We start from the raw sequence: 43155 nt of genomic DNA on the forward strand, positions 1-43155 counted from the left end.
GAATTTTATGGTATCGTGCAGGAAGATGTTATGATAGATGTACGAATGCTTATTGAGAAAGCGAATGATCACGGAGTTCGAGGTGATAACAATGATCAACATCGGCTTAGCAGGTTGGGGTGACCATGACTTGGGCGGGAGTAGAGGGAAATTGACGACATATGGGTCCCATTTTCCGATCGTGGAGGTAGATACCTCCTTCTATGCCGTACAGCCCCAGCGGAATTATGCGAAGTGGGTCCAAGAGACACCTGAGAATTTCGGTTTTATTATCAAAGCCTACCAAGGAATGACGGGCCATCTGCGGGGAGAGAATCCTTTTGCTGGCGGGGCAGACGAGATGTTCGAGGCATTCCGGCAGTCGATTCGTCCTGTGCAGGAAGCGGGGAAGCTGAAGGCTGTACTGTTCCAATATCCACCGTGGTTTGCGTGCAACAAGGCAAGTGTGGATGTGATTCGGGAGGCGAAGGCAAGAATGGGCGATGTGCCGCTAGCGCTGGAGTTCCGCCACCAGAGCTGGTTCAAGGAGGACATGCGGGACAAGACGCTGGCCTTCATGAAGCGCGAGGGCTGGATGCACAGCATCTGCGACGAGCCGCAGGCAGGGATTGGATCTGTTCCGATCGTGTTGGAGGCGACGCATCCCGACATGACGATGGTTCGTTTCCACGGACGCAACGTGGGAGGCTGGGTGCAGACGAACGAGGCCAACTGGCGCGATGTGAGATATCTATACGACTACAATCCGCAGGAATTGCTCGAGTGGAAGGTGAGGTTGCTCCGCTTGCAGGAGCAGACGCGGGAAATTTGTATCATTTTCAACAACAACTCCGGTGGACATGCAGCAGGCAATGCGAAAACGTTGATGAGCATGCTGGGTCTCGACTACGAGGGGCTGGCACCGAGGCAGTTGGATCTATTCTAGAGGTTGTGAGGTTGCGTTCTGTCGCGGAATTGTCGAAGTCGATGCTGTCGGGCTAGATGACTTTTGATACAATGGGACGTAGGAGCAGACAAAAGGGGCGTGTAACAGGTGGTTGGTGCGATTATTGGCAGTGTGATCGCGATTATTATCGTGATTGGGCTAACGATTTGGATAACGAAGAAGGCTTATTCCCGTAAATGGGAAGATGATGAATAGCAACTTCATAGATACACAAATGCCCCTGCAGGAAGCGCTTCACGAGAAGTACTCCCTTGCAGGGGTATTTGAATGGGGTGGATACCGAGTCAACAACATTGCGCTGTGCCTACTCGCTCTGCACCCGTCTGTAATCCGAAGGCGTCAAGCCAGTTTCTCTTTTGAAAATTCGGTTAAACGAACGGTAGTTCTCGAAGCCGATGGATTCGGCAATCTCAAACGTTTTCTGATCTGTCGTTAGGAGTAAAAGCTTGGCTTTTTCAACACGCAGTCGGGTTAAATACTGAACGAAGCTTTCGCCAGTCGTCTTCTTAAACATACTGCTGAAATAAGGCACGCTGTAATTGATCGATTCAGCCAGCTCTTCCAGCTTGTACGGATAGCTGAGATCCTCGTACATCTTCTGAATCATACGGGAGATCGAGGCATCGATTGCTTTGCCATCCCCCTGTAGTTTCTGTAAGTTACGGAAAAAAAGGAATGTCGTTTCATGTACCGCGTGGAACGTTTGACATTGCTCAAGCTTCTTGCGGAACGCAGCTTCTAGCTCCACGAATTCATCGGATTCAGCCGTGAATTGGCTAATATCTAGAAATACGCGTAGATATAAGGATTTGATCTGTTCCGGGTCCCACCGTTGTTCCATCGCTTGCCGGAAGAACGAGTTGCGCTCCTGCTCGAGGGCGGCTGCGCTGCGAAGCGGTTCCAGCAACGCCTGCTTCAAGATCTTCACCCATAGCCGACTATAGTTCTCGGGGATATGTTGGAATGTGACCTTCTCAGCCCAAGCGGAGCGCGAAGCGGTTGGATTGCTGGGATAAAAGAACGGATAAGCGGCCGTCACGAGCTTCTTCAGCTCTGCTAGCCGATCGCCTATCCCCCGCTCGATTCGGAATTCCAGCATGAGCGGGTTCATTTTCAGATAAGCCGTAAAGGATTGAATGATCTGCTCAAGGAGCGCCTCTCCATGGGACGGGTTCCCCTCAGGCGCATAGATCGCAAAGAAACGCCCCTTGTCCAAGGCGATGACTTTATTCGCCCCGCGAGCTGTGAGCAGCTCCTTCAAGACGTTGACCCCGGCGAATTGCCACAGCTTCAGCTCTTCCTGCTGATCAATCGAGAAGCGCAGCGAGCTTCGATCGAGTTCCAGCAGCAGCACATGGAAGTTCCCTCTAGCTACAGGGATGCGGGCTGCTTCCAAGCTCTGAAGCCACTCGGCCTCGGCGTCCGAGGAACGAAGCATATCGAGAAAGGTACTTTGCTCAATCTCCATCTCGTTCGAGCGTACCTTTTGCTCTAGGAGCAGCTGCTTTTCCCGAGTTTCATCTAGTGAAACCGCCTGCCGGGCAAGGCTCTCCATAGTGCGGGCAAGCAATTCAGGATCAGAAAGGCAGTCATCTTTGATTAAATAGGCGGCGGCTTTTAACTGAATGGCTTGTTGCGCATAGTGGAAGTCTTTGTGACACGTCAGGATGATCATTTGCGGCATCCCTTCACCGCTTTGTTCGATTTCGTGGAGCATTTCTAAGCCGTTCATCCCAGGCATTGTAATATCTGTCACGATCATTTGGGGCTTATGCTGTAAAAAGAGTTCAAGGCCCTCGATTCCATCCTCTGCTTCACCAACGAGTGCGAACATGTCGCTATGTCCCTCGATCATATGCCGAAAAACAGTTCTTGCCGGTATCTCATCCTCGACCAATAACACTTTATAGCTGCTCATGCTGCACCTCCTTCAAACGTACGGAATCCCGGGGAAGCAGGAAACGAATCAACAGGCCTTGATCGCTGGGAGAGAATAGTTCCATCTGCGCTTCCTTGCTGAACATTAGTCTCATTCGTAACCAAACATTTTTGAGACCGATATTTTCGCCCAATTGTTCTTGCTGCATGTGCACGCGCAGCTTCTCCAGCTGCGTCTCATCCAGACCGATTCCATCGTCTTCAATCTCAATAACAGTAGAAGCATCATCAGAGTGCGTATACACGCGAATGTGGATGTGGCCTTCAGCCTTCTTTTTAGGTAAAATCCCATGAAACACGGCATTTTCAATAAGTGGCTGCAAGCTTAACTTAGGGATGTACATGGCCTCCAGAGGCGGTTCAATGTCGACATGGAGTTTGGTCTGGTATTTGTACCGCATGTTCAACAGACCAATATAATCTTGTAGATAGTCCACCTCCTGCTGCAGCGGCACATTCTGATCGTAATTTTCCATACTGTAACGCAGCAAGGAGACGAATTTCCCCATCAAGGTATTAATGTTGTCGTAATCTTTCAGCATAGCAAACATGCGAATCGTATTGAGCGTATTGTACATAAAATGCGGATTAATCTGCGACTGCAGCGCCCGAATCTCCAGCTTGCGCTTCATATCTTCGGATTCCTGCTGCTCGGAGAGCAAGTCCTGAATACGGACAGCCATCGCATTGAGCATGCGTCCTAAATCGCCGATTTCATTATTGGCAAAATAAGTGACCCGAGCATCGAAATTCCCTTTTTTGATCGCATCGACCTGTCGCTTCACTGCTTGCAATGGGCGATACAATTGATATCCGAAGCCGATGACGGACAGGCCGCCGACCGTGACAAGCGCAAGGAGAAAATAGGTGACGGTCTTGCGAATGATGTCAGCGCTTTGGGTCAACTCTTGTGAAGGAATTTCCGAGATGACGATCCATTTATCAAAGGTTTTCGTTTGTTTCACGGAAATGATAGACGTATCCATCTCGAATTGCGTTGGTTTCCCTAATGAGACCCAATGCGCTAGAATGCTGCGGGTACGGACATCATCCTGGCTGCGCTCTAGCTTGCTGGTTGTGGCTATGGTAACGCCGCTTTGCGTTAGGAGCGATACTGATCCGAGCGAGCCCAGCTGAATATTCTCAATTTGCTGCTGAAACTGCGCGTTATTCATCGAAATCAACAGCACCCCGCGCATATCCTCATAGACTTCGAAAGGGATTCGGCCGATATAGTAGGTGGAGTTTTGCAGTATTTTCAACTCAGGATGTGAGCTCTTATCTAGGAACATGCTGGATTGGCCCTTTGCCAGGAACTCTTGAATCAAGGGCTTGAAAGGTGAGCGTTCCAAGGTTGAGGGAGCCTCATCCGACGATAAAACTTCACCCGTAATGTTGGAATATACCTGCAACCCTTCGACATTGCCGATCACGGCAGAAGCGGTGCTGAGAACCGAGATTAGATCCTTTTTGCGGACAACCTCTTCGAAATATTGGGAGGATGGCGACACCAGTGCGCTTTGGATCGACGAAATACGGGAATACTGCTCACTAAGCTCTCGGAACCTGGACATCGTCAGTTCAATGCGGTCCACAACTTGATTGACGAGCTGGGCATTCAGCCGATTGACCTGTTTTTCCACAGTGGAACTGGAGACGGATATGGAGATATAGGATAATACAATCAGCGGGATGATGGAGACAGCCAGCATGACTAGGATCATTTTGATATAAAAGCTGCGTGTTAGAAAACCGAAGAAGGGCAACATCATGGTGCTCATCACATCCGTTTGGCATAGTTGATCTCCCTCCGCTCAGGTCGGGGGTCTTTGTATTTGCATTATAGTACATGGGGAGAAAGGGGGATACCGCTTCAGAGCGATATCTTAAAAACGGTGACACTTTCACTTGTTTTCGACATGTTCTTGCTTCCTTATCATCTTCTATAATTCAAACTGTACCACATACGACGCGTCAGTAAAAACGAAAAGGGGAATGTACATGACTAGTAAAAAAACGTTTGTACCCGTTCTCGCGGCTACATTGCTCTTAGCTTCTGTGGCAGCAGGCTGCTCAAGCAATTCCAAGACACCAGCCGGCACAGCGCAAGGTTCACAGTCGCCAACGGCTTCAGCAGCACCTACAACCATTAAAGCGATGACCATTTTGTTCGGCAATCCGCCTGCAACAGACAATAATAAGGCGAAAGAGGATCTGGAGAAAAGAGGGAATGTAAAGCTTGACGTTACATTTGTTCCGTCCGAGGCCTACAAAGATAAGCTTTCGGTCGCAGTCTCCGCGGGCGATTCCTATGACTTGCTCTTGCTGGATGGCGGTAAAGACGATAAGTATACCAATTTGGTCAAAATGGGTGCCTTCCATGACCTTACGCCTTATTTGGAAAATACCAAGAATCTAAAGCTGATTGATCAGAAGGTGTGGAACAACTCAGAAGTCAAAGGAAAGGCTTACGGGATTCCAAGACCACGCGGTATTTACGGCGGCGGAGACGGCAACCTGATTATTCGGAAAGACTGGCTGGATAAATACAACTTGCCGATGCCCAAAACAGTGGACGAGCTGACAAACGCGCTTCAAGTGTTTAAGGAAAAAGATCCAGCTGGCGGCGGTAAAACGATTCCGCTTTCGGTCAACGGTGTCGATGCGATCGGGAATCCTGGTCCATTTGCCGGTACGAACCCGATGCAGTTTGCTTTCGGCATTCCTAATGTATGGAAGCTGGATAACGGTAATGCAGTTCGGGATTTCCAAACACCGGAGTACAAAGCATACCTCGACTGGCTGCAGAGTGCTTGGAGCAAAGGTTTGATTGATAAGGACGCGCCAGTATTGAAAAATCAGCAGCAAGTGCGAAGCAAATTCATGGCAGGTGTAGCTGGCGTATTTGCTGGCAATGCGAGTGACTTAACCGAAACGAATGTAACGAAACTAAAACAAGTTGACCCGAATGCGGAGATTGCCATCATTGACCTGTTAGAGGGCCCAGGTGGTAAAAAAGGCGTTAACGTAGGTGGCGGCTACTACGGGCTTTGGGCGATTCCAAGCTCGGTGCCTAAAGATAAGGTTCAAAAAATCATCGACTTCTTGGATTTCAGTGCTTCTGAAGAGAACGCAGCATTCGCGAAAACGGGCGTTATTGGGCTGCATGCTAGTGAGCTGAAGGACGGCGTAGCCGTTCAAACGGACGAGCAGAAGAAACAATTTGACCTGGATAAACCATCCCAATTTGTTCTTGAGAACAAAGCAGATCCATACACGTACGCAACAGCGAAAGATCAAGCGATTTTGAAGATTCAAAAGGCATCACTGGATGTCATCAGCAAAGCGGGTATTGAGAATCCTTTCCTCAGCTATAATTCACAGATTGCCAGTAAAAATCCAGATAGCTACAAAAAAATGAGCGCTGTCATGACGAAATACGTCTTGGGCGAGTCCAAATGGGACGACGTTCAGAAAGAAGTGGATGCTTGGACGAACGGCTTGGGCGGACAAATCACGAAAGAGCTGCTAGATCAATACAACGAAGATCATAAGTAAGCAAGAGCAGGGGGCAGGCTAGCCCCCTCTATTTTTGGTAAGGAGGGGAACGGCTTGGAGAGAACGATACGACTTCATAAACCTAATAAATTCAAACAACTGTGGCCTTTTTATGTGCTGGCAGCACCGGGCCTCTTGTATTTCATCGTGTTCCACTATGCTCCTATGTGGGGGTTGGTGCTAGCTTTTAAGGATTATAGTCCTTTTGTCGGCGTATGGGATAGCCCGTGGGTCGGCCTTACGAATTTCAAAGACTTTTTCAGTACGTCGGACTTTTATATTCTTCTCAAAAATACATTACTGCTCTCATTTCTCAATTTGTTCGTCTATTTCCCATTTACGATTATGCTTTCCATTATGCTGCATGAATTACGGCTTCAACTGTTTAAACGAATTTCCCAAACTATCGTCTATCTCCCACACTTCTTGTCCTGGGTTGTCATATACGGCATTACGATTTCGTTCTTCGGCCCGTCAGGGGTCATTAATCATTACATGGAGCAGTGGTTCAGCTCGAACACCTTATTCCTTGTCAGCAATGAATGGTTCCGTCCGCTCATTATTCTACAATCCATCTGGAAGGATGCGGGTTGGGGGACGATTATTTTCCTTGCTGCACTTGCTGGCATTAATCCAGAACTGTACGAGGCTGCCAAAGTAGATGGGGCGAATCGTTTCCATAATATTATGAACATTACACTGCCTGGGATTAAAAGCACGATTGTCATTCTGATGCTGCTGAAGCTGGGTTCCTCACTCGATTCGAACTTTATGCAGATTTTCCTGATGACCAACAGCTTGAATCTTGATGTGTCCAATGTGTTTGACCTCTTCGTGTATCACATCGGGTTAGAGCAATTCAATTACAGCTTCGCCATCACCGTTGGCCTGTTTAAGTCGGTAGCGAGTCTCGTGTTGGTGCTCACCGCAAATTATGCAGCCAAATGGCTCGGTGAAGAGGGTATTTTCTAGAGAGGAGTAACATTATGAAAGCACGCGTAACCTGGTTCGACAGTCTGCTTACCGTCATCATTGTGCTCATCTCCTTGACGGTCATTCTGCCTTTTCTTTATATCATTGCAGTTTCATTCAGCCCCCCAGGGGATTCGATGGCCGGGAACTTCTTTATTTGGCCGAAGCATTGGACGCTTGACGCTTACAGCTACTTGTTTAATGCTCAAACCTTTCTGAATTCAATCAAAAATTCGATTTTCATTACCGTGTTGGGTACTTGTGTCAATCTGTTCGTATCCATCACGCTGTCTTATACGCTCTCTAAACGGATTGTACCTGGACGCCGTATCATGATGCTGTTTATTTTCTTTACGATGATTTTCCATGGCGGCATGATTCCGAGCTATCTAGTTGTGAAAAGTTTAGGGCTACTCGACTCCTATTGGGCGATCGTACTGCCTGCGGCAACAAGTGCGTTTAACGTGCTTGTCATCCGTTCCTTTTTCCAAAGCTTGCCGGAGAGTTTGGACGAAGCAGCGCGCATTGACGGAGCGGGAGAGTTCCGTATCTTATTATCCGTTGTAATTCCGCTGTCGAAGCCGATTATTGCGACCTTCACGCTATTTTTCATGGTGCAGTACTGGAATGAGTTTTTCTCCGCCGTTATTTATATCAATGATACGAACCGCTGGCCGATTCAACCGTTGCTGCGGCAAATGGTGGCGATTAGCGCCTCCAACATTTCGGCTGATGCTGCGATTGATGCACAGTTGGCTGTTAATCTGGGACCTAACGTTCAGAATGCGGCGATTTTGCTCGCGATGCTGCCTATCGTGGCCGTGTACCCTTTTCTACAAAAGTACTTTGCCAAAGGCGCGATGTTAGGCTCAATTAAGGAATAAGAAGGTGAACGTATGATAGAGATGGGATATAAGGATTTACGTCATCATCCGGATTTTACGCAACCGCAAATGTCCGATGAGGCGTTTATTCGGTTAGAGCTGGATGTAGAGCGACCAGGGATGGAGCAGGTACGTGAGAGGATGGCTCTCGGTGATGTAGTCGGTGCGCGGGATGCGTATTTGGCGGTCATCGATGCCAGTGTCACCAAGCGCTACTATTTCAATGTTGGCGATGTGCCGAGCTTGATGGCCTATGCTAGAGAACGGTACAGGGATGACGAGGAAGCCAAGTTGTCCGTCGTGGAAGCTGACCGGATTGTGGCGGGGGATATTCCGATTTTCAAAGGAAAACGCGTCCAGTTTCAGGCGGGTAAGTACGATTGGAACAGCTGGCTATATGATAGCTCGCAGTATCAGTTACATTTGACGAGATTCGTATACGTGAAGCATTTGGCACGAGCGTATTGTGTGACGGGTGACGAGAAGTACGCCGTGTGCTGGAATGAGATGATGCGTGATTTCATCGATGATAATCCCGTCCCTGTGGGTGATACGTTCCGAGCGCAGCACTGTACATGGGATCCGTTGTCCGTCGGGGTGCGATTGTTCATGCTGCCGGAAGCATTCATGACGTTCTGGGGTTCGTCCTCTTTCACGCCGGAAGTGAAAATGAAAATGATCAAATCGTTCCACGAGCACGGCCACTATGTCCGCCGCTATCATGCACACCACGGAAACCATGCGACGATGCAGCTTCGCGGCCTCATTCAGGTCGCGCTGTTGCTGCCGGAGCTCAAGGTCTCGTCCGCGTGGCTGAACTACGGATTGAAGGAATTGCCGGGCTACATCCAGCAAAATGTGTACGAGGATGGTGTCCAGTTCGAGGCGAGTCCCAACTATCATTTGGTCGTCATGCGGGACTTGTTTGAATTGGTTCCGTTGTTTCAGACACTCGGTTTGGCGGTCGAACCCTCGTATGAGCAAGTACTCGAACAAATGTATGTTGTCCTTTTGCATATGCTGACGCCAGAAGGCCTGTTACCGCGCTTCGGTGATACGGATGCGCATGTGCCTAGTGAGCTGCGCACGACAATGAGCTTAGGGGCGTATTTATATAATCGGGCTGATTTCAAATATTGCGGACACGCCGAACTGCCGTTCTCTTTACTGTGGAGGTTGGGACCTCAGGCCGTGGAAAGATATGATCGATTGACTGCTGAAATACCGAAGGAAACACTAGCCAGTTTCCCAATTGGCGGGTATATCCTCTCACGGCAGGATTGGAAGCAGGATGCGCTGTATATGGGGATGCGCGCTGGCGTTGGGATCAACGGACATGCGCATTCTGATGCGTTGAGCGTAATCATGTATGCTGGCGGCAAAGAGCTGCTGCCAGACTCGGGTATGGGCCTCTTCGAGTGGAACAAAGAGCGGAAATATACCGTGTCCACACGAGCGCATAACACGGTTGTTGTGGACGGGCAGGATCAGCACGTCCGAGGCCTGCATTGGCAGTCGCCGCCGACAGCGGCTTGCAAAATTTGGAATGTGCGCGGTAATGCTCAGTATGACTATTGGTTTGCCAGTCATTATGGCTACACACGGTACGATGATCCCGTTATTCACTCGCGCAAAGTACTGTTTGTTAAGAACCGATACTGGCTCATCGTGGATCTGTTCGAGGCCAATGACCTGCATCGATATGAGCAGTATTATCACCTGCCATGTGGCCAAGCCATTTGTGATTGGGAGGGGAGAAGGGTTAGTACGCAGTTAGATGGAGCTAATGTGCAACTGCACTATCCGCCACAAACGGGACAGGATGACGTGCTGGCCTTAGAATCCGGCCTGTTGTTTCATCTAGGGGAGTACTATACGAATCCAGTCGTTAAGCGATCGCTATCTGTTCAGGGGAAAGCATCAATGGAGACTGTGTTTGTCCCGACGAAAGAGGGCGACGCAAGTCCTCGTATCGCCATTCATCGTACATCGGCACAGCTGCAGGGAAGAGAGTTAGCCCCTTGGGAGGCGACAGCCCTGCGGATTGAAGGTGAGAGCTGGTCGGATGAGATATGCCTCTACCATGGCAATGTGGATGTTAGTGCTTATCTCGATCACACGGGAAATATCGTGAGCGCTTCGTTATTGCCAAAGCCACGAGAAATCGAAGGATTGTTCTTTGCTGGGGAAATGCACAGCGAGGATGTCATCATCAAATCGCGTTAATGCGGTGGGGCTGTCAGCGGATGCTGGCAGCCTTTTGTGCACCTAATGCACCAGCGCTAACATACCCGCACAGCAACACAGACCGCACTAACATACCAGAACACACCAGAACTAGCACACCTATACATCGCACTAGCTGATGTGTTGCGAAAATTACTGTTTTCGTAACACATACGTGCTCAGCTACATGGAATCCTAAGTATAATGGGGGTATAAAGATCTATATATCTAGTTATTTATACCTAGGTTAATAATCCTATGCTTGCGAGCTGCTCAGGAGGCGAAGAACACATGCACAAAGTTGGCAGTACTTCCTTGAAATGGGGCTTTACAATCCGAAAGAAGCTTTTAGCCTTTTGCCTATTGTTGTTGTTGATTCCTACGGTGTTTTTATCTATTGACAGTTATTTTAACGCCAAAGAAGAGACGGATAAGCTCATTGAGAAAAACCTGGAGAACAGCGTCAAACTGATGGTTCAAAATATTAATCAGCTAAATGAGCTGGTTAAGAACGGCCAATTATCGATGCAGCTGGCGGAAGAAGACGCGAAGCTCATCATGTTGGGCAGCAAGGAGGCAGATGGAACAAGACCAGTTAATCGTAATATTAACATGGGCGTCAACGGCTATTATTTTGTCCTAAACGATAAAGGTGATTTGCAAGCGCATCCGAGTCTGGAAGGTCAGAATATCTGGGATAAAAAGTCGTCGGATGGGGTTTATTATATTCAGGACATGATTCGCCAAGCTCAAAATGGCGGCGGGTTTACCTTCTATGACTGGCCGCTGCCAAACAGTGACCAAGAGGCGATGAAGATTGCCTATGCCCTCAAAGTGCCGGAATGGAATTGGATTGTCGTAGCTGGTTCCTATTACCAGGACTACAATGAAGGTCAGAAGCGCTTGCTGCATGCCATGATCACGACGCTGATTATTTGTCTGGTCTTGGGGACGCTGGGTGTTATCCTTTTCTCCAATCATATTTCCAAACCGATTAAGAAAATCGCCGCTGAAGCCCGAAAGCTTGCGACTGGCGACCTGACTTCGGATACGCTTTACATTAAGAACAGGGATGAAATTGGCGAGCTGGCCAGTGATTTTACGACGATGAGCAAGAATTTAAAAACGCTGGTGAAGCAAGTGATGCATAGCTCAGATCAAGTTTCCGCAGCTTCGGAGACGTTGCAATCTTCCATTGAGGAAACGACACAAGCTTCAAGGAACATTGCAGAGTCCACGCAGCATATCGCGGCAGGCATCGAAACACAAGCGATGAGCACGGAGCAAAGCTCCAGAGCGATGGAAGAAATGACGCAGGGAATTCTGCGCATTGCCGATACGTCTTCGCAAGCCTATGAAACATCCATTCAATCAAAGACGGAAGCGGAATACGGCTTCGGGCTTATTGAGAAGTCTATTACCAAAATGCAGTCCGTGGAGGAAGCAGTCAACAACATCTCCAAGGTGATGGAGACGCTGAATGTGCGTTCCCAAGAAATTAGCAGCATTGTGACCATGATGTCGGATATCGCCTCGCAAACGAGTCTATTGTCACTTAATGCATCTATTGAGGCGGCACGGGCTGGGGAGCAAGGCCGAGGTTTTGCGGTGGTTGCGTCCGAAGTGAAAAAGCTCGCAGAAATGTCGAAGAACTCTTCCGAGCAGATCAACGAGCTTGTCAGTCAGGTGCAGACGGACATTGCGTCCGCTTCCAGTTCGACTATCCAAGGCATCGACGAATTCCAGCAAGGCATGTTGGCGATCGAGCAAACGGGAACAGCTTTTGCTAAAATTGTGGAAACAGCGCAAGGGGTCGTGAGCCAAATTCAAGAGGCTTCGGCGGCAGCCGAGCAAATGTCGGCAAGTTCCGAAGAAATTACTGCCTCTTTGCAGGAACTAGACCGCATTGCAGGACAGTCAGCCAAAAGTTCGGAGTCGATTACGGCAGCAACGGAAGAACAAATGGCCACGATTGACGAGATTGCGCAATCCTCCAGTTCGCTTAACCACATGGCGACAGCGCTTAAGGAGATGGCACATCAGTTTCAGATTAAGGAATAAGATGTTAGCGGTTCATGAGGCTGAACTGGCTGAATAGAGTGTGGAGCGACAAGACGGATGTCTTGATCGCTCTTTTTTGGTAATCCGCATGGATAGGCCTTTATGATGTTGTCAGGTAAGGGCTTTCTTGCTATGATGGGGACAGATTATGTAAAAGGTGGCTGACCAATGAATCGTATGGAGGCCGAATTTAGCAACCTGGTAAAAGCTTATCGCAAGAAGCATATGGGCAAAGGGCCGGAACGCGTGACGACGACCTTCTGCAAAAGCTGGGCGATCTGTGAAATGGCAGGTAACCTTTCTCCAGTAGAGAAATTTATGGCGAAGACCGGCGATGGCAGGCAAATGCTCCGCACGGCACGCACAGAAATGGTCAAAGAAATCTACAAGGATCATCCCCCTGTAGAAATGGAAGAATTACTCGGCGCGAAGTTCATTCAGCTGTTTGTCGATATCGATATTGCGCAGGATGTTGGGATGTCGGTATTCGTCTTTGATGAGGATTTGGAAAAGAAGTTCAGTTCCAAACACGGATAACTAACCGCTCGTACATCAACATATACATAAGTAAGGTGCTTGGCACTTGGTAGCGAACCTGCCGGAGACTAACCACTGTGAGACAACCCGAGGCTCTTCTCGAAAGAGGGGCATGGGGTTGTTTTGCGGTGGTTTTTTGCTTCTAAGGACTGAGCAGCGGCGATTAACAAGCGTTGAAACTTTAACCTACTGGTGTGCGGGCAATTACTTGGCTCCGATCGGAGTGTAGGTGGTCAGTTGGTGAGAGTAGATAGAGGGGGATTTGGGGGCTGGTAGGTAAGAGTAGGTGGATGAGAGTTTGTGGGCAAGAGTGAGTAGATAGGTGCTGGTGGATAATGGCGAGTAGTCGAGAATTGTAGGTAGAGGCGAGTAGATAAAGGTGAGTAGATGAGAGTCAGGAAAGTGCTTAGCCGGCCGGGGCCTAGGCGGTGAAAGATGCAAAAAGGCAACTTTTTCACGCTGGATTCCCCGCTGAGTAGGAATTGTTGCAAAAAGGCAACCTTTTGGCGAGAAACACGCCATAAACGTTAGAAATGACAGAAATAGATGCCTATCTGCACTTATTTCTCTGAAAAGGCTGAATTTGTTGGTGAAAGGTTGCACTTTTGCAGTTATTTGGGGTAACGGTAGCGGTGGAAGTGATAGTGACGTCGAGTAATGGTCCGAGGAAGAGGACATGCAAACTACATGCAAATATATAGTGAGGCCATATATACACGCAATGGGAGGCGTTCAATTTGGGGAAAACGAAGCACACAGGGCCAATTAAGCTGCCTGCGAAGCCCGACCCGAAGCTGTGGGTCAGCAAAATACCATTCGGATTAGGCAAGGTCAAACCGAAGCATATTCGAGAGACTGCCAAGATCGCTTGGCAAAATCGAGATAATCTGCCCTATGCGATGAGAATCCTCACACAGGGAGTATGCGATGGCTGTGCACTAGGCGTGTCCGGTCTTTATGATCAGACGCTGGCGGGACCGCATATCTGCACGACGCGGTTGAATGTGCTGCGGCTGAATACGATGCCAGCCATTCGCCAGGAGCTGCTCCATGCGGATATTGACGAGCTTAGCCGCATGAGCTCTACCGAGCTCCGTCAGCTCGGGCGCATTCCGTATCCGCTCATCCGTAGGAAAGGGGAGCGACGTTTCCGCCGCGCGACTTGGGATGAAGCGCTGGATACGATTGCCTCGAAGATGCGGGGGTTGAACCCGAAGCAGATGGCGTTCTACTTAACGGCGAGAGGGATTACGAACGAGTCGTACTACGTGGCAGCGAAGGTTGCGAGATTGCTCGGTACGAACAATATCGATAATGCTTCGCGCATCTGCCACTCGCCGTCGAAGACGGCTCTGAAGCGCTCCGTAGGCGTGGGCGCTTCGACTTGCAATTATAAGGACTGGATCGGTACAGACGTCCTTGTATTCTGGGGCAGCGTGGCCGCGAACAATCAGCCGGTCTCGACGAAGTATATGTATGCGGCCAAACGCAAAGGGACGAAGATCATTGTCATTAACCCGTACTACGAGCCATCGATGGAGCAGTACTGGATCCCATCGATTGCCGAATCGGCCCTATTCGGCACAAAACTGGCTGACGATGTGTACCAAGTGAACATCGGCGGAGATATTGCCTTCATGAACGGCATCATGAAGGTGTGGTTCGAGATGGAGGCGCGCGAGCCCGGCTCCGCGATTGACCATGCGTTCGTGGCTGCGCACACGAACGGCTATGAAGAGCTGCGCGCCCATGTGGCGCAGCAGGACTGGACGACGCTCACGCAGTCGTCCGGTCTTACCCGCGAGCGCATCACCGAGCTCGCGCAAATCCTAGCCCGTGCCGCTAGCGCGGTATTCGTGTGGAGCATGGGGCTCACACAGCACCGCTTCGGCACGGACAACATCTCGCAGGTGGCGAATCTCGCCCTCCTGCGGGGCTTTCTTGGCCGCGAGCACTGCGGGCTGATGCCCATCCGCGGCCACAGCGGCGTGCAGGGCTCCGGCGAGATGGGCGCCGATCCCTTCTCACTGCCTGGCGGCGAAATGAACAGCGCCGCCGACCGCGACCGCATCGAGCAGCTCTGGGGCTTCGAGCTGCCCAAATGGCAGGGTGACATCGTCGGTGTCACCCTAGAGAACGCGCTCCTGCCCGAGGAGCAGGAGCGGAAGCTCCGGCTGTTCTACACATCCGGAGGCAACTTCCTCGAGACGATGCCGGACCCGGAATTCGTCCGCGAGGCTCTAGAGTCAGTGGACGTCCGTGTTCACCAGGACATCATCCTCAACACCTCCACGCTGCTGGACGCGCGGGAGGCCGTAGTAGTGCTGCCCGCGATGACGCGCTACGAGCAGCCGGGGGGAGGCACATCCACCTCGACGGAGCGGATGGTGTATTTCTCGCCCGAGATCGCTGGTCCCCGCATCGGTGAAGCCCGTGCGGAGTGGGACATTTACGTCGATCTCGCCCGCCGGGTGAAACCCGAAGCCGCAGCTCAGCTGGGCTGCGAGACCGCGGAGGCGATCCGCGCAGAGATCGCGCTGGCCGCGCCGAGCTACGACGGCATCCAGCACCTGCGGGAGCGCGGGCAAGTGTTCCAGTCCGGCGGCGCGTGGCTGTGCGAAGACGGTGTCTGTCCGACGCCGGATGGCCGCGGTCGGCTGCTGCCGATTGAGCTTCCGGAGCTGCGGAAGCCGGAGGGGCATTTCGCGGTGACGACGCGCCGCGGCAAGCAGTTTAATTCAATGATCTATAGTGACGTCGATCCGTTCAATGAAGCAGATCGTTATGACGTACTCATCCATAAAGAAGATGCGAAAGTACTCGCCTTAAACGAAGGGGAAGCCATCGTGGTGTACAATGGTTTCGGCAGTATGCATGGCAGGGTGAAGCAGGCCGATGTGAAGCAGGGAAATATCGAGGTACACTGGCCTGAGGGGAATAGTTTAATACCCAAGGGGGTATACGAACCATTTGCGGGTATCCCGGAATATAATACGGCTGTCATCGTTGAGAAGGCGGAAACGTATCATGCACACAAAGACACACGTTATGTAGAGAAGCGTATTTTGGAGTTGGAAACCGAAATGGAGGGATGAGCGTGGACGAGATGGGGCTAGAACATAAGGAATCTGAGAGCAATTCGCAGGATGAAATCGGTGAAGTCACACTTCCCTCTAGCTCCTTGCCTGTGGATGCTTCCTCCTCAACGCCGCTCGCCACGACTTCGTGGTCCATTCACCGTTATAACGGTTCGGAGGTGCTGCCTGCGGAGGATACCATCGCCGTTGAGTCGCCTTTGACCATTGTGCTCGATGGCGAAGAATTCGCCACGATTGTCTGTACACCGAGTGACATTGTCGATATGGTGACGGGTTTTCTCGCTTCCGAAGGAATGATTCGCTTCGTTGATCAGATCGAATCTCTTTCACTGGAGGAGGATCGTGGCTTCGCCCATGTGAAGCTGCGCCATCTCCATCAACTGAGCCGTCAGATGGTATCCAAGCGATTCATCGGCTCCTGCTGCGGCAAAAGCCGTCAGTTTTATTTTCACAATGATATGCGAACAGCCAAAACGGTGACGACGAAGCTCAGTCTGACCATCCCGCAATGCTTTCATTTAATGAGCGAGCTTCAGGCGCAATCGGCTGATTTTCGGCTGACGGGAGGCCTCCATAATGCGGCGTTGTGCACAGCAGATGAGCTTATTGTGACCCGAGCGGACATCGGTAGACATAACGCGCTGGATAAAATATATGGACACATCCTGCGAGCGCGGATCTCAGTACGGAATAAGGTCCTCGCTTTCAGCGGAAGAGTCTCTTCCGAGGTCGTCTTAAAGGCGTCGAAAATCGGCGTCGGCATCCTTTTATCCAAATCAGCGCCAACCGATCTAGCACTTCGACTTGCTCACGATCTTGGCATTACGGTGGTTGGCTTCATTCGGAGAGACCATCTCAGTGTGTATACACATCCAGAACGCATTGCAGAATGTCGATAAAGTTACCTTTTTGTGGAAATATATATGTTGTCTCTCTATCAGAATTGTGCTAGATTCTAGCTATTGCTAACTTTTGTTAAGAGAGGAACGACATAATGGGAAATTGGAAAGTTTGGATGAAAAAAGGGAGCATTTCGCTGGTCGCTGCCTTCGTTATTGTGACGTGCGCACAGCCGATGTCTTCGCCTGTTTATGCAGCTGAAATTAATGCAGGGATTCCGCAGGTTATTGAGAAAGCTTCGCCTTCCGTGGTCGCCATTATAGGAAAACCATCCTCAGAGATGGATAAGTCGTTAGAGAAAAACCGTTTTAACCTTGCTCACGGAACGGGTGTCATTGTGGCCTCGAACGGCGTGATTGTAACGAATGCACATGTCGTGAAAAATATGAAAAACATCGTCGTCGTCACCTCCGAAGGGACAACCTATCGCGGGCATGCCTCGAATATTGATGAGGAGAGCGATCTGGCGCTTGTCAAAATCGATGCTACAGGCCTCCAACCAGCCACGTTTGCATCCTCATCGGATATCAAAGTTGGTGAGACGGTGGCGGCGATAGGCACGCCGATTTCGTTCGCTTTGCGTAACTCGGTTACGGTGGGTATTGTCAGTGGTCTAGATCGCTCGGTGAGCTCGCAGTATCAGCTGATTCAAACCGATGCCGCGATTAACCCAGGCAACAGTGGTGGCGCTTTGATCAATATGAAAGGCGAAGTCATTGGGATTAATACGATGAAATATGCGGATATTGGCGTGGAAAATCTCGGATTTGCCATTCCTGTTGATACGGTGAAGTATGTTTTGAAGCATTTTGAACAGTATGGCAAAGTAAAGCGCGCTTATACAGGGCTAGAGTTAGAAGAAAGCTGGGAAGCTGTGGTTGGCTTGCCAAGTTCGACGGGGCTCCGAGTGACTTACGTGGATGCGGATTCACCAGCGGCAGAAGCGGGAATTGAGCAAGATGAAGTTCTGGTTTCTGTTGGCCCTAACGCGGTCAAAACCCTCGTGGATTACAACGAGGCGATCAAAAAGTATTTGCCAGGCCAATCGGTAGATATCAAGCTTCAGTCGGGCAGCGCCACCTTGACCAAAACCGTGAAATTGGGCGAATCGCACAGTGCGGAAGCGACATTGACGGAGGATGCCGAAGGGAGTTCCCTGGACGCGGACAGCGGTAAAACGAAGATTGGTGACAGCCATTTCGGCTGGTCCATGAAGTATCCTGCGGGTCTAGTCAAAAGAGATCAATCCGACGACGGTGATTCGGTAAGCTTCGTTGATGCGAAAGGCGAATTCGCGCTTTTCATTCACGTAGATAGCGACCAAAGTGATGAGCTGTCGCCAGCGGTTCTTTTGAACAAAATCGCAGGTGAGGATAGCAGTGAATATGGGAGTTATAGCGATAGCGCGACGATTCTGGAGCGTCAATATGTGAAGCGGGCTGAAAGTCCTTATGCCAAAATCGTGAGTCGTTCCGGTGAAGATGGCTACATCCAGACGCGTGGCTATCTGCACGGTGGTCGTTTGTATACAGTGAAGCTCTATGTAACCAAAGAGCAATACACGAATCGCTCCAAACAAAATAGCTATAATGATTTGTTAGATAGCTTTAAGCTTTCTTTTAATACAGAGGATAACTCTTTGAAGGATATTTCCGTGTTTAATTCCGATGACGTGACCTACACGAGTGAGTATGGGCTATCCATTGATTTGCCTGCGGATTGGGAGCAGGATCATCGGGGAAGCAACTCCTTTTACAATGAGGATTATTCGCGATCGATTCATGTTCAAGTGACTTCAGCGTCTTCAGGTGATACTCTGTCGGATTGGGTTGACCGGGAGGTACATGAGTTTGAAGCACAATACAAGGCGGACTACCGCCGTGTAGACAAGCCAATAGAGTTAACCGTAGATAGTGTGCCGGCATGGAAAGTGGGCTTTGCGAGCTCCTTGGGCGACGAGTGGTATGCGGGAAGTTCGCTTTTCTTCATCAAAGATAAGTACAAATATGAAGTGCAAATGACCTATCCGCAAGATGATCCAATGGATGAGCTGGAGAAAATCTGGGATAACGTCGTGGCGTCGATCTCTGTGGATAAAGATGCGATGGACGGGGAGCTTGGCTTCATTCAGGATTTGGATGAGCTTGCCGATCCGAACCGTACATCGCTGTACAAGAACGAGAAGTGGGGCTATACCTTGCGTATCCCTGAAAATTGGACATCGAATCGCTCCTACGATGGTATCGATCCTGCGACGAAGTCTTTTACCTTCACAGGTGGTTACTTACGTGTGGAGGCAGACGGTAAGAAGGGTTACACCGAGATCTTGAAGGATGTCGAAGACGAGCACAAGGAAAGTCACACGAATGATAGTGACTACACGTACTCATCGGAGGATACTACGCTTTTCGGCGATGTGAAGGGGAAGAAATACACGGTGAGCTATTCAAAAGCACACATTCCGTATAGCGAAACGGTCTATGTGTTTAATCGTAAGCAGGTCACGTATACTGTGACGCTTCGTATTGATACTGCGGTAAGCACGGATGCGAATGTCGCGAGACTGAATAAGGCTTTCACTTCGTTCACCTTTGTGAACGGTGCAGGTGGGAAATAGTGCCTCGCTCAGGTTGGCGCGGGGAATCAGGAAAAAGCAGCGGAGATCCGCTGCTTTTTCTGTTGATTACGCTATGCTACCTTAGGTGTGCTAACGCCAACATGGATACCGACAGAAGCAGGAGCAAGGCGAAGGTCAGGATAGAGACCAAGACCGAGACATCCGCCCGCCCGTTTGATTTACGACGGAAAGAGGAACTCTTCTTTGAAAAATGCAAATAGGCATCCTTTTCATCTCATTTATCCTCCAAATCAACAAATGCGTGCAAATAGGCATCTTTTTTATTGAATTTCAACAAAATCTCTTCAAATTGCACTAAATTGATGCCTATTTGCATCAATTTTCAATAAAACGAAGGAAAACCTATGTCAAAACTGCCTATTTGCAGTTTTGATAGCTCCCACTCTTACCCCCAACCCAACCCCGAGCACCAACCTCGCCCCCAACTGTCTTTCCAACTAGCTAAACAAACCAAAGCCCCTGAGGGAAACTCCTCAGGGGCTTTGACTAATCTTTTTATCCAGCTGTAGCTGTGCTCGCCTGCTTGTTTTTGATCTCAATAAACATTTCCTGACGCTGCGATTCTTTGAGGATTGGGCAACTGAAGCATTTTGTTCCTTCTTCGCGGCGGTAGTACATGCAACAGGAGGAGCGCATCAGAATTTTTTTGCCTTCGTGATAAGGGCTATCTATGTACTTCGGCTCGTGGACGAACGGATTCACCTTGCGGCCAAAAACGTCAGGCGTCAACTGTTTCGTCAATACCTCATAATCTGCGGTGAACTGTTCGCGTACCTGAGGGCGTGGGTCATTTTCTAACACATAGTCACGTACGAATGTCATGCGCGCAGCAAATTGATTCCAGATCATAGCCTGATTTACTTTCGCTTGCTCTGCGATGACGGTAATGACTGGATTAATGAGATTTGAGAACAACTTGCGCATTTCCAACTCAATGAATAGGGCACGATCTTCTGTCGGAACTTCCTTCCATTGGAGATCTACAATTTGAAAGCCGACATGTGCATGGTCGCCATGATTCTCGACTTGCAGTGCGAGACGATCTAATTCCAAATCCAACCATTGATTGTACTGAGCAAGAAACAGATGAGTCGTAGCTACCAGATTGAAAAGCGTGAGTCCCAGGTGCGAAGCAGAGATGTCTAACCCTTTGCCGCGGAGCAACGTTTGCCCTTGCTGCAGGATGTTCAGCATCACGGTCCCATCTAGGAGCTGCGGTGCAGGAATGTGCAGGAGGGGTTCTTCCATTCCTTTGGGTGAAATATGAAAATACGTTTCAACTAGCGAAAAATCGACGTTTGTTTCGATGGGCATCGTCAGCACGCTCCAAATATAAGAATGATTATCGTTATCATAATAAGTCCTTTGATCATACAAGATGCGCGACGAGAGTGTCAATTTGGTTTCTTACAAAAAAGGAAGGCAACTCCTACAAATAGATGGAAAAAATCCATGTAATGTAGCCTGATTTTCATGAATCGAGTAGTTAGATGGAAAAAGTACAGCTAATTCAATCGATTTGGGTTTTTCGGGCGGATGTGAGCGAGATTAGCTGCATAATTTCCATCTATTTCTGAAAAAGAGGAAGAAAAGCTCCAAATAGCTGGAGGAAATCCAGTTATTCAGGTGGAAGGGCTGGCTAGTTGGTGGTCGTGCTGGAGTTGGCGGGAAGAAGTAATAGTAGGTGGTCGTGCTGGTATTGGCGGAAGGGAAGCTCCCCGAAACACAGCACCTCCCCATCCTTATAGACGGGGAGGTGCGTGGAGGGTACTGCTTACTTCCGATACAAGGCATAGCCTGGATCTTCGGGTACGTCGATCGCAATGATCCGCAGGCCGTGCTCGCTGCTCGCCAGCAAGTGAAGAGCTTCGCCTTCACTTGCTGCTTGCGCTACTACGAAATCCTTGTGGGACAGGGTCTTCCGCTCTTGCTCCTGCACTTGATCTTGCCTGTGCTCTCGCCCTTGCTCTTGCTCTAGCCCGTGCACATCCCCCACAACACCGACGCTCCCCACGCCTTCCCCGCGAATCACGAGGAACGCCGTCCTGCGTCCAAGCTCCAAATCATAGCTGAACGCTGCACCAGGCTCAATCTCCCAATCATACATGCGTACATCTGCATCCAAGTGGATGGGGGCATCGCCCCCGATCACTTCTTTCACGGTAGCACCGGCAGCTTGGTTAACGGGGAATAGCTCATGCTCGTATTGGTTGTAGGTAGCTGGCTTCTTCACAGTTTCGCTCAAATGCGGCTCGAACCAGATCTGCATCGCCTCGCTGCCTGCTCTGCGGAAGGCTTCGGAGTGATAAACACCCGAACCGGCTTGGATCACTTGCGCGCCGCCATTCGTCACGGTTTCCAAGGATCCGAGGGAGTCGCGGTGCTCGACGAGTCCGTCGATGACGTACGTGACGATTTCGAACGCTTTGTGCGGGTGCATACCGATTTCCGATACATCGGATGCTTTGCCCCATGCCCAGTAGAACAAAGGGCCGACGCGGTCGACCGCTGTCTTCTCGCCGGGGAAGCTGATGGCCCGTTGTTCAACGAATTTGCCTCCATCGAATGCGCCAACGCCTTGCTCACTAGCTGAATATATATGAATGCTCATAGGAATCTCCCCTTAAACTAAATTATAGTTACTAACTAACTTTATGTAAGTATAATATCATCTTTTTTCCCAGAAGTCAAAAGGTTTCCAGAACCAACGCGGTACTTCTTGACTTCCGCACTATGATCACACTACAATCTATAGTGTAAGGAGTGTGGCCTAACGTGAAAATGCAGAACTTTAAATTAAAGGAGAGCGGGCTTAACCGTTTTTTCGGTCCGCTTGAGTCCAAAATCATGGAGATTCTCTGGACCAGCTCCTCAGAGATGACGATCAAAGACGTCCAACAGAAGCTGGACGAAGACAAAGCTATTAATTTCAATACGGTGATGACGGTGATGAACCGCCTCGTGGACAAAAAGATTTTACAAAAGCGCTCTGTAGCACGGTCATTTCACTATAAGCCTGTTGTCACGATTGAAGAGTTCATGGACACGCAATCCAAAGAGCTGACGTACGATCTTATTGAACAGTTTGGCTCCTTGGCAGTAACCCATATGGTTGATGCGCTCGATAAAGTGGATCCAGAGCTGCTTGACCAGTTGGAGCAGCATATTCTACTTCTGAAAAGGGATCGATAACGATGAAGGAATCGCGATTCAAATGGCTGTACGCGGCTGCGCTGGTGATAGGAGGCTCGATCCTATGGCAAATGGCAGCCTTCCTCCTAGGGCATATGCTCCACTTACGACCCTCTCGCAATCTATTTGATTTGTGTATGGTTCTTCTTCACTATCTGCATCTGCCAGGGCACGTGCCGATGACCTTAGTTAATCTTTTGATTCTCTATACGATGGGGACGATGGTTTGGTTTACGGTCAAGCACAGCTATGATGTGGTTAAGGCGAATAAGCTCGTGAAAAAATATCATGACGTGGCTTTATCCGTAGCCTATGCGGAGAGCTTCGCATTACCCCCACAGCAGCTCCAAATCGTCCGCTACACAGCTCCGATTGCCATGACCATCGGGATATGGAAGCCGCGAATTCTCGTCTCTACGGGATTGATGGACATGCTTGAGCTGGGTGAGCTGCGCGCAGTTATTGAGCACGAGAAATGCCATGTACGGCACCGGGATCCAGCGGCTATCTTTCTGCTAGCGCTCATCTCGAAGTCGATGGGGTATATCCCTATTTTTGCATGGATTGCGCGCAAATATCCGATGATGATCGAGCTCCGCGCGGACAAGTACGCCATCGAACGGATGGAGCAAGCGACAGACTTAGGCAGTGCGCTGCTGAAGTTGCTTAAACAAACCGCGAAACCGCGGTTCCCACTCTCACACGCTTCCTTTGCGGAGACTTCGATGAATGTACGTATTCAGCATATTTTGGATCCAGAGCGGGAAGTTGCCTGGCGTTGGCCGCTGATTCGCATAGCGAGCTCTGTACTTATCTTTATCATAGTCATGGGGCTTATCTAACCAATAAGCCCTTCTTTTTATACCGAATTTGCTCGAAAAACGGGCTTGTCAGAAAAAGAATTGACAATTTCACCCTTTTACACTACTCTTTGTAGTGTAAACTATTTTCCGATTATAAAGGAGCGAATAGCATGGACTACATCATGAAAAATTTACATTTTATATTCACACACGTACCAATTGCGCTTTTGATTTTTAGTTTTGTTTTTGATGTTGTAGCCCTTATTTTTAAAAAGAAGGAATGGCACTCAGCAGGCATGCTGTGTCTTGTTGTTGGTGCGCTCGGTGCGATTGCCAGCGTGTTGACAGGGCCTGAGATGATGATGAAGAATACGACGCTCAGCTCCCACGAATTTTATGCAAGATTAACGATGATCGTTGCCATTGTACTAGCCGTAGTACGCGTAAGCTTACTTGTCTGGAAAAAGCTCGAGCTCGGCCGCAACCCGATCTTCCTCGTTGCTTCACTTGTCGCAGTGCTGCTCGTAAGCTACACAGGCCATCTTGGTGGCAAAATGGTACATCGCGACATGCAAGGCGGTCCTGGCATGATGCAAGGTGGAACAGGCGGCGGTGGGCCAGGCCAGAATGGCCAAGGCGGCCAAGGCCAAGGACAACAGCAACCGGGCCAAGGACAACAGGGCCAACAACAACCAAGCGGTCAGGGTGCTCAATCGTCATCTGCACCAGCGAAGTAATGCTCAGGGAGATCCGCGAATAAAATGGCCTCATATACCTCATCCTAGCAAAGGTATTACATATCCTTTTGAGGAGGCAACGACCCCACCATGACTAAAGTTGATTCAAGCTTACAATCGCAGAATCCGATCTCATCCGCACAAAACTCCGTCGATAACGTTCACCAAGCCGTAAATCATGCCCTATCTCACCCGACAGCTCAAACGACGGAAGAGGCCCAAAATGCCATTGCTAAGGCGAAAAATTCGGTGGATCAGGCGTTTGATCAATCGGACAGCCCCGCGGTACAGCAGGCTATTGAATCCTTAGAAGAGGATAAGGCTCGGCTGACGAGTTTGGAATAAACACTGTAACCCCAAAGGCCTATGCGAGCTTAACCTGCTAGGTGTTGGAAGAAAGGCCGTATCCCGTAGTTATAACTACAGGGGATGCGGCTTTTTGCGTGCCATTACAACAGATCCCATGATGAAATGCATATTTCCGTGCTACACTAAAGAGAGGAACAACTTGTCAGTCTTGTCTTCATAATTTCGTAAGAATTATGGTAACTATTTTGTAAATAGTATCTTATATCATTAGGCAAGTACGGTGGGTTGAAGTGAAATGAAGAAAAAGGGTGCGTGGACGTGACGAAATACCAAGTGCTGGTCGTCGATGACGATATCGACATTCAGGAAGCGATTGAGATTTATTTGAGGGGCGAAGGGATGGAAGTCAGCAGAGCGAACAACGGCTTAGAAGCCCTGCATGTACTGGCGGAAAAGGAGATCCATCTCGTCATACTCGACATTATGATGCCGAAGATGGACGGAATTCAGGCGACATTCAAGATAAGAGAGATCTGCAATGTCCCCATATTGATGCTATCCGCCAAAACGGAGGATATGGATAAAATTATGGGTCTGAATGTCGGTGCTGACGACTATTTAACGAAACCATTCAATCCCTTGGAGTTAATCGCTAGAGTGAAGTCGCAGTTAAGACGCTACACAACGCTAGGCCCCATTAATTCGCTGGAAAAGACCGAGGAATTAAGTGTCCGTGGCCTCGTACTCAATCCCGTTACGAAGGAAGTCACGGTCGATGGTGTGGAAGTGCGGATGACGCCAACGGAGTTCAAAATTCTGGAGCTGCTGATGGTGAATAAGGGACGCGTTTTTTCTATCGATGATATTTATGAAAAGGTGTGGAAAGATCCTGCCTTTAATGCGGAGAATACCGTGGCTGTGCATGTGCGCAGAATTCGGGAGAAAATCGAAATTAATCCGAAAGAACCCAAATATTTGAAGGTGGTGTGGGGTGTTGGCTATAAAATGGAGAAGTAAATCACTCTCACTGGCGCTGCTGTTCGGTGTTGTGATCATGTGGACATTGACGTTATTTGCGGCAACGAATGTCTATAAGAACAGCGTCTACTTCGGTACTGACGCCTATTTCAAAAGCGGTGCATTCGACAGGGAAATAAATTCCGTCTATGAGAACATTCAGCTATATCATCTGGAGGCACCTCATTTTAACGAGAAAACACCAGAAGAGCAGCTAGGCAATAATGATTACTATAATGTGAAGCGTGACGCGGAACGAACGATACAGGATCGCTTCAACAATTTGCAGGAAAAGTATGGCTCGCGCATTAGTACGGCTCGTGACCGTAGTGACAATGCAGAGGTAGATCGACTCGAAGCTGAGCGGGATACGAAAATTGCGGAGTTGAATAAGGAGAAAGAGACGACTTTTCAACAAAGTCTGAAGGCGGCAATTACGGCTAAACAAAAGCAATTCATGACAGCTAAGTCCAATTTGGATAACCGTTTCAAATCGCTATACTATGTCGTGAAAAACTTGAAAACCGGCGAAACCTATAGCAATATCTCAACGGAAGCGTTACAGAAAAAGATAGACCAACAAGCGATTATGTATACATTGACGTTACCCAAAATCGATGAACCGAATCGATTCACGTACCAAATGAATATCGACCAGGTTAAAGCTACGTACTACATTTTAAATCCATCGCAAGGTTCTGGCATTATTCAATCCGATTATCTTTCTTACGAGTCTCAAAAGAAGCAAGCAACATCAACCGTTTTCTGGCTAGCAGCACTCTTGGTTCTTACCATCGGGTTAAGCTATTTGGCAAGACAATATCGGGAAGATACCCTATCGCTAACTGATATCGAAAGAATAGTAAGAGAACGCTTGCCGATCGATGTTCGGGCTTGGACAACTTTTATTGCGGGGGCTGCTTTGCTAGGTATCCTCTTCAATGCTGAGGTTTACTATTGGTCCCCGAGTTATGTTAGCTTATATCAAATTATTATCGTTCTTAGCGCATCCGTTCTACTTGTCATTGTATACAGCGGTTGTCGTGATGCAGCCACATTGCTCAAATACCCGGACAATCTCGCCATGGCGTGGAGAAGCAGCTTGACCGCATCCTTCTGGCAAACCCTGAAAGATACGTTAGAGCAACGAGGCTTGATCTTCAAGCTGATCGTCTTCATGGCCATCATTGCGATCATGGGCTTCCTGCCTGTCTGTATCGTGGCTTCAAGTGGGGAAGAGGTTGTTATCGTCTTTACGTTCGTCTGGTACATCATGTTCCTGCTCGTGGTGATGCCTTATATGATGCGGAAAATCAAGCAACTTCGTACCATTATCACAGGTGTGGAGCAAATGTCACAAGGCAATTTCGACGTAACCCTCCCTGCCAAAGGGAGAGGTCAGCTGTCCCGCATGGCAATGAACATTAACAATATGAAGTACGGCCTGCAGCTTTCGCTAGAGAAACAACGTGTAAGTGATCGTCTCAAAACAGAGCTGATCACGAATGTTTCCCATGATTTGAAAACGCCGTTAACCTCCATTATTAATTATGTGGATTTGCTCAAAAAGGAAGGGGTATCCGCGGAGCAATCCACCCACTATCTCGAGGTGCTTGATCGGAAAACGCAGCGCCTCAAAGTGTTGATTGAAGATCTCTTCGAGGCATCGAAGATGGCAAGCGGAGCAACCGAGCTTATCTGGGAAAAAGTCGACGTCTCCGCCTTGCTGACGCAGGCATTGGCGGAATTCAGCGACAAAATCGAGGCGTCCTCGCTGTCTTTCCGAGTAAACGTGCAAAGCCCGCATATGTATGCCCTGCTCGATGGCAAAAAAACATGGCGCGTCTTCGAGAACCTCATTGGCAACGCCTTGAAATACGCCTTGCCGGGGACGCGTGTTTACGTCACATTGACGGAAAATATTGAGCAAGTCATTTTCATCATTCAGAATATTTCAACGCATGAGCTTAATTTCGGCGTAGAAGAGTTGTTCGAACGCTTCAAACGCGGCGATCAGTCTCGCGGAACGGAAGGCTCCGGCCTCGGCCTCGCGATTGCCAAGAGCATCGTTGAGCTGCAAGGCGGCACGCTCTCGATTGAAATTGACGGTGACCAATTCAAGGTGATTGCCGAGTTTGAGAAACGGGAGCTGCTGGCAGCGCCGCAGGAGTAGGTGCAGCGGTGCAAGCCCGGGCTGGGCTTGCGCCTATGCCCGCATGCGGCAGGTACCTCGCCCGTGCGAGCCTCCTCCGTCAGCGCGAATGGCCAAAGTTGCGAAAATACACTTATTTTCGGACAGATTGGCTAGTTTAAGACGAATGCGTGCAAAAAGGCATCCTTTTGGAGCGAAATAGCGCCATAATGGAGATATCTCCGAAAATAGTTGCACTTTCGCACGTATTTTAGCTGGTGAGCCTAATTTCATGCCAAAAGGTTGCACATTTGCACTTTTGAACGCCGCAGCCGCACACACACCCATTGCACGAAAGAGAGGGCCCCCGCCACATGGCTTAAGGGAAGCCCTCTCTCTTTTATTTCAACTCCAACTCCTCCAAGGTATACCGGTTGTCCCACAAGAAAACCATGTCATACGCGGTCGAGTCCCGCGAGACAAACCTCGCTGTAGCCGCAATGACAATGCCTATAATCGTTCCGAATCCCACAATCCATCCCATTAATGCAAACACTTGATCGACCATCCGCATTCACTCCTTTGAGGCGCGATGAACTCCTAATCTATCCATATGCCGGGTGAATTTGAAACATGTGTGACATTTGAAAACCCTCTCAACACGAGTATAGACATCGGAAATGTCGGGCTGGGAGAGTTACATTTTAATCCTTTTCTCCGATTGACACGTTCAGAAGAGGGATGGTAAGATCACCCTGTAAGAAAACGAATAGACAGCTTTTGGTAAAAGTAACAGGCACCTAATGTGCCGGGCTCATCAAACGAAACAGGGGGGTTCCACTATGGATAACATGGTAAATGCATTTAGCGCACATCATAAACGGACACACGTCCAACCTAATTTCATAGATGGTAACCTGCTGCTTAGCCCGTGAGACTGCGATTGTATGCGCATGTTCGGGAGCTAGCACCCCTTCCCATACGTTAAGTTGTGAAGCGCGGGTTACGAAGTTCGTAACGAGCGCTTTTCTGTTTCTATAGAAGGCATATCGCTGCGCGCGGTATGTCTTTTTGCGTCTGTAAGTGTCTATGCGCCATTTGAGAGGAGTGACAAGATCGTATGTTTACTGTATTAAAGAAATTAGCTTGGTTTTTCAAAATGAACTGGAAACGCTACAGCCTCGCGATTGGGCTGCTGATCATCGTCGGCATCATTGATGTTCTACCGCCGAAGCTGATTGGTTACGCGATTGATGGCATACACATGGGCACCTTAACGGGGGCCAAATTGGGGCAGTTACTCGCCTTTTGGGGCGCGCTCATCATTGTGAGCTATGGGCTGTCGTACATTTGGCTGTACCAGTTGTTCGGCGGCGCCTTCGTCCTTGAACGTGTGCTGCGCTCCCGATTCATGCGCCAACTGCTGCGGATGACGCCTACCTTCTATGAGCGCAACCGTACGGGCGATCTGATGGCTAGAGCGACGAATGATTTGCAATCGGTCTCGACAACCGCAGGATTTGGGATTCTAACCTTCGTCGATTCGACGCTGTTTATGTTAACGATTCTGAGCATGATGGGCTTCTTTATTAGCTGGAAGCTGACGCTGGCCTCGATTCTACCACTGCCGATTATGGCCGTTGCGATTACGATTTTCGGGGGCCGCATTCACGAGAGATTCATCCTGGCACAGGATGCTTTCGGTCAGATGAATGACCGGGTTCTGGAAACCATCGCAGGCGTGCGGGTGATCCGGGCATTCGTGCAGGAGAAGGCAAGCGAGCGCAATTTTGAGACGATGACGGACGACGTTTATCGTAAAAATATCGCAGTAGCCGTTATTGACGCTCTTTTTGAACCAACGGTCAAAATTCTAGTCGGTATTTCCTACCTGATCGGGCTTTGTTACGGCGGTTACCTGGTGTTCCACAGTGAGTTGACACTTGGTGAACTAGTGTCCTTCAATACCTTCTTAGGAATGCTGATCTGGCCGATGTTTGCGATCGGTGAACTCATGAACATCATGCAACGCGGGAATGCATCGTTAGATCGTGTTAACGAGACCCTCGGCTACAAGCCGGATGTCAAAGAAGTACCGAACGCAGCAACGCAGTTGAAGCCAGATTCTATCCATTTTGAAAATGTAACCTTCCGTTACCCGTCCTCATCCATTGATAACTTAGTTGGCATGACGTTCCGCTTAGAGCGCGGACAGACGCTAGGAATCGTCGGCCGAACAGGCAGCGGCAAAACAACCCTGCTGAAACAATTGCTTCGCGAGTATCCTGTCGGTGAAGGTGCGATCACGATTACGGATACACCGATTGAGCAGATCGCGATAGACACGCTGCATGGATGGATCGGATATGTGCCACAGGAGCCGATTCTATTCTCCAAAAGCGTCCGCGAAAACATCATGTTCGGCAAGGGGCAAGGTACCGAAGCAGAATTGTATCGCGCGCTTGATCTAGCTGCGTTCCGCAAGGACGTCGAGTTCTTGCCGGAAGGTCTGCAGACGCTCGTTGGGGAAAAAGGCGTCGCCTTATCCGGCGGTCAGAAACAGCGCGTCTCCATTGCGCGGGCGTTGTACGTCGATCCGGAGATTCTTCTGCTCGACGACGCGCTCTCTGCGGTCGATGCGAAGACGGAGGCTGAGATCATTAGCGGTATCCGCACTGAACGCGCAGGCAAAACGACCCTCATCACCACGCACAGACTCTCCGCCGTGCAGCATGCCGATTGGATCGTCGTGCTTGATGAAGGCTATATCATCGAAGAAGGCACGCATGAGCAGCTTCTAGCGCTTGGCGGCTGGTATAAAGAGCAGTACGACCGTCAACAGCTCGAAGAGCAGACGGCCATGCTTGAATAGATGGGGCGGATTAAGCCCCGGTTATACGAAACGAAAGAAAAGTAGGTGAGACTCCTGATGACACAAACAAAATCAACCACACAAACCGGGAAACGGTTGTTCCAATATGCGGCTAAATTTAAGCAAACCCTGCTGATCGCGCTAGTATTCTTATCCTTGGCTGTCGCGACGGAACTGGCGGGACCTTTCATTGCAAAGCATATGATCGACACCCACATTCTCGGCATCGAGAAGCCATGGTTTGAGACGCAATCTGCGACGAAGAGTGAGAAAGCTGTTGCGTTTGAGCAGGCTTTTTATAAGCGTGGCGACAATTTCGCGGAAGGCGAGCCGAAGGGGAGAGAGGTTCGAATCCTTCAAGTCGGCAGTAAATTCGTATGGCTTGATCAAGCACTCCCATGGGATGGCGTCCGCAAGCTGACGGATGACGGAAAGCTGCTGGTTACACAAGGCACGGAGCAGGCAGAGTATGCCGTTCAGAAGCTGAGTGTGCAGGAGCTGTATAACTTTTATCAACCGCAATTTGCAGAGTTAATGAAGCTGGCGGGATTCTATGTGATCTTGATTTTCGTGGGAGCAGGCTTTACCTACGGACAGCGATATTTGCTGCAAGCGGCAGCGAATCGGATCATTCAGCGCATGCGCCGGGATGTGTTCGCCCAGATCCAGCGATTGCCGATCAATTATTTTGATAATCAGCCTGCGGGCAAAGTCGTTTCACGGATCACGAACGACACCGAGTCGGTCCGAGATCTGTATGTGCAGGTGTTGGCGAACTTTTTTACAGGTACCATCTATATTCTGGGGATTATCGGGGCTATCTTCATTCTCGATGTACGTCTGGCTCTCTTCACGCTGCCGGTTATTCCGCTGCTCATTGCCTGGATTATTATTTACCGGAAGTATGCGTCAACGATTAATCATGAAATTCGGGAACGGATCAGCGCGATCAATGGGATGATCAACGAGGCGATTCAAGGGATGACGATCATTCGGGCTTTTCGCCGGCAAAAGGAAACGACTGAGGAATTTGAGGTGTTGAATGAAGAGTATACGCACTATCAAAATAAGCTGCTCAGCTTGAACTCCTTGACCTCTCATAACTTGATGAACGTGGTGCGGAACTTGTTCTTCTTCGGATTGATCTGGTATGTCGGCGGCAGCTCGCTGAACGCGGTCATTACGGTTGGCGTGTTGTACGCCTTCGTCGATTACCTTAACCGGATGTTCCATCCGATGGTAGGTATCGTGAATCAGCTGCCGAATTTGGAGCGAGCGCTTGTATCGGCTGACCGCGTATTCGAACTGTTGGATGAACAGGGCATTGACGTTGTCGCTGCAAAAGCAGACCGCTACAAAGGCCACGTGAGCTTCGAGCACGTTCGCTTCGCTTATAAAGAAGGCGAGGATGTGCTGAAGGATATCACCTTCGAGGCCAAACAAGGGCAGACGGTCGCCCTAGTGGGGCATACCGGTTCAGGCAAAAGCTCGATCCTCAACCTCCTGTTCCGCTTCTATGATGTTAACGAAGGCCGCATCACGGTGGATGGCCGCGATATCCGCGAGCTCTCGAAGCAGCAGCTTCGGCAGCACATGGGCATCGTGCTGCAGGATCCGTTCCTGTTCACGGGGACGATTGCGTCCAATGTGTCCTTGGACGATTCGTCCATCACCCGGGAACGGGTGGAGGCGGCGCTGCGCGAGGTAGGCGCAGCGGAGATGCTTGGCGCGCTGCCGCGCGGTCTCGATGAGCCTGTCATCGAGAAGGGCAGCACGCTGTCGGCTGGGCAGCGGCAGCTGATTTCTTTCGCCCGGGCGCTGGCGTTCGACCCGGCGATCTTGATCCTCGATGAGGCGACGGCCTCCATCGACACAGAGACCGAGGCCGTCATTCAGGCCGCGCTCGATGTGTTGAAGAAGGGGCGGACCACCTTCATCATTGCCCATAGGCTGTCGACGATTCGCAGCGCCGACTTGATTCTTGTGCTCGACCACGGCGAGATTGTCGAGCGTGGCACGCATGAGGAGCTCATGGGGCTCCTCGGGCGGTACTACCAGATGTACCAGCTGCAGGCTGGACATCCGGAGATTGCCGCCGCTACGGAGAGCGGCGATCCGGCTGGGCATAAGATCTAGGTCGCGAGTCGTAGATGAATCTCGACAAAAGGCTAACGACGCTAACTTTCCAATATGCTACAATGGAACAAATTGAAGCTTGTGGGAAGTGGAGGAGATATTATGCGTTCAGATACGATTCGTTTGCTTAACCTGCTGCAGTTATTATCCGAAATAGCTATTGCAGTAGGGTATTTACTGGGTTTAATCCCATTCGTGTATGCCTGGTCATGCGCTTGGGTCATTCCATTGGTGGTCGTGAATTTGGTGTTTGCCATCCTCACCGGCAATGGAACTACGCTAAAAACCATCATTAACATCGCCTTGGCCTTCTTAAGTCTCATTCCTTTGCTTGGTTATGTATTCCGTTTCGGCGGAATCGTCATATCAGGATTGAATATGAGAGAGTTGTCCAAGGGAAGAAGCAACTACTAGTAAGTAGTGAAAAACGGATGGCGCCGAAGTGGCGCGCATCCGTTTTTTTATATGACCTGACTACTGAACGCCTACTCGATAGTGCCGTGTTATTCCAGCTGAGGCAGGGTCCTAGTGGAATTTGGGGTGAATTTGAGAAGTCGCAGGTGTTCCAAGTGAATAGATGGAATTTCTACTGTTATATTTGGGGTTTTGTTGACCAAACACAGAATAGATGGAAAACCTACAGTTAAATCTGCCGATATTGCCTGATCTAAGAGGTAGAGGCAGTTTTACCTACATATTTTACAGTTAAATCGAGAATTAGGGAGAATTTCGCAGAAATAACTGTATATTTTCCATTAAATCGAAACGTCCCCCCTTCGAAAACCACCTCCATATGGCCGCTCATCTTCGAAAGTCTTCAATAGACATTTCTCATTGTTCCAATGTCGTCGTTACGCCAACCGATCTTCGTTTAGGCAGAAAAATAAGAGAAAGGATGACCCCAAGCACAGCGATGCCGCAGCATACCCATAGCATGAAGTCTAACCCGCTAACGAAAGCGTGTTGAACAGAAGCTAGCAGCGAAGTGGAGTTCATTTGGTGAGCGATGGCTACCCCCGAAGAAACGTTATCTTGAACCGCAGCTGCAGCTTGGTCTGTCAAACCGCTCACATCCAAACGTTTATGGTACTCAGAGTTCAATAATGAACCGAGGAAGGCTACACCGATAGTCCCGCCTACTTGACGAAGAGTCATAATTAAGGCAGATCCAACACCGCTTCGCTCGGCAGAGAGGACGCCAAGCGCCGCGTCCATCGCGGCCGGAAGTGCGAATCCGAAGCCAATGCCTAGACTTACAATCCATATGGCTGCGAATCCATAGCTGGTGGTGACATCGGTAAACCCTCCGAGGAAGAGCCCGAAAGCCATGAATATAAATCCGATCGCGACAATCGCTTTGTCGCCTAATTTCTTGACTATTTTGCCGGAAACCTGTGAGCCTATCAATAAACCACCTATCAACGGGAGAATACGCAACCCAGTAGCTTGAGCATCTAGGCCATTCACAGCCTGGAAGAATAGGGGTAATCCGAAAAGAAAACCAAAGAATGCAAAGTTAACTAAGGTTGCGAGCGTGGCTCCCCAGGTAAATCTAGCCTCGCGGAACAAGCCTAGATCGACAAGCGGTGAACGGCTTCTTCGCTGCCATCCTACGAATACGCCTAGCAGCACGAGTCCAGCAAGAATTGTAGCCAACGTACTGCCATCCCCCCATCCTGTGTCACCCGTCCTGGTAACGCCATACGTAACAGTGACTAAACCCAAACTGGATGTCAGTATGCCGATACCGTCTATCTGATGTTTCTGCGAACTGCGTGACTCTGATATAAGCAGTGCAACGGCTATAATTGAGAGGATAATAATGGGTACATTGATCAAAAAGATAGAGCCCCACCAGAATGTCTTGAGCAACCATCCCCCAAGTATGGGGCCTAGAGGCATGCCCAACGCACTTGCGGTTACCCAAATTCGCATGGCTTTCGGTCTTTCTTCCTCCGAGAATATGACGGGCAGCAGGGACATGGAAAGCGGCATTAATAAGGCTGCGCCTAGACCTAGAACAGCACGCCAAGCGATCAACGCTTCGGTCGAATGTGCATAGGCACAACCGACGGAAGCAACTCCGAACAAGAAGAGGGCAAGCAACAGCATCTTCTTTCTCCCAAATCGATCTCCCAGCATCCCAGCTGGTAGCAATGCTGCTGCTAATACGAGATTATAGGCATTGGCAAACCATTGCAGTTGGCTCGTCGTTGCATGCAAATCCGTTGCTAATGTTGGTAGAGCTAAATTGAGGACGGTCATATCCAGGCCAACGGTTAACAAGCTGAAGGCTAAGACAGCGAGGACCCACCATCTTTTTGAACTGTTTTGAATCGCATTCATTGTTATTCCACCTCTCTTTTTTAAAACTAACTAGTTATTTATATTTAATTATAAAGAGAGCCGCCCTTTATTTGGACAAAGACGGCTCCATGACGCCATGAATAATAAATCGGGCGACTTGATCTTTATAATGTGCAATAGAATCGGCTGTATTCGACGCATTTAGAAATGGCTTAAATCGCGAATAGGACTGGATGGACGAATACACATTGTTGAGCACGATAGAAGGAAACACTTTTGGATCTAAATCAGCCCGCAGTATGCCATTCATTTGTGCCTTCTTAGCCAGTTCATAGATCATCGTAGCATCATCGGGCATATACGTGATTTGATTCCATGTTTTCCATTCTTCGGCCATTTCCCATGAAAGTATTTTCAAATACCGCGGATGGTCTAATAGGAACTGTAAGGACCCATGTATCAGATCCTCTAAGAATTGCGTGAATTTAGCCCGGTCCGAAGTCAATGAATCGTCTTTCAAGAGTTCGCCGTTGATATCCAACAACATCTTGTCACCTAATTGATCGGCGCGAATAATAACTTCGGTGTACAGCCCCAACTTATCTTGAAAATATTGATAAATCAAACTTTTATTATAGCCTGCGGCTTTGGCTATGGCATCGATACGCGCAGCGGAAAATCCCTGCTCGGCAAATATCTCTTCGGCTGCGTCTAAAATAATTTCCTTGGTCCTTGCGGCATCGTAGGTTCGTTTTGGTTTAGGTTCTTGGGTTGATATATCAGTCACCTCCAACGAAAATAATTATAACTAACTAGTTAGATTTTATCAATAGGTGATTTTATTGATGTAAAATGGGGCCGCGGCAAGCCTAATAGGCTAGCCCCACGCGGCAGCCCACATACGCGTCCTCCATCGCGACGCGGTAAGTGAACGCCGCGGTGTCGCCGACCGAGATGGACGTGCCGCTATCCGGCAAGAAGTCGCGCTCCGCGCGGAACTGACCTTGCGCTTCGCCGTCGGGCAAATATGTTGGACACACGACTGTCCAACGCAGGTCCGACGCTGCGAGCAGCGCCCACGCCTGGCGGTGCTCCTCCGCCGCGCGGGTCGAGGAGCGCCGCGTGTCCGGCGCTTGGAAGCGCAGCAGACCCGGATGCTCCCGGCTCTGCAAGATGCCGGCCGTGCCGACGGTGACCACGCGGCTCACGCCGGCAGCCTTCATCGCCCCGATGAGCAGGGGCGTGGCCTCCGTCAGCACCGTGCCGCCGTCGGTGCCAAGGCAGCTGATGACCACGTCCACGCCGGTCATGGCGCCAGCAAGATCTGCTGCGGAACAAGCGTTACCTTGCAGCAAGGTGAGCCGGTCGGAACGCAGTGATATTTTATCCATACTCCGCACGATGGCGGTTACTTCATGATGATCCTGCAGGGCTTGGGCTAGAACACGCTGACCTACGCGGCCAGTTGCTCCTAATACTAGTAAGTGCATCGTCGTACTCCTTCGGTATGTCATCTATTCTATAGTATACCAAACAACGTGGAAGAAATAGAAAACTCCGTTGGCCATTTCAGTTGTGAGAGAGACTCTCCGCATCTGTGCTCCCATGGGACTGCCTGGCTTGGCGACTTGAACCGTTGCTTCGAATCCCGCATAATAGAAGGTATTAAATTTATAAGAAGACGGAATAGAAGGGAATTTCAGGGGCATGAGAATTAATAAGTTTATTAGTGAAACCGGCGTGTGCTCCAGACGTGAGGCAGACAAATGGGTCGAAGCTAGGCGTGTAACGATTAATGGCGAAATTGCGGGACTCGGCAGCGTTGTAGGTCCTGGTGACGAAGTGAAGGTCGATGGACGGGCAATTGGAGAGAAAAAAGAGCACGTATACATTGCGCTTAATAAGCCTGTGGGCATTACCTCAACAACGGAAGCGCATATTCGTGAGAATATCGTGGATTTCGTGGGGCATCCGGAGCGGATTTTTCCCATCGGCAGATTGGACAAGGACTCAGAAGGGCTGATCCTACTGACGAATAACGGGGATATTGTGAATCAGATTCTTCGTGCGGAGAACAATCACGATAAAGAATATATCGTCACGGTGAATCGTCCGATCACGGGGATGTTTCTAAAAGGAATGGCTAGTGGGGTACGTATTCTGGGTACGATGACGAAACCCTGTGAAATTGTTCAAGTGAATGAACGTGTATTTCGCATCATTCTCACACAGGGGCTCAATCGGCAAATTCGTAGAATGTGCGAAGCATTCGGTTATCGTGTAGTGCGCCTGCAGCGAGTACGTATTATGCATATTCATTTGGGCGCTTTGAAGGTAGGGAAATGGCGGGATTTGACGCAAGGGGAATTAACGGACTTGATGCAAATGCTTAGCCAGGAGAAGTCGCAGACGAATCGGTAACTGAAAAATGAGTCGCATAAAACAGGCTTGAACATTCCATGTGGGATGCTCAAGTCTGTTTCTATTTGTTGGCGGTTACATAGAAAAAACATTGGTATTTTTTTCTCGTTGTATTGCAACCTTTTTCCAGAACTCGCCGTCAAGTATTATATAGCAGTTGGACGCGTCCAAGCATGTGAGTCCACTTGCCCAATGGACTTCTACTTAAGGAGGAAGATGATTTTGAAATTATTAAAACAAGCAAGCACGGTGGTACTCGCTTCGACATTGTTGCTTACAGTTGCCCCGATGGGAGCATGGGCTGCGGAAACTGTATATGGTACAGCAACCGCTGGCATGACATCTCCTGTCAACCCTGGGCAAGCCGAGATCTCGGCGCAAGATGCCAAAGTTACCAAAGAACAAGCGCTTGAGTATGCCAAAACCTACATAACACTGCCTGCTGATTACACGCTCCAATCCATAAGTTTGAATGCTTTCTATGGCCAGAATGGTCAGAACGTCCCGACGTGGAACATCAGCTATTCGAAGAAAGTGAAAGATCGTTTCTATGGTTCAGCTAATATTGCCATCAATGGTTTGGATGGATCGTTGACGTCTTACAATATGAATGACAATGATCCTGAACATAAACCGTCCTATCCACCTAAGGTCGATTTCCAAGGTGCCAAAGAGCTGGCTGCCGCGTTTGTAGCCAAAGTAAACCCATCGAAGCAGAAGGAATTGCTTTACGATGACACGGTAGAGAAAGCGTTCCGTACTCCGTTAGACGGCAATTATCAATATAACATTCGCTATGATCGATCCGTAGATGGCGTTCCTTACTCGGGGAATGGACTTAATGTTAACGTCAATGGGGAAGGTCAAGTTACGAGCTACTGGTACAATTGGGACGATAAGGTGACTTTTGATAAGGGGAGCACACCGATTTCCAAAGAGAAGGCAGATCAGCTTTTCCGCGAGAAGCTAGAGCTTGCCCTACAGTATCAAATCCCATATAACACACAAGGAAAACATACTCCGATTATTTCCTACTATATGAATACAATAGCTTTGGATGCGGCAACGGGCGAGGTATGGCAACCATTTCCTACCTTAGGCGGCGGCAATAAGCCATTGACAGATAAGCCACTGGGGACGAAGCCGTCAGCTACCTTGAATTTGACGAAGGAAGAAGCCGTTAAGAAAGTAACGACAACGTTCAACTTGTCCTCTGAGTACAAGCTGCAAGAAGCTTCTTATAATGAAACGAAGAATGCAGAAACGGGCGAGACATCCTCGAGCTGGAATATGAGCTGGTCTAAGGCAACTTCGGATACAGTGGCTTCTGGTAAAATGGTTGCAGGAAATAACGTATGGGCATCGGTGAATAGTAAAACCGGCGTTATTACGAATTTTAACTATTATGTGCCTTACAGCGGTGACAATGATAAGCCTATCGAAGGCAAAGTTTCAATAGATGATGCGATTGCGAAAAGCACGGAGTTTGTCAAAGCACAGCTTCCGGGTTACACGGATCAACTTGTGCTCAATGTTCAGAAAGAGTACTCCCCGGAAACGCTGAAGCAAATGCGTACATGGGAAATTAGTTACAAACGCGTCATTGACGGCGTTGTTGCAGGTAATGAAGAGGTGCGGGTCAGCATCGACCGTGTAACGGGAGCCATTTCGAATTATTATGTATCTCTAAGTGATATTGCGTATCCTGCTCAAAAACCGGAAGTTATTTCCGTTGATAAAGCCAAGGCTCTATGGTTGGCACAATTCGATGTGAAACTTGGTTATGTATTGGAGAGCAATGGATACATCGGCGCTGTACCAATCGAGAAATACCGCTTAATGGTGGCGGCGGGAGAAGTTCCTCCGGCAGGTGCGGTAGATGCAAAAGCGGAGTCCAAGGCGAAGCTTGTGTATTCGCTTGTTCCTAAAAACGTGAACCGCGACAGCTTCCTTCTGGATGCCGTGTCCGGACAATGGCGCAGTGCGCAAACGGGCGAGGTTATCTCGTTAGATAAAGTGGTTGTCAGTGATATCGATAAGCACTGGGCTCAAAATGAACTTCAACTGATGCTGGATTATCAAGCTTTGGATGTGAAGGATGGTAAAGTGAACCCAGACCAAACGATTAAGCGCGGTGAGTTGGTCAAAATGCTTGTTATCGCCATGAATGGCGGCAACGGCGGCATCTATTACGGAGCTGAGCGCGCGGCTTCCTTCGCGGATGTGGGCAATGGGTCGAAGTATTTTGCCTATGTGGAGAATGCTGTTGATCGTGGGTTGCTGGATGTAGGAAAAGAATTCAATCCGGAAGCTACGATGAATCGTGAAGAAATGGCGCAATTGATCGTGAAGGCGCTCGGATATCACAGTCTAACGAAATTTGATGATGTATTTAATAAAGATTTCTTGGATGCTGGGAAGGTGTCTAACCTTGGCGATGCTGCAATCGTGTTAGGGTTAAAGATTATGACGCTGAACGATGGCAGCTTTGCTCCGCAAGAAGAAGTGACGAAAGCACAAGCAGCGAGCGCGTTCTATCGTTTCTTACAAACGAGAGCGGAATTGCAAGATAAGCCGCGGTATTACTACTAGTCTATTAATAAATAAAGACCTCTCAATAATTGAGAGGTCTTTATTCAGTCATCATCATTTAGGGCATGCTAGAGGAGCAGGTTATCCTTTTTTGAAAAGCAGCATACACAATCGGCGATAATGCTCTTTCATATGTTCTTTCGTATACTTCTTCTCGTTCTTGATATGGAAGTAGCCGATAGGCGAGATAGAACAAATAATCGTATGTGCGGCTAGCTCCGGCTCAGGATGCTCGACTGGATCATCGCCGATCGATTCGCGAATAAGCTCGGACAATTGATCGCGAATGGTGCGATACATAGGTGAAATGAAAAAGTTGGCATCATTATTATCGCAATTGATATTCATTTTGGCAGACATTTCAACAATTAACTCTGCGTTTGCCTCGATCGCATCGATCCAAAAGCCCAACATACCCGAGAGTCGATCTAATGGAGAATCGTGTTTATGATTGTCGAGATAGGCTGTAATCTCCTGGATGATCTGGCTGCCATAGTGTTGGAGGACATCAAAGCACAAGTCCCCTTTATGGGCATATCTGCGATATAAAGTTGCTTGTCCGATGCCTGCTGTTTTGGCAATTTGATGCATACTGACGGAGTGAACGCCGTGCTCATGAAAGAGTTGATTGGCCGTTTGTAAGATTAATTGGCGATTTTCCATGGCGTCCTTGCGTTCGTGGCGAATGGACATTCTGTAACCACCTCATAAAGTAATAAATGTGAGCTGTTCGTATTGACAAACAAACTAAAGTTGGGTAGCATCATACTGTAAACGGACAGATGTCCGTTTACAACAAGAGGCACAAGAAGTGCATAACTATTGTACCGTGTAGATGATATACGGTCAACGATAGACAAGAGAGAGAAATCAATCGGATGGAGGGATTACATTGTCTTCGCAAGCAACATCGAAAGAAACAGAAGCTCCGTTTTCAATGCGTAGCATTTTGGGGCCGCTGATTGCAATTGTTGTAGGTATTTTCATGGTTATTTTGGATGGAACAGCGGTTAACGTTGCGCTTCCTAAGCTGCAAGAAGAATTCAATTTGCTCAATTTATCACTCGTTCAATGGACGGTCATTGGTTATGCGTTAGCACAAGCCGCGGTTATTCCATTGGCAGGCTGGTTATCGGATCGTTTCGGTGCCAAGAAAATTTTCTTGATTTCCGTAGGTCTCTTCACAATCGGTTCTGGCTTATGTGCGCTAGCAAACTCAGTTGAAATGCTGATTGCTTACCGTATCATTCAAGGCTTAGGCGGCGGTGTCGTCGTGCCGATTGCTATGGCGTTCATTTACCGCTTATCCCCTCCAGGCAAAGTAGGGGCTGTTATGGGTATGATGGGTATTCCAATCCTTCTAGGTCCAGCTCTTGGGCCTGTCGTTGCGGGTTGGTTAGTCGAGTATCACAGCTGGCAGTGGATTTTCCTTATTAATCTGCCTATCGGTGTTATTGGTATTATCCTAGGTATTCGTACATTGCCTAATATGCAGCGTCAAAGCGTTGCTTCTCTAGATTTGCTAGGTATGTTGTTAGGGCCATTGGCTTTCGCAGCGCTTGTGTATGGTGTTTCCAACGGTGGTATTGATCCAGTTACGGGGAAATCCACTTGGACAGATGCTGATACACTAATCGGTTCTGCTGTTGGTGTCGTTGCACTTATCCTATTCATTATTGTTGAATTGAAACAGAAGAACCCGCTCTTGGAGCTGCGCGTATTCCGGTCAGGCAACTTTACGAAAGGGATTATCGTGCAATGGATCTCTCAGATTGCCATGTTCGGTACGATGTTCCTTGTACCCTTATTCTTACAGCAAGCACATGGTTACAGCCCATTGAAAACAGGATTGATCATGCTTCCTCAAGCATTGGCTTCCGGATTGTTCATGCCAATTGGCGGTAAGCTATCTGACCGTTTCGGTGCTCGTCCGCTCGTTATTGCGGGGATGGTTCTTACGACGATTTCGGCATTGTTGCTTTCCAATATTTCTGGTGATTCCGGAGTAGGCACAGTTATACTGCCACTTACGCTTCTAGGAGCGGGTATGGGATTATTCATGATGCCGCTGAACAATCACTTGATTCAATCGGCACCGCAGAATCTGGTTGGTCGTGTAACGTCCTTGACGAATGCGGCACAGCAAGTCATGATGTCTTTCGCGATTGCGATCCTGATGACGATTTTCAGTACGAAATTTAAGGATCTGATGGTTGAGTCAGGCAAACAACAACCGGATCTAGGCTTATATGCTTCTGCATTCGGGCACACATTCCTTATTTTGCTGGGTATCGCGGTTGTTGGCGGCCTGCTTGGGTTATTGTTGCAGAAGCCTAAGAAAATTGAAGGCGAGTCCGGGAATGCTGCAGAAATTCCGATGATGGTAGGTCACTAATCAGTAAGCATAGACAGATATAGGAGCCGCTCCTCAAGGTCATTTGACTTCGAGGGGCGGTTTTTGGTGCGCTTGGCAGCGCATCGTACTAACAGGTGAAAGTCCTGAGTACACCGCGAGATGGCGGAAGTACATAGTTGACCCATAGTGCTCTGTCCGTGAGGAAGGGTGCGGAGGATGGGAAGACAAATCTCGGAACAGGCGGTTAAACCAGGTTGGCCGACAACGCCAGGATAACCTTGCCAAAGACAGGGACGTCCAATACCATCCATAGTGTTGTAGGTTATGAGGACTGGCTTCGGGTGAAAGTGCGATGTCGTGACCCAAGGAGATCTCACCATTTCTACTTAGGTAGTAATCTCTTTTCAAGACCGTGATGGCTAAGTAAAGATGTACGGATGGTGAGAAGTCAGACGTAGGGATAGTAGTGAAAAAGCTTGTCAGAAAGACCGCAAAGACAAGTGAATCGGCGTAAAAAAAAAAAA

The 43155-nt window shown here is 49.1% G+C and carries 31 protein-coding genes; 22 read left to right on the forward strand and 9 right to left on the reverse strand.

Annotated features, from left to right (window positions below):
* Nucleotides 1-91: 91 nt before the first annotated feature.
* Nucleotides 92-925, forward strand: coding sequence for a DUF72 domain-containing protein (locus AC58PV_RS15295; protein ID WP_497433114.1), 834 nt, complete (start codon nucleotides 92-94; stop codon nucleotides 923-925).
* Between the two features lie 325 nt (nucleotides 926-1250).
* Here AC58PV_RS15295 and AC58PV_RS15300 read toward each other — a convergent pair whose 3' ends face one another.
* Both AC58PV_RS15300 and AC58PV_RS15305 read right to left on the reverse strand, forming a co-directional pair.
* On the reverse strand, nucleotides 1251-2864 hold the full coding sequence (locus AC58PV_RS15300; protein ID WP_497433075.1) for a response regulator transcription factor: 1614 nt from the start codon (nucleotides 2862-2864) through the stop codon (nucleotides 1251-1253).
* On the reverse strand, nucleotides 2851-4656 hold the full coding sequence (locus tag AC58PV_RS15305) for a cache domain-containing sensor histidine kinase (protein WP_497433076.1): 1806 nt from the start codon (nucleotides 4654-4656) through the stop codon (nucleotides 2851-2853). Before AC58PV_RS15305 ends, AC58PV_RS15300 begins: the two co-directional genes overlap by 14 nt.
* Nucleotides 4657-4885: 229 nt before the next feature.
* Between AC58PV_RS15305 and AC58PV_RS15310 the strand changes: the two genes are divergently transcribed.
* From AC58PV_RS15310 to AC58PV_RS15350, 9 genes are all read left to right on the forward strand, one after another.
* Entirely contained in the window at nucleotides 4886-6442 is a 1557-nt protein-coding gene (locus AC58PV_RS15310) for an extracellular solute-binding protein (RefSeq protein WP_497433077.1), read from the forward strand.
* Nucleotides 6443-6496: 54 nt separating this feature from the next.
* Nucleotides 6497-7414 carry an ABC transporter permease gene (locus AC58PV_RS15315; protein ID WP_497433078.1) on the forward strand — a complete coding sequence of 306 codons (918 nt, stop codon included), beginning with the start codon at nucleotides 6497-6499 and terminating at the stop codon, nucleotides 7412-7414.
* Nucleotides 7415-7428: 14 nt separating this feature from the next.
* Complete coding sequence (locus AC58PV_RS15320; RefSeq protein ID WP_057311205.1) at nucleotides 7429-8298, forward strand: carbohydrate ABC transporter permease; 870 nt, start codon at nucleotides 7429-7431, stop codon at nucleotides 8296-8298.
* Between the two features lie 12 nt (nucleotides 8299-8310).
* Nucleotides 8311-10524, forward strand: coding sequence for an alginate lyase family protein (locus AC58PV_RS15325; protein WP_497433079.1), 2214 nt, complete (start codon nucleotides 8311-8313; stop codon nucleotides 10522-10524).
* A 291-nt stretch (nucleotides 10525-10815) separates the two neighbouring features.
* Nucleotides 10816-12585 carry a methyl-accepting chemotaxis protein gene (locus tag AC58PV_RS15330; RefSeq protein WP_497433080.1) on the forward strand — a complete coding sequence of 590 codons (1770 nt, stop codon included), beginning with the start codon at nucleotides 10816-10818 and terminating at the stop codon, nucleotides 12583-12585.
* A gap of 168 nt (nucleotides 12586-12753) precedes the next feature.
* Nucleotides 12754-13122, forward strand: a complete 369-nt coding sequence (locus AC58PV_RS15335) for a Na-translocating system protein MpsC family protein (RefSeq protein ID WP_497433081.1) — start codon at nucleotides 12754-12756, stop codon at nucleotides 13120-13122.
* A 737-nt stretch (nucleotides 13123-13859) separates the two neighbouring features.
* A complete protein-coding gene (locus AC58PV_RS15340) occupies nucleotides 13860-16217 on the forward strand; it encodes an FdhF/YdeP family oxidoreductase (RefSeq protein WP_497433082.1) in 2358 nt (785 codons plus the stop codon).
* A gap of 2 nt (nucleotides 16218-16219) precedes the next feature.
* On the forward strand, nucleotides 16220-17119 hold the full coding sequence (fdhD, locus tag AC58PV_RS15345; RefSeq protein ID WP_497433083.1) for a formate dehydrogenase accessory sulfurtransferase FdhD: 900 nt from the start codon (nucleotides 16220-16222) through the stop codon (nucleotides 17117-17119).
* A gap of 95 nt (nucleotides 17120-17214) precedes the next feature.
* Nucleotides 17215-19737 (forward strand): trypsin-like peptidase domain-containing protein, encoded by a 2523-nt coding sequence (locus tag AC58PV_RS15350; protein WP_497433084.1) that lies wholly within the window; start codon nucleotides 17215-17217, stop codon nucleotides 19735-19737.
* A 516-nt stretch (nucleotides 19738-20253) separates the two neighbouring features.
* Here AC58PV_RS15350 and AC58PV_RS15355 read toward each other — a convergent pair.
* The gene (locus tag AC58PV_RS15355; RefSeq protein ID WP_497433085.1) at nucleotides 20254-21072 is read right to left on the reverse strand and encodes a (2Fe-2S)-binding protein; all 819 of its coding nucleotides are present in this window, start codon (nucleotides 21070-21072) and stop codon (nucleotides 20254-20256) included.
* A 460-nt stretch (nucleotides 21073-21532) separates the two neighbouring features.
* Nucleotides 21533-22369 carry a pirin family protein gene (locus AC58PV_RS15360; RefSeq protein WP_497433086.1) on the reverse strand — a complete coding sequence of 279 codons (837 nt, stop codon included), beginning with the start codon at nucleotides 22367-22369 and terminating at the stop codon, nucleotides 21533-21535.
* Between the two features lie 164 nt (nucleotides 22370-22533).
* Here AC58PV_RS15360 and AC58PV_RS15365 point away from each other — a divergent pair, with 164 nt between their 5' ends.
* From AC58PV_RS15365 to AC58PV_RS15390, 6 genes are all read left to right on the forward strand, one after another.
* A complete protein-coding gene (locus AC58PV_RS15365; protein ID WP_497433087.1) occupies nucleotides 22534-22950 on the forward strand; it encodes a BlaI/MecI/CopY family transcriptional regulator in 417 nt (138 codons plus the stop codon).
* Nucleotides 22951-22952: 2 nt separating this feature from the next.
* Nucleotides 22953-23792, forward strand: coding sequence for a M56 family metallopeptidase (locus tag AC58PV_RS15370; protein ID WP_497433088.1), 840 nt, complete (start codon nucleotides 22953-22955; stop codon nucleotides 23790-23792).
* 131 nt (nucleotides 23793-23923) lie between these two features.
* Nucleotides 23924-24490, forward strand: a complete 567-nt coding sequence (locus AC58PV_RS15375) for a DUF2231 domain-containing protein (RefSeq protein WP_497433089.1) — start codon at nucleotides 23924-23926, stop codon at nucleotides 24488-24490.
* A 90-nt stretch (nucleotides 24491-24580) separates the two neighbouring features.
* The gene (locus AC58PV_RS15380; RefSeq protein ID WP_057311006.1) at nucleotides 24581-24835 is read left to right on the forward strand and encodes a DUF3813 family protein; all 255 of its coding nucleotides are present in this window, start codon (nucleotides 24581-24583) and stop codon (nucleotides 24833-24835) included.
* Between the two features lie 282 nt (nucleotides 24836-25117).
* Nucleotides 25118-25816 carry a response regulator transcription factor gene (locus AC58PV_RS15385; protein WP_497433090.1) on the forward strand — a complete coding sequence of 233 codons (699 nt, stop codon included), beginning with the start codon at nucleotides 25118-25120 and terminating at the stop codon, nucleotides 25814-25816.
* The gene (locus tag AC58PV_RS15390; RefSeq protein ID WP_497433091.1) at nucleotides 25794-27989 is read left to right on the forward strand and encodes a sensor histidine kinase; all 2196 of its coding nucleotides are present in this window, start codon (nucleotides 25794-25796) and stop codon (nucleotides 27987-27989) included. Before AC58PV_RS15385 ends, AC58PV_RS15390 begins: the two co-directional genes overlap by 23 nt.
* 358 nt (nucleotides 27990-28347) lie before the next feature.
* Here the strand turns inward: AC58PV_RS15390 and AC58PV_RS15395 are convergent, their stop codons facing one another.
* Nucleotides 28348-28515, reverse strand: coding sequence for a hypothetical protein (locus AC58PV_RS15395; RefSeq protein WP_167355889.1), 168 nt, complete (start codon nucleotides 28513-28515; stop codon nucleotides 28348-28350).
* A 552-nt stretch (nucleotides 28516-29067) separates the two neighbouring features.
* Here AC58PV_RS15395 and AC58PV_RS15400 point away from each other — a divergent pair.
* The 3 genes from AC58PV_RS15400 to AC58PV_RS15410 all read left to right on the forward strand — a co-directional run bounded on the left by AC58PV_RS15400 (nucleotide 29068) and on the right by AC58PV_RS15410 (nucleotide 33369).
* Nucleotides 29068-30819 carry an ABC transporter ATP-binding protein gene (locus AC58PV_RS15400; protein ID WP_497433092.1) on the forward strand — a complete coding sequence of 584 codons (1752 nt, stop codon included), beginning with the start codon at nucleotides 29068-29070 and terminating at the stop codon, nucleotides 30817-30819.
* 57 nt (nucleotides 30820-30876) lie between these two features.
* The gene (locus tag AC58PV_RS15405; protein ID WP_497433093.1) at nucleotides 30877-32955 is read left to right on the forward strand and encodes an ABC transporter ATP-binding protein; all 2079 of its coding nucleotides are present in this window, start codon (nucleotides 30877-30879) and stop codon (nucleotides 32953-32955) included.
* Nucleotides 32956-33057: 102 nt separating this feature from the next.
* The gene (locus tag AC58PV_RS15410) at nucleotides 33058-33369 is read left to right on the forward strand and encodes a hypothetical protein (protein ID WP_497433094.1); all 312 of its coding nucleotides are present in this window, start codon (nucleotides 33058-33060) and stop codon (nucleotides 33367-33369) included.
* A gap of 417 nt (nucleotides 33370-33786) precedes the next feature.
* Here AC58PV_RS15410 and AC58PV_RS15415 read toward each other — a convergent pair whose 3' ends face one another.
* The 3 genes from AC58PV_RS15415 to AC58PV_RS15425 form a co-directional block, all read right to left on the reverse strand.
* Complete coding sequence (locus AC58PV_RS15415) at nucleotides 33787-35301, reverse strand: DHA2 family efflux MFS transporter permease subunit (protein WP_497433095.1); 1515 nt, start codon at nucleotides 35299-35301, stop codon at nucleotides 33787-33789.
* 67 nt (nucleotides 35302-35368) lie between these two features.
* Nucleotides 35369-36049, reverse strand: coding sequence for a TetR/AcrR family transcriptional regulator (locus AC58PV_RS15420; RefSeq protein WP_497433115.1), 681 nt, complete (start codon nucleotides 36047-36049; stop codon nucleotides 35369-35371).
* An 82-nt stretch (nucleotides 36050-36131) separates the two neighbouring features.
* A complete protein-coding gene (locus tag AC58PV_RS15425) occupies nucleotides 36132-36776 on the reverse strand; it encodes an NAD(P)-dependent oxidoreductase (protein WP_497433096.1) in 645 nt (214 codons plus the stop codon).
* 193 nt (nucleotides 36777-36969) lie between these two features.
* Between AC58PV_RS15425 and rluF the strand changes: the two genes are divergently transcribed.
* Both rluF and AC58PV_RS15435 read left to right on the forward strand, forming a co-directional pair.
* Entirely contained in the window at nucleotides 36970-37683 is a 714-nt protein-coding gene (rluF, locus tag AC58PV_RS15430) for a 23S rRNA pseudouridine(2604) synthase RluF (RefSeq protein ID WP_497433097.1), read from the forward strand.
* A gap of 222 nt (nucleotides 37684-37905) precedes the next feature.
* Entirely contained in the window at nucleotides 37906-40275 is a 2370-nt protein-coding gene (locus AC58PV_RS15435) for a YcdB/YcdC domain-containing protein (protein WP_497433098.1), read from the forward strand.
* An 81-nt stretch (nucleotides 40276-40356) separates the two neighbouring features.
* Here the strand turns inward: AC58PV_RS15435 and AC58PV_RS15440 are convergent, their stop codons facing one another.
* The gene (locus tag AC58PV_RS15440; protein ID WP_497433099.1) at nucleotides 40357-40968 is read right to left on the reverse strand and encodes a TetR/AcrR family transcriptional regulator; all 612 of its coding nucleotides are present in this window, start codon (nucleotides 40966-40968) and stop codon (nucleotides 40357-40359) included.
* A gap of 199 nt (nucleotides 40969-41167) precedes the next feature.
* Here AC58PV_RS15440 and AC58PV_RS15445 point away from each other — a divergent pair, with 199 nt between their 5' ends.
* On the forward strand, nucleotides 41168-42670 hold the full coding sequence (locus AC58PV_RS15445; RefSeq protein WP_497433100.1) for an MDR family MFS transporter: 1503 nt from the start codon (nucleotides 41168-41170) through the stop codon (nucleotides 42668-42670).
* Nucleotides 42671-43155: the final 485 nt, after the last annotated feature.

It is taken from the genome of Paenibacillus sp. J22FR83 (assembly GCF_059691955.1).

What these genes read in the sequence shown, in the direction of transcription:
- AC58PV_RS15350 (WP_497433084.1), top strand. Translation starts at nt 17,215, where the DNA reads ATGGGAAATTGGAAAGTTTGGATGAAAAAAGGGAGCATTTCGCTGGTC.
- AC58PV_RS15380 (WP_057311006.1), top strand. Translation starts at nt 24,581, where the DNA reads ATGACTAAAGTTGATTCAAGCTTACAATCGCAGAATCCGATCTCATCC.
- rluF (WP_497433097.1), top strand. Translation starts at nt 36,970, where the DNA reads ATGAGAATTAATAAGTTTATTAGTGAAACCGGCGTGTGCTCCAGACGT.
- AC58PV_RS15295 (WP_497433114.1), top strand. Translation starts at nt 92, where the DNA reads ATGATCAACATCGGCTTAGCAGGTTGGGGTGACCATGACTTGGGCGGG.
- AC58PV_RS15320 (WP_057311205.1), top strand. Translation starts at nt 7,429, where the DNA reads ATGAAAGCACGCGTAACCTGGTTCGACAGTCTGCTTACCGTCATCATT.
- AC58PV_RS15395 (WP_167355889.1), bottom strand. Translation starts at nt 28,515, where the DNA reads ATGGTCGATCAAGTGTTTGCATTAATGGGATGGATTGTGGGATTCGGA.
- AC58PV_RS15425 (WP_497433096.1), bottom strand. Translation starts at nt 36,776, where the DNA reads ATGACATACCGAAGGAGTACGACGATGCACTTACTAGTATTAGGAGCA.
- AC58PV_RS15410 (WP_497433094.1), top strand. Translation starts at nt 33,058, where the DNA reads ATGCGTTCAGATACGATTCGTTTGCTTAACCTGCTGCAGTTATTATCC.
- AC58PV_RS15415 (WP_497433095.1), bottom strand. Translation starts at nt 35,301, where the DNA reads ATGAATGCGATTCAAAACAGTTCAAAAAGATGGTGGGTCCTCGCTGTC.
- AC58PV_RS15300 (WP_497433075.1), bottom strand. Translation starts at nt 2,864, where the DNA reads ATGAGCAGCTATAAAGTGTTATTGGTCGAGGATGAGATACCGGCAAGA.
- AC58PV_RS15310 (WP_497433077.1), top strand. Translation starts at nt 4,886, where the DNA reads ATGACTAGTAAAAAAACGTTTGTACCCGTTCTCGCGGCTACATTGCTC.
- AC58PV_RS15440 (WP_497433099.1), bottom strand. Translation starts at nt 40,968, where the DNA reads ATGTCCATTCGCCACGAACGCAAGGACGCCATGGAAAATCGCCAATTA.
- AC58PV_RS15335 (WP_497433081.1), top strand. Translation starts at nt 12,754, where the DNA reads ATGAATCGTATGGAGGCCGAATTTAGCAACCTGGTAAAAGCTTATCGC.
- AC58PV_RS15355 (WP_497433085.1), bottom strand. Translation starts at nt 21,072, where the DNA reads ATGCCCATCGAAACAAACGTCGATTTTTCGCTAGTTGAAACGTATTTT.
- AC58PV_RS15400 (WP_497433092.1), top strand. Translation starts at nt 29,068, where the DNA reads ATGTTTACTGTATTAAAGAAATTAGCTTGGTTTTTCAAAATGAACTGG.
- AC58PV_RS15330 (WP_497433080.1), top strand. Translation starts at nt 10,816, where the DNA reads ATGCACAAAGTTGGCAGTACTTCCTTGAAATGGGGCTTTACAATCCGA.
- AC58PV_RS15405 (WP_497433093.1), top strand. Translation starts at nt 30,877, where the DNA reads ATGACACAAACAAAATCAACCACACAAACCGGGAAACGGTTGTTCCAA.
- AC58PV_RS15360 (WP_497433086.1), bottom strand. Translation starts at nt 22,369, where the DNA reads ATGAGCATTCATATATATTCAGCTAGTGAGCAAGGCGTTGGCGCATTC.
- AC58PV_RS15370 (WP_497433088.1), top strand. Translation starts at nt 22,953, where the DNA reads ATGAAGGAATCGCGATTCAAATGGCTGTACGCGGCTGCGCTGGTGATA.
- AC58PV_RS15325 (WP_497433079.1), top strand. Translation starts at nt 8,311, where the DNA reads ATGATAGAGATGGGATATAAGGATTTACGTCATCATCCGGATTTTACG.
- AC58PV_RS15305 (WP_497433076.1), bottom strand. Translation starts at nt 4,656, where the DNA reads ATGATGTTGCCCTTCTTCGGTTTTCTAACACGCAGCTTTTATATCAAA.
- AC58PV_RS15375 (WP_497433089.1), top strand. Translation starts at nt 23,924, where the DNA reads ATGGACTACATCATGAAAAATTTACATTTTATATTCACACACGTACCA.